Origin of the sequence: Nostoc sp. FACHB-190 (assembly GCF_014696905.1) — a bacterium.
Taxonomy (GTDB): Bacteria; Cyanobacteriota; Cyanobacteriia; order Cyanobacteriales; family Nostocaceae; genus Nostoc_B.
This window is the reverse complement of the sequence record NZ_JACJQW010000010.1, coordinates 115343-173013: the sequence shown is the minus strand read 5'-3', so window position 1 is coordinate 173013 and position 57671 is coordinate 115343. Positions and strand designations below refer to the sequence as shown.

General features: G+C 38.8%; 39 protein-coding genes (2 of these 39 running past the window's edge). 35 read left to right on the top strand and 4 right to left on the bottom strand.

The features are described 5' to 3' along the window. From H6G28_RS14095 to H6G28_RS14075, 5 genes are all read left to right on the top strand, one after another. On the top strand, positions 1-1154 hold the 3' end of the coding sequence (locus H6G28_RS14095) for a M16 family metallopeptidase (RefSeq protein ID WP_190671486.1). 1714 nt of this gene lie to the left of the window's left edge; 1154 of the gene's 2868 nt are visible here — the last part of the coding sequence; its start codon lies off the left edge, out of view; the stop codon is at positions 1152-1154. Between the two features lie 141 nt (positions 1155-1295). Continuing rightward, positions 1296-1787, top strand: a complete 492-nt coding sequence (locus H6G28_RS14090; RefSeq protein ID WP_190593964.1) for a plastocyanin/azurin family copper-binding protein — start codon at positions 1296-1298, stop codon at positions 1785-1787. A gap of 313 nt (positions 1788-2100) precedes the next feature. Beyond that, positions 2101-2928 carry a type I methionyl aminopeptidase gene (map, locus tag H6G28_RS14085; protein ID WP_190593962.1) on the top strand — a complete coding sequence of 276 codons (828 nt, stop codon included), beginning with the start codon at positions 2101-2103 and terminating at the stop codon, positions 2926-2928. 211 nt (positions 2929-3139) lie between these two features. Next, positions 3140-4087, top strand: coding sequence for a UV DNA damage repair endonuclease UvsE (gene uvsE / locus H6G28_RS14080; RefSeq protein ID WP_190671483.1), 948 nt, complete (start codon positions 3140-3142; stop codon positions 4085-4087). A 58-nt stretch (positions 4088-4145) separates the two neighbouring features. Then, positions 4146-5744: an Hsp70 family protein gene (locus H6G28_RS14075; protein WP_190671482.1), complete on the top strand. Its 1599-nt coding sequence runs from the start codon at positions 4146-4148 to the stop codon at positions 5742-5744. A 343-nt stretch (positions 5745-6087) separates the two neighbouring features. Here the strand turns inward: H6G28_RS14075 and H6G28_RS14070 are convergent, their stop codons facing one another. The 4 genes from H6G28_RS14070 to H6G28_RS14055 form a co-directional block, all read right to left on the bottom strand. Beyond that, positions 6088-8610 (bottom strand): CHAT domain-containing protein, encoded by a 2523-nt coding sequence (locus tag H6G28_RS14070; RefSeq protein ID WP_190671480.1) that lies wholly within the window; start codon positions 8608-8610, stop codon positions 6088-6090. Beyond that, on the bottom strand, positions 8591-11122 hold the full coding sequence (locus H6G28_RS14065; RefSeq protein ID WP_190671478.1) for a two-partner secretion domain-containing protein: 2532 nt from the start codon (positions 11120-11122) through the stop codon (positions 8591-8593). The genes H6G28_RS14070 and H6G28_RS14065 overlap by 20 nt, the downstream gene beginning before the upstream one ends. A 66-nt stretch (positions 11123-11188) precedes the next feature. Continuing rightward, positions 11189-14257: a two-partner secretion domain-containing protein gene (locus H6G28_RS14060; RefSeq protein ID WP_242054578.1), complete on the bottom strand. Its 3069-nt coding sequence runs from the start codon at positions 14255-14257 to the stop codon at positions 11189-11191. A 269-nt stretch (positions 14258-14526) separates the two neighbouring features. Then, positions 14527-15390: a helix-turn-helix domain-containing protein gene (locus tag H6G28_RS14055; RefSeq protein ID WP_190593114.1), complete on the bottom strand. Its 864-nt coding sequence runs from the start codon at positions 15388-15390 to the stop codon at positions 14527-14529. A gap of 715 nt (positions 15391-16105) precedes the next feature. Between H6G28_RS14055 and H6G28_RS14050 the strand changes: the two genes are divergently transcribed. The 30 genes from H6G28_RS14050 to H6G28_RS13905 form a co-directional block, all read left to right on the top strand. Then, positions 16106-17779 carry a helix-turn-helix domain-containing protein gene (locus tag H6G28_RS14050; protein ID WP_190593115.1) on the top strand — a complete coding sequence of 558 codons (1674 nt, stop codon included), beginning with the start codon at positions 16106-16108 and terminating at the stop codon, positions 17777-17779. 45 nt (positions 17780-17824) lie between these two features. Then, positions 17825-20029, top strand: coding sequence for a CHASE2 domain-containing protein (locus tag H6G28_RS14045; RefSeq protein ID WP_190671474.1), 2205 nt, complete (start codon positions 17825-17827; stop codon positions 20027-20029). 32 nt (positions 20030-20061) lie between these two features. After that, on the top strand, positions 20062-20874 hold the full coding sequence (locus H6G28_RS14040; protein WP_242054577.1) for a DUF928 domain-containing protein: 813 nt from the start codon (positions 20062-20064) through the stop codon (positions 20872-20874). 709 nt (positions 20875-21583) lie between these two features. Then, positions 21584-23029: a HAMP domain-containing protein gene (locus H6G28_RS14035; protein ID WP_242054576.1), complete on the top strand. Its 1446-nt coding sequence runs from the start codon at positions 21584-21586 to the stop codon at positions 23027-23029. A 65-nt stretch (positions 23030-23094) separates the two neighbouring features. Further along, positions 23095-25698 (top strand): amino acid permease, encoded by a 2604-nt coding sequence (locus H6G28_RS14030; RefSeq protein WP_190671473.1) that lies wholly within the window; start codon positions 23095-23097, stop codon positions 25696-25698. 68 nt (positions 25699-25766) lie between these two features. Continuing rightward, positions 25767-26549: a MinD/ParA family ATP-binding protein gene (locus tag H6G28_RS14025; protein ID WP_190593118.1), complete on the top strand. Its 783-nt coding sequence runs from the start codon at positions 25767-25769 to the stop codon at positions 26547-26549. A gap of 6 nt (positions 26550-26555) precedes the next feature. Beyond that, positions 26556-27707: a DUF7005 family protein gene (locus H6G28_RS14020; protein ID WP_190671471.1), complete on the top strand. Its 1152-nt coding sequence runs from the start codon at positions 26556-26558 to the stop codon at positions 27705-27707. A gap of 46 nt (positions 27708-27753) precedes the next feature. Next, positions 27754-28848 (top strand): cyclic nucleotide-binding domain-containing protein, encoded by a 1095-nt coding sequence (locus H6G28_RS14015; protein WP_190671469.1) that lies wholly within the window; start codon positions 27754-27756, stop codon positions 28846-28848. 369 nt (positions 28849-29217) lie between these two features. Continuing rightward, positions 29218-29523, top strand: a complete 306-nt coding sequence (locus H6G28_RS14010) for a Nif11-like leader peptide family natural product precursor (protein WP_190593121.1) — start codon at positions 29218-29220, stop codon at positions 29521-29523. A gap of 119 nt (positions 29524-29642) precedes the next feature. Beyond that, a complete protein-coding gene (locus tag H6G28_RS14005) occupies positions 29643-29936 on the top strand; it encodes a Nif11-like leader peptide family natural product precursor (RefSeq protein WP_190671468.1) in 294 nt (97 codons plus the stop codon). A gap of 105 nt (positions 29937-30041) precedes the next feature. After that, positions 30042-31331 carry a nif11-class peptide radical SAM maturase 3 gene (locus H6G28_RS14000; protein WP_190671465.1) on the top strand — a complete coding sequence of 430 codons (1290 nt, stop codon included), beginning with the start codon at positions 30042-30044 and terminating at the stop codon, positions 31329-31331. After that, entirely contained in the window at positions 31328-31510 is a 183-nt protein-coding gene (locus tag H6G28_RS13995) for a hypothetical protein (protein ID WP_190671464.1), read from the top strand. The genes H6G28_RS14000 and H6G28_RS13995 overlap by 4 nt, the downstream gene beginning before the upstream one ends. 345 nt (positions 31511-31855) lie before the next feature. Further along, positions 31856-33304: an NHLP bacteriocin system secretion protein gene (locus H6G28_RS13990; RefSeq protein ID WP_190671462.1), complete on the top strand. Its 1449-nt coding sequence runs from the start codon at positions 31856-31858 to the stop codon at positions 33302-33304. Continuing rightward, the gene (locus H6G28_RS13985; RefSeq protein WP_190671460.1) at positions 33291-35687 is read left to right on the top strand and encodes an NHLP family bacteriocin export ABC transporter peptidase/permease/ATPase subunit; all 2397 of its coding nucleotides are present in this window, start codon (positions 33291-33293) and stop codon (positions 35685-35687) included. Before H6G28_RS13990 ends, H6G28_RS13985 begins: the two co-directional genes overlap by 14 nt. Positions 35688-35689: 2 nt before the next feature. After that, positions 35690-38599 (top strand): NHLP bacteriocin export ABC transporter permease/ATPase subunit, encoded by a 2910-nt coding sequence (locus H6G28_RS13980; protein ID WP_190671458.1) that lies wholly within the window; start codon positions 35690-35692, stop codon positions 38597-38599. A 76-nt stretch (positions 38600-38675) separates the two neighbouring features. After that, on the top strand, positions 38676-40151 hold the full coding sequence (locus tag H6G28_RS13975) for an MBL fold metallo-hydrolase (RefSeq protein ID WP_190593127.1): 1476 nt from the start codon (positions 38676-38678) through the stop codon (positions 40149-40151). Positions 40152-40217: 66 nt separating this feature from the next. Further along, positions 40218-41693, top strand: a complete 1476-nt coding sequence (locus H6G28_RS13970) for an MBL fold metallo-hydrolase (protein ID WP_190593128.1) — start codon at positions 40218-40220, stop codon at positions 41691-41693. A 104-nt stretch (positions 41694-41797) separates the two neighbouring features. Further along, positions 41798-43348, top strand: coding sequence for a tetratricopeptide repeat protein (locus H6G28_RS37650; protein ID WP_190593129.1), 1551 nt, complete (start codon positions 41798-41800; stop codon positions 43346-43348). 75 nt (positions 43349-43423) lie between these two features. Continuing rightward, a complete protein-coding gene (locus H6G28_RS13960) occupies positions 43424-44530 on the top strand; it encodes a hypothetical protein (protein WP_190593130.1) in 1107 nt (368 codons plus the stop codon). Positions 44531-45107: 577 nt separating this feature from the next. Continuing rightward, positions 45108-45410 (top strand): NHLP leader peptide family RiPP precursor, encoded by a 303-nt coding sequence (locus H6G28_RS13955; protein WP_190593131.1) that lies wholly within the window; start codon positions 45108-45110, stop codon positions 45408-45410. Between the two features lie 348 nt (positions 45411-45758). Further along, positions 45759-47219 carry a radical SAM family RiPP maturation amino acid epimerase gene (locus H6G28_RS13950; RefSeq protein ID WP_190593132.1) on the top strand — a complete coding sequence of 487 codons (1461 nt, stop codon included), beginning with the start codon at positions 45759-45761 and terminating at the stop codon, positions 47217-47219. A gap of 71 nt (positions 47220-47290) precedes the next feature. After that, positions 47291-48739 (top strand): radical SAM family RiPP maturation amino acid epimerase, encoded by a 1449-nt coding sequence (locus H6G28_RS13945; protein WP_242049252.1) that lies wholly within the window; start codon positions 47291-47293, stop codon positions 48737-48739. A gap of 160 nt (positions 48740-48899) precedes the next feature. Beyond that, positions 48900-52898 (top strand): Pls/PosA family non-ribosomal peptide synthetase, encoded by a 3999-nt coding sequence (locus H6G28_RS13940; RefSeq protein WP_190671456.1) that lies wholly within the window; start codon positions 48900-48902, stop codon positions 52896-52898. Positions 52899-53633: 735 nt separating this feature from the next. Further along, positions 53634-54305 (top strand): hypothetical protein, encoded by a 672-nt coding sequence (locus tag H6G28_RS13935; RefSeq protein ID WP_190671454.1) that lies wholly within the window; start codon positions 53634-53636, stop codon positions 54303-54305. Between the two features lie 53 nt (positions 54306-54358). Next, a complete protein-coding gene (locus H6G28_RS13930) occupies positions 54359-55372 on the top strand; it encodes an aldo/keto reductase (protein WP_190593135.1) in 1014 nt (337 codons plus the stop codon). A 227-nt stretch (positions 55373-55599) separates the two neighbouring features. Continuing rightward, positions 55600-56031: an NHLP leader peptide family RiPP precursor gene (locus H6G28_RS13925; protein WP_190593136.1), complete on the top strand. Its 432-nt coding sequence runs from the start codon at positions 55600-55602 to the stop codon at positions 56029-56031. A gap of 69 nt (positions 56032-56100) precedes the next feature. Beyond that, positions 56101-56508 carry an NHLP leader peptide family RiPP precursor gene (locus H6G28_RS13920; protein WP_190593137.1) on the top strand — a complete coding sequence of 136 codons (408 nt, stop codon included), beginning with the start codon at positions 56101-56103 and terminating at the stop codon, positions 56506-56508. A 172-nt stretch (positions 56509-56680) separates the two neighbouring features. Next, positions 56681-57058 carry an NHLP leader peptide family RiPP precursor gene (locus tag H6G28_RS13915; protein ID WP_190593138.1) on the top strand — a complete coding sequence of 126 codons (378 nt, stop codon included), beginning with the start codon at positions 56681-56683 and terminating at the stop codon, positions 57056-57058. A 92-nt stretch (positions 57059-57150) separates the two neighbouring features. Beyond that, positions 57151-57513 (top strand): NHLP leader peptide family RiPP precursor, encoded by a 363-nt coding sequence (locus H6G28_RS13910; protein ID WP_190593139.1) that lies wholly within the window; start codon positions 57151-57153, stop codon positions 57511-57513. Between the two features lie 107 nt (positions 57514-57620). Then, positions 57621-57671, top strand: partial view of an NHLP leader peptide family RiPP precursor gene (locus H6G28_RS13905; protein WP_190593140.1) — the 5' portion only. 267 nt of this gene lie beyond the right edge of the window; 51 of the gene's 318 nt are visible here — the first part of the coding sequence; its start codon is at positions 57621-57623; its stop codon lies beyond the right edge, outside the window.

Genomic DNA, 57671 nt, shown 5'->3' with positions numbered 1-57671 from the left:
TTGATGCAGAACATCAAGCAGGATTAGCATCTTTGGTGGCTGATAACTTAATGAGTGGGACAAAAAGCAAAAATGCTTTAAATCTGGCGAAGGCTTTAGAAGAAAGAGGCGCATCGTTGGATTTTACTGCTTATCGTGAAGGTGTGCGAATTGAAGGCGATGGTTTAGCAGTAGACTTACCAATTCTGATTGAGACTTTAGGAGATGCGGTGAAAAACAGTACATTTCCGAAAAAAGAATTGGAATTAAATCGCCAGCAAGCTTTAACTGACTTGAAACAAGAATTGGATGATCCAGCAGAAGTCGCAAAAAGAATTTTTGTCCAATCTCTTTATCCGAAACAACATCCTTTACATAGTTTTCCCACAGAAAAGAGTCTGAAACAAATTAAGCGTGAGGATGTAATTGCGTTTAAAGCTAAATATTATCGTCCAGATACAACGGTGCTGGTAATAGTAGGAGATTTTGAACCAACTCAAGTGCGATCGCTCATCGAAAAATCATTAGGCGATTGGCAAGTGAGTGGTCAACCACCAACAATCCAATATCCAAATGTAAAATTACCAGATAATCTCTTACGTGTAAACCCGGTGATGGCAGGGAAAGCGCAAGCTATTACTTTTATGGGTAACACAGGTATTAACCGCCAAGACCCACGCTATTACCCAGCTTTAGTCTTAAATCAAATTTTGGGAGGCGATACATTATCTAGTTATTTAGGTGCAGAAGTACGCGATCGCCAAGGTTTGACTTATGGTATATATAGTTACTTGCAAGCGCAAAAAAATGCTGGGACATTTTGGATAGAAATGCAAACTAGTCCTGAAGATAGTCACAAAGCGATCGCGAGTACCCGCAAACTTTTACAAGCAATTCATCAGCAAGGTGTCACAGCCAATGATGTAGAAACAGCTAAAAACACCTTAATTAGTAACTACAAAATTTCCCTCGCTGACCCTGAAGAATTAGCACATACAATGCTGATGAATCAGGTGTATGGAATGGACATCACAGAAATAAATTCCTTCGCTGATAAAATCAAACAAGTTTCTCTTGCTCAAGTCAATCAAGCTGCTCGTGAGTTACTCCACCCAGATAAAATTGTAGTGGTGACCGCAGGCCCGGCTGTAATTGCAGATAAAAATCATGAATGATTTGAGAGGCTAGTACAACAAGGCAAAAGTAAAAAGGCAAAAGTAAAAAGAAAGAATATTCATACCAAAAGCCCAACCTGTACTAGGGTGTAGAGGCTAGATGAGAGTAATTGATAATTTTATACAGGGGTCAAAAAACTAATGAAAAAATTTTTAGTAACAACAATCAGACTTCAGAGTTTATACTTCATACTTCAATTCTATTTGTTACTTAGCCTGAGTTTTGTTAATTTTACGCCATCAGCTATTGCAGCAAATCTTCCTAGTGATTTGCTCAAGCAACCAGCTACAGAAATTACAGTTAGCTTGGGTAATGCGGCTAATGAACTCAAATTTGAACCCAATCATTTCGAGTTTATTGCAGGTAAACGCTATCTACTGCAACTCAAAAATCCCAGCCAATTAAAGCATTATTTCACTGCTAAAGATTTTGCTGATGGTATTTGGACGCAAAAAGTAGAAGCGGGAAAAGTAGAAATTAAAGGGGCTATTCACGAACTAGAACTAAAACCTAGTGCTGAGGCTGAATGGGTTTTTGTCCCTTTAAAAAGCGGCAAATATAACTTACGCTGTACTATCCCAGGACACACAGAAGCGGGAATGACTGGAGAAATCATCATCAGTAATTCATAATTACTAGTACTTACGCAAAAACACTCTCGAATCCTCTTAACTTCGTGTCCTTTGCGCCCTTTGCGGTTCGTTTTTTCATGATTCTGCGTAAGTCCTGATTACTTTTGGCAAATTAGTTGTTTTGTCTTAAAATTTATCCGCGTTTATCTGCGGTTAATGATTTTTCTGGCTACCTCTAATCCCCCAAGCACAGACACTAACAAACTTTCAAACCTATTACCTGCTATAACTTAAATATAGATATAGTTTCTCAATTATTCTATAAAAAGCACGGAATCCGTAGCGACAAAGCATCAGCAATTATTATCAGCACATGAACATATTTAGCAACTTGCTTTCTCAACCAGTTAAAGTCACACCGTCACCAAAACAGCGTCGGGGAATTGAAATCAAATCGCCGCGTGAAGTGGAAATTATGCGGCAATCTGCGAAAATTGTCGCAACGGTGTTGAAAGAAATTTCTGAATTGGTCAAACCAGGAATGACAACAGCCGACTTGGATGCTTACGCGGAAAAACGCATCCGGGAAATGGACGCAACACCGAGTTTCAAAGGATACCACGGTTTTAAAGGCTCTATTTGTGCCAGTATCAACAATGAAGTAGTACATGGTATTCCTAGTCCTAAAAAAGTTATTCGTACTGGGGATGTATTAAAAGTAGATACGGGTGCTTATTACCAAGGTTTTCACGGCGATTCTTGCATTACAATTGCTGTGGAGGAAGTCACTCCAGAAGCCGCTAGACTGATTCGTGTAGCTGAGGAAGCTTTATACAAAGGTATAGAACAAGTGAAAGCAGGTGCATATCTGCTTGACTTAGCTGGAGCTATAGAAGACCATGTAAAAGCCAATGGTTACAGTGTGGTAGAAGAATTCACTGGACATGGTGTTGGTCGGAATTTGCACGAAGAACCATCAGTATTTAACTTCCGCACCAGAGAAATGCCAAATGTAAAATTGCGTGCGGGAATGACTTTGGCAATTGAACCAATTTTAAATGCAGGTTCTAAACATACACGCACATTAGCTGACCGTTGGACTGCGGTAACGGTAGATAATTCTCTATCGGCACAGTTTGAGCATACGGTGTTGGTGACGGAAACTGGTTATGAAATTTTGACCGATCGCACTAAAGTATAGCAGGTGATAGGTAAGCCGTTTATATTGCCTGATATTCTGATTTTCGTGGCGATCGCAATTCATCCCAACAACACAGTTGATAAGTTAACGTTGGGATGAATTTTTGCTTTTGAAGTTAGTTCAATATCTGGAAAATTCATCCTAGAGAGACTGAACACAGAGACCAGAAATGAGTTCAATCAAGAAGTAGGTAAGACTAGCATTGGCGAACATGACCACCATTGAATTTCAAAATCTAGCGAATCAACAGCGATCGCCTCAAACTATTCTGCCAAACTTAGGCTTAGTTTGTATTACAATTTCTCAAAAAGTCCGCTTTAAAACAATCACACGCACACGCTATTTAAAACTATCCCTAAAAGAACGAGAAAGTATCTTGCGAGAGCTTTATCAACATAACTTACAGCGATTGCATGATGCTTTGACTTTTTGTGAACAGAATGAAATTCGCCTTTATCGTATGACTTCTAATTTATTTCCGATGAATGATTTAGAAGACAAAATTGGCGAAAATCTCTTAGAAGAAATGGCTGATGAGTTGGGCAAAATTGGTCAACGTGCAGTCGCCCTTGGTATCAGAATGGTATTACATCCTGATCAATTTGTGGTGCTGAGTTCCGATTCACCAGAAATTATACAAACCAGTATTAATATCTTAGCCAGACACGCGCGGGACTTAGATTTACTGGGTTTACCTCGTTCGCCTTGGTCGTTGATGAACATTCATGGCGGTAAATCGCAACGCGCCGAAAAGTTGATACAAGTGATTTCAGAATTACCAGAAGCGATTAAAAGTCGCTTAACTTTAGAAAACGACGAATACGCCTATAGTGCCAGTGAAATTTTAGCAGTGTGCCAAGCCGCGAAAATTCCCTTGGTGTTTGACGCGCATCACCATATTTGCCACGAAAATTTAGACAGCTACAATGAGCCGAGTGTGGCTACTATGCTTGAGGCGGCTAGGGAAACTTGGACAAATCCAGATTGGCAATTAGTTCATATTTCCAACGGTGAAACAGCCTTTAAGGATAGAAAACACAGTGATTTTATTCATGCTATGCCTGATATTTATTATCAAGTACCGTGGATAGAAGTGGAAGCCAAACGCAAAGAAGAAGCGATCGCCCATTTGCGTAGTTGGTGGCTTGTGGGACAATAATATTTTTGTTGAGAAAATTTTGCCCTACCTTGCCTTGGCATGGAATAATTAAGAGACTATGGCGATCGCAATCGATTTTGGTACTAACAACACAGTCATTGCCCGTTGGAATCCCGTCACCCAACAGGCGGAGACTTTGAGTTTACCTGGTTTATCAATTCAACAAAGTCTCAATCCTCCACTCATTCCCAGCTTGGTATATGTGGAAGACGCAGCCCAGAGTAAAGTTTTAGTAGGGCAGCAAGTACGCGATCGCGGTTTGGATCTCAAAGGCGAATCTCGATTTTTCCGTAGTTTTAAGCGCGGTATCGGCGCAGAAATTCAAGGCTTTTTACCGGAATTAGACGGACAAGCAGTCACCTTTGAGCAAGTTGGACAATGGTTTCTCAATCAAGTAATTGAAAAACTAGCACCCTTAGAAGGTGGCTTAGACTCTCTGATATTAACCGTCCCCGTCGATAGTTTTGAAGCCTACCGCCACTGGTTAGGTCAAGTTTGTCAAAGCCTCCCAGTCGAACAGGTGCGGATGTTGGATGAACCCACAGCCGCCGCCTTGGGTTATGGTTTGGCTGATCAAGAAAATCTTTTGGTGATTGACTTTGGTGGCGGTACTTTAGATTTATCTTTAGTTAAGTTAGATAAAGGCGCACAAGGTAATACTAAACCCATCGGATTTTTGCTGAAGTGGGGGAACAAATCGTTAGCAGAAGATTCCAAGCAAAAAGTCAAAATGGCGCGTGTGTTGGCAAAAGCTGGACAAAATTTAGGTGGAACAGATATTGATAATTGGTTAGTTGATTACTTTGCCAAAACTCAAGATTTGGCGGTGAGTCCATTAACAACGAGATTAGCCGAAAAAGTCAAGATTCAGCTATCAACTCAAAACCAAGCTAGTGAAGTTTATTTTGATGATGAAACATTTGAAAGTTACGAATTAAATTTAGACAGGGATAATTTAGATAATATCCTCAAAGAACAGGGATTTTTTGAGCGACTAGATGAGTCAATGACAAATCTGTTGCAACAAGCACGCCGCCAGGGAATTGAACTTGCAGATATTAATGCTGTGTTGTTAGTTGGGGGAACAGTGCAACTACCAGCAGTGCAGACATGGGTAAAACAGTATTTTGCGCCAGAAAAAATTCGCTGTGAACGTCCGTTTGAAGCGATCGCCCAAGGTGCATTACAGTTATCTCAAGGCGTGGAAATCAAAGACTTTCTCTACCACAGTTACGGGATTCGTTATTGGGATCGACGTAACCAACGCCACAGTTGGCATCCGATTATTAAATCAGGGCAAGCTTACCCGATGAATCAAGCTGTAGAGTTATTTTTAGGCGCATCTGTGGAGAATCAACCCAGCATTGAGTTAATTATTGGGGAATTAGGCGCAGACACAGGCAACACCGAAGTTTATTTTGATGGCGATCGCTTAATTACCCGCCGTCTCGATAGCGGTGAAACCACCGTCAAACCGTTGAATGATAGCGCAGGCGCAAGAACCATTGCTCAACTCACACCGCCAGGGTATCCGGGGAGCGATCGAGTAAAAATCCTCTTTCAAGTTGATGAACAACGGTTTTTACGCATCACCGTTGAGGATTTGTTGACGAATGACACCTTGTTAGAAAATGAGCTTGTGGCAAAGTTGAGTTAAAGTAATAAGGCATTGTTTGTTCTACCGCATAAAGATTTTATAGTGCAATACGGTTCAGTTAAGAAAATAAATTAACTGCTACACATAAAACAGAACTATTTTTTGGAGGGGGTTTGGGGGACGCAACCGTCTCCCAATCGGGGGTTTGGGGGAGAATCCCCCAAGTCTTGGTTCTTCTGAAATCGATAAGCTGACAACGTTAACTGAACCGTATTGTTTTATAGTGAATTTGAGGGTAAACATTGACCTATTCCTTTCTCTATCAATTGAGCTTACACCCCATACCCTTTCACCCATACACCCAATCTCCACAGACAATCTGTGTACGTAAATCCTGTTGATATTAAAGCCAATTGCCTACTAAGACAAAACCTGACCAAAAATAAGGACGATTCTCTTTTTTTAATAAAGCTAATTGAGCCTGCTGGAGTGCTTTAGCTCTGCTTGTTCCTTTCTTTAATTCTTGATAAAAATAATTCATGATTTCACTAGTAGAAAAATCATCGATTGACCATAGACTTGCTAAAGTGCTTTCTGCTCCTATTTTAACGGTGATTCCAGCTAATCCTAACGTTGCTTGGCGATCGCCTGTAGCAGTTTCGCAGGAGCTTAAAACTAGCAACTCAATAGAATTAGAGCCATTGAAACTACTTGGTTGCAGTAGGTCAACTAAATCTTCTATCTTGAGTAGTTTATCCCAAGTGAGAATAAAGGTTTGATCAGGGTTAGAACTAAATTGACTGTGGGTGGCTAGATGAACTACAGAAAAATCTGATGATCGCAGTTTGTTTTCTATGTTGATTCTCGTAAACTTATTATTGAGAAGACTTTCACTTTGGGGTATTTTTGTCTGGATATTCTCTAATTCTTTCTTAACATTAGTTAGAGGAGAAAATTCTTGACCTGCAATAGAGCGTTTTTCGCTAACTCCTGCTGCTAAGACTTTCATTGACGAATTGCGTAGAGGTTTAGCCTCAAAAAGTTGTAGAGTAGGTGCTATGGCGATCGCATACTTTTCGATTAGATATTTTTGTTGTTCTTTATCATATAAAACTGACATAGGAATACTACGCAGATTACCATCTAAGACAAAGACCAAAGTTTCTATGCTGTTAGATTTTAAATCGGCTTCTAGAGGACGAATTAACCAATCATAAACTTGTTGAGATAAAATTTTTACTTGAAACGCTTTAGTTACATTAGGCAAATATTTTTGTAAATTATTGAGAGTTGTTTCTACATTTTCCTTGGATATGGAAGTTGCATAATATCGCAGTTCTTGTTGTTGGGGAAATTTTAAAATAATCGCTAATTTATTTTCTAGAATAATAGGATAAATAACGGCTGCTTTGGTATCGCTTTTTTCGATAATTTGATCAATTTCAATTCGAGGTTTTAAACAAGGCTCTTGCAAAAAGTTTTCTATTTCGGCTAACTGTAATGACTCTATTGTATTTCGGGCTTGCTTGAGATTATTATTTGCGTTTAACTCAGAAGCCTCTTGATTTAATAAGAGTAAATTAACCAGTTGACGATACACTGGCTCAACTTTTTCCCGAAAAGAAAACTGTAACTGAGAGTTGATAGCAGCCAGATCAAGCCGCAGAGATTTTAATGTCTCAATAGCTGCATTATAAGCAGCGATCGCCTCTTGAATATTCCCCTGCTCTCTGAGAATATATCCGAGTTGCCATTGCCACTGATAGGACATATCATTAGCCGAAATTGTTTGCGCTTGTATAAGTGCTTTTTGCGTCAGGGCTAAAGCTTCTGAGTATTGCTGGTTCTGTTCATAAAGCCAAGCCAGATAGCCAATAGCATAAGATTCAGCACGCTGATTACCCAGGCTTTTTGCTTGTCGCCAAGCTATGATCAACTGTTGAGCAATATCTTTCACATCAACAGTTTTGATAGGGGAGAATTGATTAAAACAAATTAAACTTTGAGCAAAATTAATGTGGTTAAAAACTGTAGCTTGCTCAATAGGTAATTCCTCTAGCTGTGACTCAATTTGTGGAACTAAATTTTGTGCTATTGTTAGCTGATTAATTTTTAGCAGCAGACTCAGATAATTGAGTTGTGCTTGCGTCCAAATTTGGCTAGATATGGATTTAGCTGCGGCTTTTTGATATAGCGAATTAGCTTGCTGATAAAATAAAATTTCAGCCTCATCCTTAGCTTGCTCTTCACAACTTAAAGGACTAGAGTTTTGTTGATTAATTCTGCCTCTTTGAATTTGTGTTCTTTCTCCTAAAGTTCGTTGAGCATTGCCTAAACTCAACAAGGCTGAACTTTCTAACGTTGGTGATGATAAATTTTGAGCAACTTGTAAACTGATGTTTAATACTTTGATTGACAAATCTGGGCGATTGAGTTTTTGCAACACATCGCCTAAACTCTTCAAACCATTGGCTGTACTCAGAGAATTTTTTCTCGATGCAAGGGTTGACAACCATGAATTGCTTTGTGAACTGTTACGCTCTTGGGCTAATTTCCGGCAATCAGGCTGGTTAATGTCAAAAGCTTGTAATATTTGATTGCAGGCTTTGAGATCCATCCCGTTAGCTTGCAGAGCTTCGGCAACATTAATTAAATTTCGCAGTTTACCTTCTTCATTACCTGCTTTTTGGTAAATATGAGCCGCCTGCTGCCAAACGTTTGCTGCTGCGTCAAATTGTCCAGCTTCGTAAAGGACTTTTCCTTCAAATTCTAATTTTTCCGCGTTGATTGCAGGTGTTGTTGCAATTGCCAGATCAGATAATAGACCTGAAACATTGATAAATAAAATTATCCCTAACAAAAAAAAGATAACTATTTTTAGTCGCTGGGAAAATCTGTAGCGCCAATTAGTTTTTCTCAGAACCATAGCATTTATTAGCAATATGCGGCTTGGGGATAAAGTTCAACGTCACTTGTCCTTGGTGATCAAAAGTCCAACTATTGGCTTCAAAAATGGGAGTAATATTTAAGTGTTTGTTTGGTGTGGTAGTGGTGAGAGTATTTTCAGAAACAGCGATCGCAGGAACACGTAAAGCATGATTAGGTTGTGGTGGTATACCTCCTCGTCCTGTAATGATAAATTGGCTTTGGGATTGCCTACTAGCCACGGTTGATGCTGCACACCCTTGAGTAATCAGCCTGCTAACATCGACCACATTTGTGGGTAAAGCCGCTAACTCATTGCTGATATCTGCATTTGGAGTATTAATAATAATTTCACCGTTGAGTAGGGGGTTTTGTTGGGAAAAGGCAGTGATATCGCTGCGCTTAGTTAATGTTTCACTTGTTTCGATGCCAAAAATTCCCTGTGCATTAATCCGAATCAAGCCACCTTTACCTGAAAAAGCATTGGCAGTAATATCGCTATTTTCATCGGGAACAGCGACTAAAAATTTGGTGTTAATGTCAATATTGCCGCCATTACCGCCTGTTTCTTGCAGTCCGGCGGTGGTGGAAATGCTGCTATTGTCTCTGAGCAGCAGTAAATCTCCTATCTGCAATTGAATATTACCACCTTCGCTGCTGAATGTATCAGCCAATAACCGCGATCGCCCTTGCAGAGTCAGATAATTAGTTGTAATTTTTAAATCCCCTACATTCGCCTGTCCATTTTTTCTCGGAGCAGTATTAGCAACAGACACACTAGCACCATTAGTTAATGTTATCTGATGAGTATTAATTACAATTGAGCCAGAATTACCTGTGGCAATTGGTGGCAGTCCTAAAATAGCTTGTAGAAAATCAGGCGGAGTCACAATATCAGAGCTAATTCGACTATTGAGAAATGTTGTACCGACAGGACTAAAATCGAAAGTACTGGAATTAATAATTTCAACAGATTCTTTGGCATTAATTGTGATGTCACCTGCATTACCGCTAGAATATCCACTAGAGAGAATTGCACCGCCGTTTTTGAGTTGAAGGATAGGGGTATTAACAAGAATTTGTCCTCCGTTACCTTCTCCAAAAGAGTTGGAAACAATTGCACTATTAGAAATTGCCGCATTAGAATTACCCTGAATATTAATTAATTTATTGGCATTGATAATCAGATGACTGGCATTTCCTTTACCTAATGTGGAATTTGTAATCTGTGCGCCATCTCGAATTTCTAAAATATTAGTTGATACTGTCAATTTTCCTGATGAGCCAGTGTTAAAGGTTGCCGTTGTAATTGCACTCAAATCAGTAGCATCAACAGCAGAACTGCCCCTCATACCAATAAAATCATTAGCTTGAATATTAATATCCCCACTGTCTGCTGCACTAAAGGTTTGGGCAACAATCGTACCTCCATCATGTAGTAACAAACGAGGTACAGAAATGTTAATATTCCCTCCTCTGCCATTACCTAATGATTGAGTAGCAATCCGACTGGAAACTGCTGGATTTGTACCACTGATCACTAATGACTGAGTTCCAATGACTTGTATATCCCCACTGATTTGTTCACCCAGGGATTGTCCCACAATCATTGAGCCATCTTGTAAAGTGATGTTTCTACCCCTTAACTGAACTGTACCTGACTTCATTCCACTAACATCTACTAGTGCCGCAGATTGCAGGTGAATATTTCCAAATTGGGTATTAGGTGTTGTATTAACGGTTGAGAATTTATTCCCTTGTCCCAGAATCCATTCACCATTACTCAAAGCTGTTAAATCAATTTGACCAGAGTCAGCAATGAGTAAACCGCCATCAAGGCTGATGTTTCCTGCTACTAAAGCTAAAGTCCGACCAGGAGCAACTTGTAAACCTGTATGTTTCGCTGCTCGTCTATTGAGTAAAGATAAACCAACTCTGGTGATATTGTGACCCGAACCTTGCACTTGAATCGCACCTGAATTAGCTCCAATTTGTAGTCCAATTGGTATACTAACTGTTAGCAGAGGCTCGGTAGGTTCTTTGGTACTAAATTGCGAACCATCGGCGAATTTTATACTCGATGCTGTCGAAGCGATAAAGGAACCATTAATATTAATCTGTGCATTACCTCCGAAAATAATGCCACTAGGATTTATTAAGAATAAATTGACGGGATTTTGGTGATTGATGCTCTGAATCAAGCCATCGATATGAGAAATACTACCGCCAGTCACACGACTGAAAATTGTTGATATATTGGGTGTATTTCCTAAATCAAAGGTAGCAGATCCACCTGTAGGAATGGAAAACTGACTAAAACTGTGGAATAAATTGTTATTTACCACAGTGCCGTTTTCAATGATGAAATTTTGAGCATTGGCAGAATTGACAGTTGTATTGAGTGTACCATCAGAAACAACCTGTGCTTTAACGCAGCTAGACCAGAAAAGCATTGTTTCTAAGATCAGCAGCAAACCATTTACTGAACCTAAAAAAACCAAGGTTGATTTCATTACTCAATCGCCATATTTTTTAATAAAGATGATTAATAAAATTAGAAATAAAGCTGGCTGCATCTTCTAGGAATTATTTTGACATTTACCACCATTTATTCTCCAAGTAGAAGTGTGAGCAGTGGGACTGAAACTCAACGTCACTTGTCCTTGGTGATCAAAAGTCCAACTATTGGCTTCAAAAATGGGAGTAATATTTAAGTGTTTGTTTGGTGTGTTAGTGGTGAGAGTATTTTCAGAAACAGCGATCGCGGGAACACGTAAAGCATGATTAGGTTGTGGTGGTATACCTCCTCGTCCTGTAATGATAAATTGGCTTGGGGATTGACTGTTAGCCACGGTTGATGCTGCACACCCTTGAGCAATCAGCCTGCTAACATCGACCACATTTGTGGGTAAAGCCGCTAACTCATTGCTGATATCTGCATTTGGAGTATTAATAATAATTTCACCGTTGAGTAGGGGGTTTTGTTGGGAAAAGGCAGTGATATCGCTGCGCTTAGTTAGGGTTTCACTTGTTTCGATGCCAAAAATTCCCTGTGCATTAATCCGAATCAAGCCACCTTTACCTGAAAAAGCATTGGCGGTAATATCGCTATTTTCATTGGGAACAGCGACTAAAAATTTGGTGTTAATGTCAATATTGCCGCCATTACCGCCTGTTTCTTGCAGTCCGGCGGTGGTGGAAATGCTGCTATTGTCTCTGAGCAGCAGTAAGTCTCCTATCTGCAATTGAATATTACCACCTTCGCTGCTGAATGTATCTGCCAATAACCGCGATCGCCCTTGCAGAGTCAGAGAGTTAGTTTTGATGCTCAAATCACCTGCATCACTTTGGCTTCGGCTATTCACAGAAATTTCGGCATCATTACTCAAATTGACAACCTCAGATGTCTCTATTTGAATATTTCCACCTTTTCCTTGCCCTAATGTACTCGCACTCAGGTTAGCTCCCTGGTTTAAATTTAGTGAATGTGCTTTTAGATCAATATTGCCACCATCTCCAATTGCTGTGTTTTCTGCTTTAGAGGTGATTTCACTAGAAAAGCCATTTGTGCCTTTACCATCAAGGTTAACGGCATCTTTCACATCTATAACAATGTTTCCGGCATTCCCCTTTCCAAAAGTATTGGTACTCAAAAAACTACCATTGAATAGATTCAGGGAGCCTGCTTTGATTTTAATATCTCCACCATCTCCAATCGCTGTCTCTTGTACTTGAGTAATAATTGTAGTATTAATAATACCGTTTCGGCTTTCACCATCCAGGTTAACAGCACCTTTCACATCTATAAAAATGCTACCAGCATTCCCATTTCCAAAGGCAACATTACTTAAAGCAGTTCCTTGGGAGAGAGTTAGGGAATCTGCTGTGATCTTAATATCTCCACCATCTCCAATTGCCGACCATCCTACCTGAGAGCCAATTACGCTAGGATCGCCATTGGTGCTTTCACCATCAAGTTTAACACTACCTTTCACATCGATAGTAATGCTACCACCATTTCCCACTCCAAAGGTACTATTACTAAACAAAGTGCCATTTAAGAGAGTTAGGGAGTCTGCTGTAATCTTAATATCCCCACCATTGCCAATTGCTGTTTCTTCTGCGTTACTAACAATTGCACTAGGAATACCATCATTGCTTTCACCATCTAGGTTAACAGCACCTTTCACATCGATGGTAATGCTACCACCATTCCCCATTCCAAAGGTGCTATTACTCACAAAAGCGCCATTTGAAAGATTTAGGGAGTCTGCTGTGATCTCAATATTGCCACCGTTGCCAATTGCCGAGCTAACTACTTGAGATATAATTTTACTAGCAGTACCATTTGTAGTTTCACCATCCAGGTTAACAGCACCTCTGACATCTATAGTAATTCTGCCAGCATTCCCCTTACCGAAGGTACTACTAGTCAACAAACCACCACCCGTCAGATTGAGTGAGTCTGCTGTGATCTGAATATCGCCACTATTTCCAATTGCTGACTCTCTTACTTGAGATACAATTCTACTGGGATCGCCATTTTTGTCTTCACCATCGAGGGTAACAGCACCTTTGACATCTATAAAAATGCCGCCAGAACTTCCTTCTCCAAAGGTAGAGGTAATTAAATCACTGCCATTAGTTAAATTGACTGAATCTGCCTGAATATTAATATTGCCACTATTCCCTGTCGCATTCACACCGACTTGGTTGATTATACGACTAGATTGACTCAACGATATGGCTTGTGTGGCGTTTAAAGTAATATCTCCTGCTCTTATTACTGGTGTTCCTAAATTTGTGGTCATACCTGCATTCAGAGAACTGCCTTCACTTATATCAATATTTCTACCACTCAGAGCGATCGCACCACCACCATCACCTGCTACATTCACAATAGCCCCATTCCTCAGTGAGATATCACCCCGTACCAGTTCTTGTGGCAATGTCAAAGCCAGATTTTTACCATCAATACTTAACCCGACTTCCCCAACACTGGCTACACTAGCTAACTCCACCCGTCCACCCAAGGCATTTAATCGCCCTGTATTCAGCACATTTCCCCCCACTAACAGCAAGCTATTTCCATCAGCTACTCTCAACCCCAATACAGGATTATTTACTTGATTCACTCCTGCTGCTGCTATTGAACTATTTTCGATTGATGCTGCATGAATTTGATTAAAAAATAAGGCTGATGGTTTCACTGTCAACAGTGGGACTGGTTGTGGTGATGACGCACTGAAAAATCCTTGTTCGCCAAATTTAATACTATTAGCTGATGTGGCAACAAATGAACCACTAATATCTAAACTTGCACCTCTGCCAAAGATAATGCCATTGGGATTGAGCAAAAATAGGTTGGCATTGCCTAGTACTCCCAACTTGCCCAATATTTCCGAACGACTACTCCCTGTTACTCTCGCAAAAATGTTTTCGATTCCCGTAGGATTTGCAAAATACACAGTTCTTGCTTCCCCCACGTTAAATTCTCGGAAACTGTGAAACAGGTTCATCCCTCGCACACTTCCACCCGTGATTCCTTCTTGTGCAACTCCGTTGAAGTTGTTGATGATTTGGGATTTTTCTGTTCCCAAGGTATCATCTGGCACAATCTGACTCTGGGCTAGAGTACGTTCTGCCATAAAAATGATTATCATTTCAATGATAGACAGACAGATCATTAATGGGAGTTTTTTCTGGCAATGCCAACCACTATGAGTCATGCTAAAAGCTAAAACTTGATGAAAGTTGAGCAATTCAAAAACTTTATTTTGTTGTGATTGTATGATGGTTAAAAAAACCTTCAGGTTAAATTTAGGTAAATAAAGCCCAGAAATCTTGGAAAATCAGGTGTTGATGAATAAAAGTCTTTAAAAAGATAATACCTTTTGCTCGCACTCAAATCATCTGCCTAATTCAGCAACATTGAAGATGTACCATTGCAGATAAACTGAGATTTCCTCCAAGCTTGGGGCGTAGTCTTATGATTCTGGCGAAACTGTCGGAAGAAATGTCCTTCATGTTGATAACCTACAGCTTCAGCAATCTGACTTACCGACAAATCACTTTCTTTAAGCAGATTACGTGCTGCTAACATCCTGCGCTCAACAATCCAATGATTAACTGTTTTTCCTGTGTGACGACGTACCAAGTTAGTTAAGTAAGCCGGACAGTAACCCACTGCTGTGGCTACATCACACAAGCTAATCGGTTGATGATAATTCCCCTCAATAAAGTTAAATACTTGATTTAATAGCGTATTGCCAGGAAATTTTAATGAGGGATATTTTGGTTTGTCCTCCTGGCTAGAGATATTTTGGAATACTTGAGGTTGTGACGTTCCTGAAGCAACTGTTTGTGACTTAATGTGACATATCAATAGATAACTATATTTTTTGCCCTCCGATTCTATGGCAGTAACAGTGATTTCTAATGACAGGTTATAACCGTCTTTTCTTTGGTATTGAGTATTAAAAGATGTATGATGCTGCTGTTTATCAGTTTTACAAAAATTCGCCCAAACATTAAGTAAAAAATCTAGGTTCAGGTCTTGTATACCCATAGATACCAACTGTTCACGGGAACTACCGACTAAATGACAAACAGCTTGATTAACGTATAAAACTTTGGCGTTGGGTTTTGCAATTGGCTCTATCCAGAAAATTGGCTCTGGTACACGCTCCATCAAAAACTGAGTAAAGCGTAGTTCTTCTTGTTGTAATTTTAGTCTTAATGGAGGATTACTGGACTCAGCCATGCAAATGGTAGCAACCATATTTCAACCTCATTGAAACTATATAGACTGATCGAAAATAGAGAAACACTCACTAAAAACAGACGTTGAGTATTGATGGTGAAAATTTAGACTTGTAATGTCACCTTGTCAGGTAGTGTATTGAAGTTATGCTGGTTTACTTTAATTGCACATTAATATTCGCAAGGGGGCGGCGTGTAGGGGGCGGAAGAGAGAGTTTACAGCTTCGATCGACAAATGAAATTGTGCAATTTATGGGCGTAACAGCTTATGATCAATATTATACGTAAGTAGTCGTAGTTTAAGTCATTAACTTTATTTTTTATTAACTAAGTTAACCAACATGTTAATAATCCAAGATTAAGCCTAGTTTATCACTTGATAAAACTTTACAAAAGTTTATATGATCATCTCTTCCGTCTTTACGTATAATCCTATACAAAGTAAAAATAACCGCAAAAATTATACTTTATTTATATGAGCTTTTATCTAAAAATAAGGATTTCAGCTTTTTACTGAGATAATTAAATTACATAAATTGTTATTGTTGCAAGATGTGAGTAATCTAGAAATTGTATGACATGATCTAGGTTGATAGCGATCAATTCCACCTTAATTGTGGGTGATTTGCTTAGATGTTAGGATTGTAATAGAAGTAAAATCTCTGGCTTATTGAACAAAGTTAATATCAAAGTTAATCTGTAAATCTTGTATTTGCTTATATTCTTAAGTCTCAATGAATGTGGAAGAAGTCATAAAAACCATAGATCACATCCTTTTGACTAATACAGGTCAACACCTAAAAGATGTGGAATCTGTAATCCTCAGAGGAGCTTGGCAAGCTAAAACCTATGAACAGATTGCAGACACTTGCGATTACAGTTTGGGTTACATCAAACAAGTGGCAGCTCCTAAGCTGTGGAAATTATTATCAGAAGTTTTGGGAGAGGACATAAGTAAAACTAATTTCCGATTTATACTGGAACGCCTGTGGGAAGAGCTATTAGAAAGTATTCGATATTCGTCTGCATCGAGTATTAATCAGACAGCATTCAGAGAATCTTTGAGTGAAACGCCCGTAAAAAACTCGGAAAATTGGGGTGAAATACCGGAAATCGGCGTTTTCTATGGACGCACTCAAGAGCTTGCCACCTTAAAAGAGTGGTTAGTCAATCAACATTGTCGGCTAGTAGCAGTTGTGGGTATGGGGGGAGTTGGCAAGACAACATTAGCCGCAAAATGTGTTCAACAAATACAAACAGAATTTGATTTGATTATTTGGCGAGATTTACGCCAAGATCCATTACTGAGCCAATTGCTGACGGAAATCAGCCGACTTATAGAATCACAGCAGAGTTATCTAATTGCACAAGATATTGATGCTCAAATTACCGAATTTATTAATTTTCTCCGTCAATATCGTTGTCTTGTCATTTTAGATGCAACCACCAATCTTCAGCAAAGTAGTCATACAGCTGGACATTATCGAGAAGGTTTTGAAATTTACGGTAAATTCTTAAAAAGATTAGGGCAAGAGTATCATCGTAGTTCTGTGATGTGGATAGGGCGGGAGAAACCCAAAGAAATTGCCTTGATGGCAGGAGAAAATTGTCCGGTGCGTTCCTTATCTCTACAAGGTTTAGACTCATCAGCCAAGGAAATCTTTCAAAAGAAAAAGTTATTAGATCCAGATACTTGGGATGACTTGATTCAGCTTTATAGAGGTAATCCTTTAGCTTTGAAAATTGTTGCTAATACTATTCAAGAATTGTTTGGGGGTAAAGTTTCTGCCTTTTTGAAACAAGAGACAATAGTTTTTGGTGAACTGAACGATATTTTAGACGAGCAGTTTGAGTACCTATCAGATTTAGAGCAGGAAATCCTCTACTGGTTAGCAATTGAGTGTCAACCAATTTCTCTATCGCAATTACGTGGAGATATTGTAGCCCCCGTAACCCAAGCAGAATTAATGGAAGCGATAGAATCACTTTTGCGGCGATCGCTGATTGAAAGAAATGTGGTGGAAGAAGATGTTCTGTTTTCACTCCAGCAACCTGTAGTCTCTCAATATGTGATTAATCAAATTTGTGAGCGTGTTTGTCAAGAGATTCGGGAATTTAGCAGACACCAAAAAATTGAAACAATAGAGGTTTTGCGAATCCTATCTTTAGTGCAGCAGAAACAAAAAGATGCAGTTATTCAAGAAATGCAAGTCCGCTTAGTTCTAAAACCCATTAAAAACCAACTATATAAAATATTCAAAGATGAAAGTTTAATTGAATCATACCTCACCAAAATTCTCTCCCTTTTGCAAGGAAAAACTCCCTTGTTTGTGGGCTATGCCAAAAGTAATGTTAATAATCTGCTTTTAGAACTCAAATCTGATTTGAGTAACATCAGTTATCGATAATAATGTTCCCTGTTAATACTCACACTAAATATAAAATGTTGAAATATGAGCTACTGTATCAATCCCTGGTGTCTTAATCGGGAAAATCCTGACGATCAAGAATTTTGCCAGAGTTGTGGCTCTACCTTAGTTATCAACGAGCGTTATCGGGTGATTAAGCCATTACGAGAATTAAATCAAAACCACCATACAGAAATATTTGAAATAGATAATTTAGGTAAAACTAAAGTTCTCAAAGTTTTAACTAGCAATCGGCGACGATTAATTGAAATGTTTGAGCAAGAGGCTAGTATTCTCAGACATTTGAGGCATTTAAGCGTACCTCAAATTGATACTTGTTTTTGTTTTTCTCCTAAAGATAGACATGAACAATTGTATTGCTTAGTCATGGAGAAAATACCAGGCGATAATCTAGCCCATTGGATAGATAAAAATGGTATATTATCTGAAGAATTAGCCATTGATTGGTTGATGCAACTAACTAAATTATTAGTGGAACTGCATCAAGAAAAAGTTTTACACCGAGATATTAAGCCATCAAATATAATGATTCGTCCTGATGGTAAATTGCTGTTCATTGACTTTGGGGCAGCCAGACAAGTGACCATGACTTATGCAGAAAAGCTGGATGGCGGTGATATCACTAGAGTCTATTCCTTGGGATACACAGCACCAGAGCAAATTCAAGGTCAAGCTAGTTATCAATCAGATTATTTTGCTCTAGGACGGACTTTTGTTAATTTATTAACAGGCATACACCCTAACGATTTGCCAAAGGAACCGCACACAAACCGGATAATTTGGCGAGAGCAAGCACCCCAGATTTCTTCAGGTTTAGCTAATTTCATTGATAACCTGATGATTCCTGCACCCGATGAGCGTCTTCTCAACCCGCAGTTGGTCTTAGAACAAATCCACAGTAACCAAAGCCAAGAACTGCAAATTAGTGAATTAAGTGCAGGCAAAAAAAATCTCTCCTTGTCCGGTGGTAAAATTTTAGCGGTTAATAATTTAACTAATATTTGGCACAATCTGTGTAAAGTGATGGCGGTAAGTGTAGCGATCGCCTGTTGCGTCATAGGAGTAAGATATTTTGGTATCCTCCAACCCTGGGAATTACACAGTTTCGATCGCCTGATGGCAATACGCCCCATCGAAAAGCCAGATCCGCGCCTACTGCTTGTGACTATTGATGAAGCAGATATTCAATATCAAAACAGTCTAGGAATGCAGATTCGATGGTCTTTATCTGATCAAGCACTGCTGCAACTGATCGAAAAATTAGAGCCATATCAACCCAGAACCATCGGCTTAGATATTTATCGTGATTTCCCCGTCAGTTCTGACTATCCCCAATTAGCAAATTATCTCCGCACAGATGCACGCTTTTTTGCTCCTTGCAAAGTAGCAGCACCCAAAGATGATGCCCCAAATGCTGTTCCACCACCACCAGAAGTCCCTGAATCCCGTTTAGGTTTTAGTGATTTTGTGGCCGATAATGACGAAGTAGCTCGCCGCCATCTGTTATATTTAACACCTCCAGCTAATTCTGCTTGCACCGCACAATACGCCTTTAGCTTACAAACAGCACTGCACTATCTAGCTAATCAAGGAATTAATACCAATGTAACTAGTGATGGACAACTACAGATAGGCCAAGTAGTTTTCCCACAATTAAAAAGCCACAGTAGTGGTTATCAAAATATTGATGCCTCTGGTTATCAGATCCTACTTAATTATCGTTCTTTGCGTTCTCCTCAAGATATTGCCCAGCAATTATCTCTGAGAGACATTCTGGAAAATCGTGTTACCCCAGAATTAATTAATGCGCTTAAAAATCGTGTCGTGCTTATAGGTGTAACTGCCCCTAGTACAGTTGATCAGTGGAAAACTCCTTACAGTGCTACAGCCATTCGTTCTCAGAAAAATATACCAGGAATATTCATTCAGGCTCAAGCGATCGCCCAGATTTTCAGTGCTGTTTTAGACAATAGACCCTTAATCTGGTGGTGGCCTACTTGGCTAGAAGCATTATGGATGATCGGCTGGTCATTCTTAGCCGGGATACTAGCTTTGTGTATTCGTCGCCCTTTATACTTAGGAGTAACAATAGCGATCGCACTTTTGTTACTTTTTAGTATTTGCTACCTCACATTTATCAATGCTGGATGGATACCAATCATTCCACCCGCACTTTTAATAATTACTGTCCCAGCAATAGTTGTTTGGTTGAATTCCACACATCGCTAATACTTATTTAATAAAAATTTTGAGTTGAGATTATGGCTTTAACAAAATTGCCTCTACCATTGCTCAGTTTGAGATACTTGCTTGTTTTCGGTATGGCTTGTATGGTATCCCCCTTACCTCTACAAGCCTCCATGACGAAATTACACACACTATATGCCAGTAATCAGGAAAATCTATCCACACCCCCAAAGTTACCAGATAATGGTGCGCCCGTCGGTCGTCGTCGTGGCGGAACTAGTCGCAATGACTGTCCAGCACTCAATATTCCCCTGACTGCTCTTGTTCCTGGCCAAGAAACATTAGATAATTTTCAAGGCTCTACATCTTTTTTAGCTGCTACTATTTCTGAGTATCCTACCTTTTGGGTATATATTCCTGAATTACCTAGTAATATTCGCAATGGAGAATTTATCTTACAGAATGAAATTGGAGAAGATATTTATCGAAAATCTTTAAAACTTCCTTCAGTATCAGGAGTTATCAGCATTAATCTGCCACCTGAAACCCAATATTCTCTAAAATTAGGGCAGAAGTATCACTGGTATTTTAAAATTTATTGTGGACAGGAAGATGTAGCAGATAAATATTTTTACGTTGATGCCTGGATAGAAAGAATAGCTCTCACTAAAGAGCTTGACATCAAGTTCAAAAATATCAAATCTCACAAATATTTCACCTATTTAGAGAAAAAAATCTGGTACGATGCCATCACAGATTTAGGAAAAACACTCCAGACTAATTCCCAAGATCATGCTCTAAAAGCTGATTGGGTAGAAATTTTAAAATCAATAGACTTACCAGATATTGCTCAAGCACAGGTTTTATCCACTGAAGCACAAAAGTGAAAAGCAGGTAAGTAGAGAAGAATTACCCTTGTCTTCACTGTATTTCCCTGGCTCAGGAGAGTTTGCATAAATCTTTTTTTGCCTCACGCATTCGCCGCCAGACGTTCCCGCAGGGTAGACGCAAAGAAAGACGCTAGTACAACAAGGCAAAAGAAAGAATAGTTATCCTACAAGCATTTTAGCAATTCCTGATGGTATGTTTATTTCCGCCGTGCGGGACTATAATCATTACTTTTGCAAGAGGTCTATTGCTCAAAAATGTTTAAGTTCTATGAGAAACAACAAAAATGTGAGTCTTAGAGAAAAATTTGATATTGAGATAAATATCGGCATATTTTATGCTAAAAAATAGCTCACTCAATATTCTTTAGTAAAGATGCAATACCCGCAAATATTCATCAAAAATTACTTATTATAGGACTCATATTTGATTTCTAAAAAAAACAGTACACCCAGATCAATCTTCTTTCCTACTCCTATTCCCTACTCCCTATTCCCTGCCTATCGCGCTTGCGCTTTGCGAACGCGCACCACACAACTAGATTCAGGAATCAAACCGTATTCCTCTAGTAGGATTTAATTCGTAGTCAGGACTTGAGTATTTGCTTACTTAAAAACTGAAGTTTTGACGATAAACCTTTAAGAGTATCAAAAATCCTGAAGCTTCATTAGTAGATGATTATTTGACAAAGTTTACTATATCTCTCCAATGAAAGTAATTCATCGGTTGTTTTACATACCTGGCTGGACAATCGCTACTAAAATTTCTGTGGCTTTAATATCCGCAGTTTTTATCCCAATGACCTTCACAGCATATTACAATCTACGAGAGAGCTTAGAGCGTGTAGAAACTGCTGAATATCGTAAGTTGGAGCTATTAGCTAATAATACTGCCAGTCGCCTCGATCAAATGCTCATTGATATTCAACGTCTGGTAATTCAAGTAAGTGGCGACCTCGATGTCGTGGATTTTTTATCTGCTGACACCCTTGAAAAGCGAAAAAAATTTGGCATCAGATTGCAAAAAACTCTCAGAAATATTCATCATGCTAATCCAGATTTTGATGCTGCATATATTATAGATCGTCAAGGTTTATGTATTGCTGCTACAGATTCTACATTCATCGGTCAAAACTATGCCTTTCGGCAATACTATAAGTCTGCTATCCAGGGAAAAACCTATATATCTAGTATCCTAATAGGAAAAACAACTAGAAGACCAGGCTTATATTTTTCTGCTCCTGTCAAATCAGAAAAGGGCAAGATTTTAGGAGTTGTGGTACTCAAAGTTAAAGGAGAAGGTATTTGGACAATAGTTAATTCCTTAAAGCCAGCAAATCAGAGCTATGCTTTCCTCATAGATAAGGAAGGTATGATCATTTCCCATCCAGATAAATCCATTTTATATAATACTATTTTTCCTATCTCGCCTGATAAATCTAAACAATTATTATCTAATCTGGGAAATATTTTTCCTTCGATAAATAGCCTGAATATTCCCGAACTAAAAGCTATAGTCAGAGCTAAAGATGCGGGTCATACTAGTTATTACTCCCCAATTGAAAATCAACAAATGATTGTTGGCTTTGCTCCTATGAAAATAGAGCCGTGGGTATTAGGCATAAGTCAATCTAGACAGCAGTTTGAAGCTCCTTTATATCGTCTCATAATATTTAATATTAGTAGTGTATTCATTGTGGGCGGAATTACCACAATTGTAGCTTTGTGGTTAAGTTCTCGAATTTCTCGCCCAATTCGTGGACTGACAGCAGCAGCACAAGCACTAGAAAAAGAAACCTTTAATCAGGAAGCACATAATATTTTAGTGCAAGCTGCTCATAGCCACGATGATATCGGTCAATTGGTGCGTGTCTATATGAATATGGCTGAAACTGTTAGGACGCGCAATCAGAATTTGAAAATGCAGGTAAAAGAACTAAGAATAGAAATTGACGAAACTAAAAGAACTAGATATGTGGAGGAAATCACTGGTAATGAACATTTTGAAAATATCCAGAAAAAAATTGCCAAGATTAAACAAGGCACATTAGTGGCTAGTGAAACTGAGATTGGTTACTACGATCGCCTGCATAATCAGGTGCAATCTCTCAAGCAGCGAACAGTTGTAAACATAACTCAAAAACTGCCTAATTAACAGAGAAACTTCTATTTTGCTCAATCAAATAAAAAATCTCAGATATTTACCAGGGGGTGATAGATATGACATTTGATTTTGATGATGAACTGATATCTCGTGAAGAGGTATTAGCGGGTTTACCTGCTAGACGAGCCAACACAATTTTATTTTTAATTGAGAGCCGAACAGCCCAAATTGCCGCGCGATCGCGTGTAGAATTTTCCTTAGCACCCCAATCTGCCCATGAACGCGATTTAGCCTTTCTAGAAGCATTTGCTTTAGGTAATGCACCACCAATCCGCCCCACTATTCAGCAACTAGAACGCTACGCCAGTGAATGGGCTTCTTTAGTTCCAGCAAATCCCCGACTCAAAGCAGCGATCGCCCAAGCCTTGGGACAGAAGTATAATTTTACCTATCAAGCCATACCCCAGATTCGCACCGTCTTAGGTCTTGATGAAAAAGCCGTACAAACAGCCTATTCTCGACTGTATAGAACATCACTATTCAACATCTTTGCATCCCACACCACATTTATCGAAGAATTGCGCTGGATGTTGAAAGATGTCTCACAAAAAATTGAATCTGTACCACCTTTCTGGCTGGCCTTTTTACTCACCATCTCCTTGGGTTTACCCCAAGCCTTTTTAGCCTTACCCATCGCTGTAGTTGATATTGGGCCATTACCGACCGTGGCCTTTTTGTTAATTATCGGTGCAATTAACGTTGTTACAATGGCTTGTATGGCTGAAGCCTTCGGTCGTAGCAGTGATTTTCGTTATGGTCATCCCTTCATCAAACAACTAGTAGCCAATTATTTAGGCGCAGCAGGTTCATTTATACTTTCCTTTGCTGTTGGGATTCGGGTATTTTTCATCGCCTTGGCTTGTTACATTGGCTTGTCAACAACCATGGCCAATCTGACTCAAATCCCTCCAGAAATTTGGGCTGTATTACTATTTGTGGCGGGTTCATATTTGCTAACTCGTCAATCCTTAAATTTCACAGTCTCTCTGTTGGTATTTCTGGCAGCGATTAATATTGGGTTACTTTTGATACTGTCACTGTTGACATTGCGTCACATCAATTTAGACAACCTGCTATATGTCAACTTGCCTTTTTTGAATAATCAACCTTTCCAACCCTGGATTTTACAAAGAATTTTTGGTGTGGGTTTGATGTTGTATTTTGGTCATGTCTATGTGGGAGAATGTGCCAAAGTTGTCCTACCGCGTGATCCTAGTGCCTCATCGTTAATTTGGGGTAGTGTATGGGGAACGGCATTTCTAACTGTAATTTTTTGCCTTTGGGTGCTGGTTGTCAATGGCGCGATCGCACCAGAATTGTTAGCCCAACAGTCAGGAACGGCTCTAGAAGCCCTAGCTATTCAAGTCGGCTCCATTGTTCCTATCTTGGGAGCAATTTTAGTGACCTTGTTGTTGGGAATGGCTTGGCTACGTAGTTCCAGCCTTTTAGTTAACCTAGCCAAAGAATGGATACCTACTCCATCTCTTCCCATCTTGATGTTACCCCGCCAAGGAGGAATGTTAAAATTCCATCCACCTAGTAATTCTACGGATGTTTATTGTATAGGTATTACCTATTTGGGAATTGTAGACAATCAACCCAAGTTTCAAATAGATATCCAGTTACAAGGCCACATCTATCATGTAGAAATTGCAGTCAATGAGCATTGGGACATCAAAGAGTTATTTACTCAATATCCAGACCTCAACCAGTCAAATATTCGCCTGATGTTTGATATCCAATCAGCTAACCATGATCGTGTATATCTGCAAATTACTTCGCCAATGCTCCTCAACTACGAAGCTAGTTTGGATGTGAAACACAACCTCACAACAGCTATAGCCAGAAAACCAAAAACTCACTTTTGGTTACACCTCCTCAACCAGCGTCGTTTGTTATTATCCATCAGTCCATTAATTTTAGTTTTTGTCTTGACTGAGTGGCTATTTCTCGCTGGTACGCAATCTTTCACAAACATACTCGCTTTTGCTGGCGTACTGGGTAACTCTCTTGTTGGTGGAATTTTCCCGATTTTGTTGTTGATTTCTAGTAGAAAAAAAGGAGAACTGATACCTGCTGTAGTCTTTAAGATTCTCAATCATCCCCTATTCAATGTGGGCATATATAGCATTTTTCTGGGTATTTTGTTGATTCACAGCTTATTCATCTGGCAACATCCCCTGGCACGAATCAGCGCATTCAGCATTGCTTTATTATCACTGGGTGCAACGATTGTGATGCAACTGTATGGTGCTTTTGCTTCCCGCGTAGTTGTAGAACTGCGACAGGAACAGCAACCACAAGGAAATTCAGTCTTTACGATTACGGCTGGTGGTAAGCCAAAAATAGCAGACGTACTTTTAGGATATGCAGAGGGTGAAGTACACCAACAAGCCACCAAAATCGATATTCCCTCACTCTCATCTTTACGCTACGCCATCTTTTGCTTTTCCACCAAGGGAGAAAAAGAAATGAAAGTCTGGACAGATGGAAATAACGATGAACATAAATCTCAGCACTTGCCTAAATTTGTAGAAGTCGAGAGTGGTAACAAAAAAATGCAGTTTGACTGGAAATTATCTAATGGCAAAGTCTTGCTACCGCTAATTAGCGATCAATGCTGGTTGAAATTTACATTCCCAGAGCGATCGCCATCTTAACAAACGATACAACTCATATTTTAATTTCATTCCCTGTTCCCTTCCCAAACAAACAAAAAAGGTAAATTATGTCCAAGATTATATCAATTCATTCCTTCCGTGGCGGTACAGGCAAATCAAATACTATTGCTAATATCGCCGCTACTATGGCCATCCAGGGAAAACGGGTAGCAATCATCGATACAGATATCCAATCTCCTGGAGTTCACATCATATTCGGACTCAACGAACACAAAATTGAATATTCTCTCAATGACTATTTATGGGGACGCTGTGAGATGAAAGATGCTGCCTATGATGTGACTCATACCCTCATCAATAGACAACAATCTTCCAATCAAATCAAGGGTAATTTATACTTAGTTCCTTCTAGTATTAAAGCTGGTGAAATTTCCCGGATTATCCGTGAAGGATATGATGTAGTGAGGCTCAATGATGGCTTTCAAGAACTTATCGTCAGTCTCAATTTAGACTATCTTTTTATTGATACCCATCCCGGATTGAACGAAGAAACCTTAATTTCTATCGGCATTTCTCATGTATTGATCGTTGTCCTGCGTCCAGATCAACAAGATTTTCAAGGTACTGCTGTCACAGTAGATGTAGCTCGTAAGTTGCGCGTCCCCAAAATGTTACTTGTGATTAATAAAGCATTATCAAGTTTGAATTTCCCAGACTTACAGCAACAAGTAGAGAGCATCTATAATGTTTCCGTAGCTGGGATTTTACCTCTTTCTGAAGATATGGCGGAATTAGGGAGTAAAGATATTTTCACTGTGCAGTATCCTGAGCATCCTATTAGTCAAACTGTGCAGAAAATTGCTGCCCAAATTGCTGATGTTGCGGCTTAATTAAATATGAATAACCAAACGCAATTTCGTGCCGATGTACTGGCGGCCTATGGTGCTAGTAGCTCAGAAATAGATGAGTTACTAGCATACAACCATAATGTATTTTGTCAAACTAAATTAAAGCATCCTCTTACATTTCCTTTACCATCTGAAGCTCATATCAATACTTGGGAAGAATACGCAACAGCAGCCAAAACTCTCGGCGCATTTGCAGTTCTCCAGCAACGATTAGTGCAGTTACAATTCCCCATTCTTGAAGGTATCAGCACAACTCCAGCATATAGAGATGCCACCCGTAAAGGTACATTTGTCGATAATCTTGCAGAGGCGACTGGTTTAGTGTTGACTCAACCAGAAAAACTGCGCTTAGAAATATATCCTAGTTTGGCTGGGAAAATTCCTGTTTTACTACCGGGAAATCGGGAGGATTTTGTTACTTTAGTCCAAGCTTTAACACAGCGTAATGAACCCACAGAAATTCCTGCATCAATGGGAGCTTGTATTGTCGGTGGGTTTAACAATTGGGATAGGATTCACCGCTATCGCCAAAAATGGGAACAGCAAAATCCTCATCAATGCTCAAAACATGATTGGACATTAGAGTTTCAACGCCTAATTCCCCAAAAAGAACTGTATCAAGATAGATTCATTATTTTGAGTAACAGTCCTTACAGCAACATTACAGCCCAAGAAATCGGTGCAGAGGAAACTACTTGGCAAAATATATCTCTAAAAATTCGCTTGGAACACGAATGTACTCATTATTTAACAAATCGTTTATTTAAATCCATGCGAAACAATGCCTTTGATGAACTAATTGCTGATTATAGAGGTATTGTAGCTGCCATAGGATATTATCGAGCCGACTGGTTTTTACATTTTATGGGCTTAGAATCATTTCCTGAATATCGAGAAGGAGGTAGACTGCAAAACTATCGAGGACAACCGCCTCTTTCTGATGGTGCTTTCAAAGTTCTCCAGTCATTGTTGCAAGCAGCAGCCTTTAATTTACAGCGTTTTGATGCAGAATATATCAATGATTTAGAAACGCCTGAATGTCAAATACAACTGTTATGTTCATTATTTTGTTTGACTTTAGAAGAGTTAGCTGATCCAGGATTTAATTCATTCATTAAACAACTGTTACAAAAAGTCTAGTTTTTAAAATTGCCGATTGTTTTTTTCACAAGAGGATAATTGAATTATGACAGAAGTTTTACTAAAAGAGTTGAGCAATAGTGATATTAATTGGATAGTTGCCAATAGCGATCGCCAGGAATTATTACCTGGTAGTTTATTAACTTCACAGGGAAAGACTGTTGATTCTTTGTATATCTTATTAGATGGTACATTGACAGTTAACGTTACGCAATCTGAGAATAATCCTTTGCATCGAGCTTTTGCGGCTATTGATAGTGATATCAACTCAGATTGGGAAATTTTTAGAGTATCTAGGGGTGAAGTAGTCGGGGAAGTTCCCTTTGTAAGCCAAAGTTCTAACATCACTACAATTAAGGCTCTAGAAAAATCATTAGTGATGTCAATTCCTCAAGAAAAATTAGCCGCAAAATTACAGCAAGATGCTAGTTTTGCGGCTCGCTTTTATCGAGCGATCGCTATTATGTATGCAGACAGACTGCAAAAACTAATCACTCAACTTGGTAGACGCAAATTAACACAAGCCAAGTCTTTAAAAGACGTACTATTTGTTTTAGCTGAATTACACGATAGTGACATTGATTGGTTAATGGCTTGTGGTATCACCCAAAAAGTTGCAGCAGGTCAAACACTCATTTATGAAAATAGTCCTGTCGATGCGCTATATATTATTTTGAGGGGAAAAATGTCTATGTCTGTCTCGGAAGATGATCGCAATCCTTTATTGCGTGCTTTTTCTGCGATTGAAGGTAAAGAACTCATTGGGCGAGAGATAGCCAAATTATCCAAAGGGGAAATATTAGGAGAAACACCGTTTATTGATGGTCGCCTCCCTTGGGCGACAGTGAAAGTAATTGAAGATTCTCTAATTTTGGCAATCCCCAAACAGCAATTAGCAGTAAAATTACAACAAGATATAGGATTTTCATCTCGTTTTTACCGCGTCATTTCTATTTTATCAGCCAACAGATTACAGGAAATTTTGAGTAGAATCGGCTACGGCAGGAGAGTTTATAGCGCAGGTCTTCCACTCAGCAATAATGTTGAATATGAGGATGAAATCAATATTAGCATCTTAGATAAAATGGCTATAGCCAGTAAAAGATTTGATTGGATGATTTCGCGTATGAGCATAGCTTAAATATCTACTGCTACTTGGCTTTTAGTCGTTGTAGCTACTAGGCTATTAGTATTCATTTAATCCCAGGTGAATTTAATCAATACATAATAATTTTGCTAGGGTTTAAACAATTATAAATCCTAGCATAGTCTATTTATATCTGTATATTCTTAAATCTTATCACCTCATATTTTCGCTTCCAATAAATTAAAAAAATGAAATCACATACAAATAAAATATAAAAATAAGCTAGTGAGAAATAACAATTACATATTGTTTTACGTCTTTATTAGCATTTAAATAATTACATAAGCCAGCAATAAATATTGTCATAAACAAATTTATTGTTAGCATCGAAAACCTCTAACACAAGTCTAGAAGGAGATAATTATGTCTATTCAAGATGCTCAAGCTTTTTACTCAAGAATGAAAACAGATGATGCTTTTCTTGATCAAGTAGAAAATGCAGCTAGTCCTGAAAACCGCCTGGAAATTATTCAGTCTGCTGGTTATGATTTTAGTGCAGAAGAATTTAACACAGTCTTAGCTCAAAATGCTCAACCAGAAGCTGGTGAATTGAGTGAAGCAGAACTGTTACAAGTTAGTGGCGGAATTCGTTTTGCAAGTCCAGGTCTTGTTCGCCCTCTTTATGGCGTTGGTATACCACCCAGAAATTATTGGAGACCACGTAAATAACCAGTAGGGTGTGTTACGGCTGTGTAAAGATTCAAGCTTGTGAGCAAAGATATCTAGGCGTAACGCACCAATATCATGGCATTAGAAGACCTCTCAAACGATTCCATAAGGAGATAATTATGTCTATTGAAAACGCGCAAGCTTTTTACTCAAGAATGAAAACAGATGATGCTTTTCTTGAACAAGTAGAGAATGCAGCTAGTCCTGAAGAGCGTTATGAAATTATTCTAGCTGCTGGTTATGATTTTAGTGCAGAAGAATTTAATACAGTCTTAGCTCAAAATTCTCGAACAGAAGATATTGAATTGAATGAAGAAGAGCTATTACAAGTTAGTGGTGGACGTAGTAATAGCCTTGTCCTTCATTACGGTGCTAGTTTACCACCCAAAAAATTTTGGAGATCTCGTAAATAGATTTAAATGTGAAATTAGTGGGACTTAAATAAAAAGTAAATGTTTAAGTCCTGCTAGGAAATAGGCTGGAAAATCCTAATTTTGCATTGATATTTCAGGAGAACAATGCCAGATTTACACGAAGAATATGAAGAATATCGGCGTATTACTTACGCTGTATGGGAAATTACTCTTAAATGTAATCTTGCTTGTAGTCATTGTGGTTCAAGAGCAGGAGAAGAGCGCGTAAAAGAACTTTCAACAGCAGAAGCTCTGGACTTGGTGCGACAATTAGCAGAAGTAGGAATCAAAGAGGTGACGCTGATTGGCGGAGAAGCCTTTATGCGTGCTGATTGGTTGGAAATTGCCGCCGCTATTAACCAAGCTGGTATGCTCTGCACTATGACTACTGGGGGCTATGGTATTTCCCGTGAGATGGTCAAAAAAATGAAAGCGGCGGATATTGCTTTTGTTTCCGTCTCTACCGATGGTTTACAAGCCACCCATGACCGTCTGCGTGGTCGCCAAGGCTCTTGGGAGTCAGGCGCACGCACAATGGGTTTTTTAAAAGAAGAGGGTATTCCCTTTGGTTGTAACACCCAAATTAACCGCCTTTCTGCCCCAGAATTTCCACTGATTTATGAGCATATCCGGGATTTAGGGGCGATATCTTGGCAAATTCAGTTGACTGTACCGATGGGTAATGCGGCAGACAACGCAGAGATATTACTGCAACCTTATGAGTTGTTAGCACTTTATCCGATGTTGGCTAGGGTTGCTCAACGCGCCCGTCGTGAAGGTAAAGTCCAACTAGCAACGGGAAATAACATTGGTTATTATGGCCCTTATGAACGGCTTCTGCGTGCTGACTTTGACGAAGATCCATCATATTCATTTTGGCAAGGTTGTAGTGCTGGGTTAAATTCCATTGGGTTAGAAGCTGACGGGGCAATCAAAGGCTGTCCCTCATTACCCACAGCAGCTTATACTGGTGGGAATATCCGCGATCGCTCCCTCAAAGAAATCATTGCCACATCAGAACAGTTACGCTTTAATCTAGGCGCAGACACTCCCCAAGGTACAGCTCATCTGTGGGGTTTCTGCAAAAGTTGTCAGTATGCAGAACTCTGTCGGGGTGGCTGTAATTGGACAGCACACGTTTTCTTCGATAAACGCGGTAATAATCCTTACTGTCACCATCGCGCCTTGGAAATGGCCAAGCGTGGGCTACGGGAAAGATTTTATTTAAAAGTCAAAGCCGCAGGAATACCCTTTGATAACGGTGAATTTGCTTTGATTGAAGAGCCTCTAGATGCACCTTGGCCAGAGAATGATCCTCTACATTTTACCCCTGAGTCGATTCAGTGGTCAGATAGTTGGCAAGTACACCCACAGCGTTTTGCTTCATTCAGATGAATACTACAGAATCAAATCCAGTTAACTTATTAACTCCCATAGTTTCACCAACAGAAACCCTAGTAGAGTCTCCCTTGCTACCTCGCTCTGCTTGGCAAAATCCCGAAGTATTAGCAAGATTATTACTGAAAACTAAAAAAATGTTAGATATTGCTGAATTCAGTAGCTTATTTGATTGAACGACTCAAAAAAAGTCATTGCAATATGGGTAACTGAGTTTTTTCTGTTACCCATTTGTTGTGCGGTATTGCATAAATGCGGGATGATTTGTATCACGCAGAGGCGCAGAGACGCAGAGAGGATAAAGAGTTTGAAGTTTCAGCACATCAAATTTCATTTTCTGATTCAGTAACATCTGTTTTCCTAAGACTTCACAAAAATGGCTAGTTCTATCTAAATATTGTGCATTTGCTCAGGCAAGACTTTTTTATATTCTTGGGTCTATACCAACTAAATTCTGTCTTTTCATTAAAAAAATACATCATAATTTTTAGTTCCAAATCTCTCGATTAACAAAAATACAAATGTTAGAGCAGAAGCGTCGCATATTTCGCCAAGAATCTGTAGAGCGTCTATCTTCTCCTGAAAGATTAGACCAACTCATGCAAGTAGTCAGTCCTAAAAGTTGGCTACCTCTGATAGCTTTAAGCTCTTTGGTGGGAGTAGCTATTGTTTGGAGTATTTATGGACGTATTCCGATCACAATTGAAGGGCGAGGAGTATTAATTTATCCGCGTAAAGTAGTACCTCTACAATCGAAAAATTCAGGACAATTAACAAATGTCAACTTCAAAGTTGGTGACTCGATTAAAAAAGGACAGGTATTAGCAATAATTGATCAATCTGATCTACGTCAGCAACTCGAACAACAAAAAGCTAAACTAGCACAACTAGAATCACAAGACCAAGCAGCTAACTCCATATTTAAACAACGTTTAGCACAGGACGCACAGTCAATTCAACAACAACGTCAGTATCTTCAACAACGCATTCAGGAACTTCAAACCCTTACACCTATTCTCAAAACTAGAGATAATACCTCTCTTGAACAACAGCGCAAAAGTTTAAAACAAAACCTCCAACGCTTCCAAGCCTTGAGTCCAGTTTTCCGGCGCAGAATGGAAATCCGCCAAAAGTTATTTCAACAAGAAGGGGTATTTTCAGCCGATGAAGCTTTGCAAGCAGAACAGGAATATCTAGAGAATTTGCAAAATATTTCTGACATCGAAACCCAATTAAAAGCACTTGATGTCACAGAAACTCAAAAACAAAAAGAATATGGTGAAAATATATCAACTATTTCCGATTTACAAGCCCAATTAAAGAAACTAGATAGTGAACAAGCTTCTCAAGCGCAACAAGACCTAGAAAATACTAATAATCGCAAAAAAGAAATTCAAGAAGTTAAACGAGAGATAGCTAAACTGCAACTACAAGTAGGTGATAATAGCAAAATTATTAGCCAATATAACGGTCGAGTTTTAGAAACTACAGTGGCGCAGGGACAAGTAATTAATGCTGGTACTCGTTTAGCAAATATAGAAGTAGAAAATCCTGATAGTAAGTTAGTAAGTTTAGCTTATTTTTCAGTGGCAGAGGGCAAGAAAATTCAATCAGGAATGCCAATTCAAATCACTCCTGAAACGGTGAAGCGAGAAAGATTTGGCGGTATTGTCGGGAAGGTGATTAATATTTCCAATTTCCCCACTACCAAAGAAGCGGCAATTAATGAAATAGGTAATTCCGAAGTTGTTGAAGGTTTAGTATCACAAAAAAACGAAGGATTCATCCAAGTATTTTCTGAGATACAAAATGATGCTCAAACCTTCAGTGGTTACAAATGGTCTTCATCTAAAGGGCCACAGATGAAGATTTCTTCTGGAACTACTACTATTGTGCGGGTTCAGGTCGAAGAACGCGCTCCCATTACGTTTGTATTACCTATTTTGAGGTCGTTCAGTGGCATCTACTAACCCAACTATAGGTCTACCTACGAATTTTTGGCGGTATCTACAAAAACTACTGCCTCAAAGAAGCAAGCGGGTAAAAACACCAACTCTTTTGCAAATGGAAGCAGTTGAATGTGGTGCTGCGGCTTTAGGAATTATCTTAGGTTACTTTGGTCGGATTGTGCCGTTGCCAGAATTGCGGCGAGAGTGTGGTGTTTCCCGCGATGGTAGTAAAGCATCGAATGTGTTGAAAGCTGCTAGAAATTATGGTCTAGAGGCTAAGGGGTTAAGAAAGGAACTAGATAAACTCCCAGACTTAAATCCCCCTTATATTATCTTTTGGGACTTTAACCACTTTTTGGTAGTAGAAGGATTTCGCAACCAGAGAGTGTATCTGAATGACCCCGCTACAGGCCCCCGTAGTGTATCTTTGCAAGAATTTGACGAAGGTTATACGGGTGTAGTCTTGGTGATGGAACCAGGAAGTGAGTTCCAAAAGGGTGGACGTAAACCTAGTATGATTGGGTCTTTGTGGGAGAGGCTACAGAGTTCAACTAGTGCCTTACTTTACTGCTTAATGGCAGGATTTTTCTTAACTTTAGTGGGGATGGCTGTACCCGTATTTAGCCAAATATTTGTCGATGAAATTCTTGTAGAACAAAGATTAGATTGGCTTAATACCTTGCTTTTGGGAATGGCTGTGGCTGCTGTTTTGCAAGGCTTTCTCACATTACTGCGCCTGCAATATTTACGCCGTTTAAAAATTAAATTGTCCGTGGGAATGTCTAGCCGGTTTCTCTGGCATTTGTTACGCCTACCAGTAGGGTTTTATGCCCAACGTTTTGCCGGAGAAATTACCAGTCGGATGAGTCTCAATGACCAAGTGGCTAATGTGCTTTCGGGACAGTTGACCACCACAATTATTGATGCTGTGATGGTGGTTTTCTATGCCTTGATTATGTTGCAATATGATTGGCTATTAACTTTGATTGTCATCAGTTTAGCGATCGCCAACATTTTCACTCTGCGCTTAGTCTCTCGTCAACGGGTAGACCTCAATCAAAAATTAATGCTAGATTTTGGCAAGGCTGAAGGGGTTTCAATTGCGGCTCTCCAAGGCATCGAAACCCTGAAAGCATCAGGCTTAGAATCTGATTTCTTTTCTCGCTGGTCAGGCTATTACACCAAGGCCATCAATAGCCAACAACAAATGGATGTCACCAACCAATTATTTTCCATTCTACCTACGCTTTTAGAGGCTATTTCTAGCTTGTTATTGTTAGTAATTGGTGGTTTGCGAGTCATGGATGGACATCTCAGTATTGGGATGCTGGTAGCTTTTCAAGGCTTAGTAGGGAGTTTTCAAGCACCAGTCGCCAGTCTATTGAATTTTGGCAGTACCTTACAAGAATTAGAAGGTAATTTGGTTCGCTTAGATGATGTTTTAGATAACCCGACTGATAAAGCGATCGCCCAAAGAAACTTAGCTCATGAAGAAGCAGGGGAGCAGGGAGCAAGGGAGCAAGGGAGCTTTCACCCACAAAGGGTGTTACCAAAGTGGAACTTACTTAGGTTTCTCTCTTTATTTCCCCCAGCCCCCAGCCCCCAGCCCCCAGCCTCTTCTCAAGTTATCGAACCATCATCTTATTTTTCAGCCTTGCCCACATTGCAAGGATATGTAGAATTACGTAACCTCACCTTTGGCTATAGTCGCCTAGAACCGCCTTTAATCGAAAATTTTAATCTTTCTCTCAAACCAGGACAAAGAGTGGCTTTAGTCGGTGGCAGTGGTTCTGGTAAGTCTACCATTGCCAAACTCGTCAGTGGACTTTACCAACCTTGGGCGGGAGAAATTCTGTTTGACGAACAATTAACAGAAGAAATTCCCCACCAATTATTAACTAATTCTGTGGCAATGGTAGAACAGGATATTTTGTTATTTGGTGGCACAGTTAGGGATAATTTAACGCTTTGGGATAATACTATATCCGATAAAAACTTAAAACGAGCTTGTCAAGATGCTGCCATTGATGATGTGATTTTGGCTCTCAATGGTGGATATGATGCCGAACTGATGGAAGGTGCGGCGAATTTAAGCGGTGGTCAACGCCAACGCCTAGAAATTGCCCGTGCTTTGGTGAATAATCCCTCAATCCTGATTATGGATGAAGCCACCAGTGCCTTAGATGCAGAGACAGAACGGATTATTGACGAAAATCTGCGGCGACGGGGATGCACCTGCATTATTGTGGCACACCGATTAAGTACGATTCGAGACTGCGATGAAATCATCGTCCTAGAACGAGGCAAGGTAGTGCAACGAGGTACTCATCAGCAATTGTGGCAGACCGAAGGTGTGTACTCACGGTTAATCCGCACAGAAGGGGAAGCCTTGGAGGAGGAATAAAGATGCAGCAAAAAAGATTTCATCAATGTGCCGTACATGGTCAAACCTATATATTGCAAGGTAATGAACCCATACTATTAGATGATCCTGCTAGAGTTTGGGTAATTCAATCTGGCTCTATGGCCTTATTTGCGATCGCACTTCAAGATGGTGTCATAGCAGGAACTCGCCGTTATTTATTTAGTCTCTCTCAGGGACAAGCCTTATTCGGTACTAAAGCCATGAACGGTCAACAGCAAATTTTAGCTGTGCCGATTGGAGAGGTAGAATTACTGCAACTACATCCAGAATGTTTTCCCGAATTAGTTGCTTATGCTGATAGTAGAGCATTTGACTGGGTAGAATCTTGGCTTTGGGAACTTAGTAGCGTGTTATCTGGGGTAACTCTCCCAGTCATTGAGGTGATATCTCAAGGAGAAATGCGGTTTTCTCTGTTGGATGGTCAAACTTTCCAAGGGGAAGTCGGAAATATCTGTTGGGTAAAGATTCAGCAAGGGACTATTCGCTTATTAGGTTTGTCAGAATTAATGCTGACACCTGCAATGGGTTATTTTCCCCTGACTGACAAAATGTGGTTAGAAGCCGTGGAGGAAGTTCAACTCACCACGCTGAAAACCCGTGAATTTTTGAATGCTGACCAACTCTTAGCTGCTTTGTCGGCAATGCACATTCAATTACTGCAATGTGTAGAGTTTTTCGACCGACAAGAAGCAGAAGCAGAAATGATGCGATTGCGCGATCGCCAGCGTCTAAATCGTCAAGTAACTTCTCAAGCATTAGGAGAGTTAGCATCAACTATCAATCCTCAAGATGGCGACTTTTTCTTGGAAGGTACACCCTTGTTAGTGGCGGCTGGGGCTGTTGGGAAAGCGATCGGAGTAAAAATTTCGCCTCCCGCCCGTTCCGAGAATCTCAAACGAGTCAAAGAACCTTTAGAAGCTATTGTCCGCGCTTCTCGGATTCGGATGCGCCGAGTTTTATTAAGAGACAACTGGTGGGAAAAGGACTGTGGGGCGTTAGTCGCCTATACAGAGGTAGATAATCGCCCGGTAGCTTTATTACCAGTTTCTACTACTAGCTATGAATTATTTGATCCCGTTAACCATACCCGTACCAAGGTAGATGAACCTATAGCGATGACACTTGCGCCTGTCGCCTATATGTTTTATCGTTCCTTTCCTGATCAGGTACTCAACACCTACAATGTGATTTTGTTTGCCCTGAAAGGACGGAAACTCGATGTTTTCCTGACTGTACTCACAGGGGTGGCTGTGACGCTGTTAGGGATGCTCACACCCCAAGCCACTGCTATTATTATGGATAATGCCATTCCCGATAGCGATCGCGGTTTGTTACTCCAAGTCGGAATGGGGCTACTGGTTGCAACATTAGGCACAGTCTTATTTCAAATAACTCAGAATTTTGCACTTTTACGCATTGAAACCACCGCCGCCACCGCTACAGAGGTGGCTGTATGGGATCGACTGATGAACTTACCAGTATCTTTTTTCCGCAAATATACAACAGGGGATCTACATTCAAGAGCCTCATCTGTTGGTGAAATCAGTCGTCAACTCAGTGCTAATACAATTATCAAACTAATTACCAGTTTCTTTGCATTATTTTATTTAGGGCAATTATTTAACTATAACTTTCAGTTAGCCTTACTTGCGGTTGCGGTTGCCGTCATTACCAGCGCAGTCACCATCCTTTCTGGTATCCTCCTCGTTGGTAAAGTGCATCCTTTACTAGAATTACAGGGCAATATTTTTGGACAAACAGTACAAATCATTAATGGCATTTCTAAACTACATATTGCAGGAGCCGAAGAACGCGCCTTTGCTTCTTGGAGTAAACACTACACTCGTCAACTCAAGCTAACTCTCAGTACACAACAGTTAGAAGATGCTGTAGTTCTTTTTAATACAGTCATGCCCATATTTACATCTGGAGTCCTGTTTTGGTTAACCATCAACCAATTTAAAACGGCGCAGACTTCCGGCACTATGGCTATTACCATAGGCACTTTCTTAGCCTTCAACACGGCTTTTGATCAATTTGTGAACGGTACTACCAATCTCAGTAATGTAGTCACTGAAATTGTCCAAATTACTCCCCATTGGCAACGTACTCAACCCATTTTGCAAGCTGTCCCCGAAGTAGATTTAAGCAAAGCTGACCCAGGAAAATTAGTAGGCAAAATTGTTGTAGACCATGTAATGTTTCGTTATCGTCCAGATGGGCCATTAATCTTAGATGATGTAAGTATCTCTGCACAATCAGGAGAATTTATTGCCCTCGTTGGAGGTTCTGGAAGTGGTAAATCAACAATCTTCCGATTATTGCTTGGGTTTGAAACTCCAGAAAGTGGAGGTATTTACTACGATGGACAAGACTTATCTGGCTTGGATGTCGAAGCAGTCCGCCGACAATTAGGTGTTGTCTTACAAAACGGCCGTTTGAATGCAGGATCTATTTTTGAAAATATCGCCGGTGGTGCAAATATCACCTTTGATGAAGCTTGGGAAGCTGCGAAGATGTCTGGCTTCGCTGACGATGTAGCCGCTATGCCAATGGAAATGCACACCGTAGTAAGTGAAGGCGGTGGTAATCTTTCTGGAGGACAACGCCAACGCTTACTCATAGCCCGCGCTTTAGTATTAAAACCTCGCATTCTGCTATTTGATGAAGCCACTAGCGCACTCGATAACCGAACCCAAGCAATTGTGAGTGAAAGCTTAGACAAAATGCAGGTGACGAGAATAGTTATTGCTCACCGACTCAGCACAATTCGCAATGCTCATCGCATCTATGTACTCCAAGCAGGACGAATTGTACAGCAAGGCAGTTTTCAGGAACTCGCTTCAATTGAAGGACTATTTGCTCAATTAATGGCTCGCCAAATGGCTTAGTAATAAGCTAATTCACTGACAGATACAAGTTTTGCTCAAAAACACAATTAATAAATAATAAACATAGAGGTGCAAAATGAAAATTCAAATGATTGGTCATGCTTCCATATTTGTAGAAACACAAGATTGCAAAGTAATGATGGACCCAGTGCTTTGGGATAAATTTTGTGAAGTGACAACAAGTATATGCCCTGAGCGAGAAGTTATTTACGACCAAATTCCTGAGTATGATGTACTAGTAATTTCCCATAGACATTTAGATCACTTTGATATTCGTTCTCTTGCTTATCTGCCTAAAAATATTGATGTTTTTATTCCCAAAGATAAGTTAGTAGAAAATTGTCTGCGTCAATTAGGATATTCTCACATCTATACTTTAAGTGACTTTAGTGAAGTCAAGATTGGTTCTACTAACCTCCTAGCTACACGTTCAGAAAATCGCGTACCTGAATATGGGATATTATTTGCCGACCCATCGGGAGTTTTTTGGAATCAAGTAGACTCATTAGTAAATGCAAATACAATTAATTTTGTCAAATCTCAATACCCAACAATAGACTTTTTGTTGGCAAGCTGGCAACCAATGTTAGAAACTGAGTATCAATATAATCAAAGCTTTTCATTCCCATTTTCTGGTTATAGTAATACTCTCCAATTGATGGGCTTGACTCAACCAAGAGCTATTTCTCCTGGTGCGAATGGCTTCAAGTTTATAGATGGTTCAGCTTGGTTAAATAAAGTTGTCTTCCCAGTCACTCAAGAGCAATTTTGTCAAGACATAAAAAAAGTTTGCCCAGCAACAGAAAATATCTTTGCTCTTCAGCCAGGAGATATTTGTGAAATTGAAAATGGCACATCTACCTATCTACCTGCTCAATCACAATTTGTCAAAACAGTTAAAGATGATAGAGATATTTTATCTTTTTCGCCTGTGACAGTAAATGGCGAAATGATTGACAGTAACCCAAACAACTATGATATTCATGAAATGAAAAAAATAATTGAAGAAGAGGTTTGTGTTAACTTACCTAAGTTCTTCATGGAACATAAACAAGATTTATTTGCCCAATATTTCCATTGGGAAGTCAGATACCAACTAGAAGTAATATTTCCAGATGGTTCTCAAACATGGTATTTTGACTTTACGGAAGATCCTATTCAGTGCAGAACAGGATCTAGTGCTTTAGCTAACGTGTTTAATTTCATCACAGCCTCCAGCTTATATGCAGTTTTAAAATCTTATAAAACCTGGGATTATCCTGCTGCTAGCGGATATTTACGTGCATTTGAAAAAATATATATAGCCAGCACTCACGGTGCTATACGTCCCGATATTAAATCACTGAATATTTCTCCTTTAGCTTTAAAGTTTCCTTATGAGGAAGTTTTCAAAAAAGTGTTGGATAAAGAAGTGGAAAAATGGTCAAAACAATCTCAACACAATCAAGTTATTGGAGAAAATCAATCAAAAATCATGAAACTAGGTAATTCTTTTATTAGAATGTATCCAAAAAATATCAATAACCAACAATTGATAACAACTAGTGTGTAGATAGCATCTTGAAATATTTTTAAGCTAAGTCATAGCTTGTAATGACCATAAACATAGAGGTGCAAAATGAAAATTCAAATGATTGGTCATGCTTCCATATTTGTAGAAACACAAGATTGCAAAGTAATGATGGACCCAGTGCTTTGGGATAAATTTTGTGAAGTGACAACAAGTATATGCCCTGAGCGAGAAGTTATTTACGACCAAATTCCTGAGTATGATGTACTAGTAATTTCCCATAGACATTTAGATCACTTTGATATTCGTTCTCTTGCTTATCTGCCTAAAAATGTTGATGTTTTTATTCCCAAAGATCAGTTAATAGAAAATTGTCTGCGTCAATTAGGATATTCCCACATCTATACTTTAAGTGACTTTAGTGAAGTCAAGATTGGTTCTACTACGCTCCTGGCTACCCGTTCAGAAAATCGCGTACCTGAATATGGGATGGTATTTGCTGACCCATCGGGAGTTTTCTGGAATCAAGTAGACTCATTAGTAAATGCAAATACAATTAATTTTGTCAAATCTCAATACCCAACAATAGACTTTTTGTTGGCATGCTGGCAACCAATGTTAGAAACTGAGTATCAATATAATCAAAGCTGTGCATTCCCATTTTCTGGTTATAGCTATATTCTGCAATTGATGGGCTTGACTCAACCAAGAGCTATTTCTCCTGGTGCGAATGGCTTCAAGTTTATAGATGGTTCAGCTTGGTTAAATAAAGTTGTCTTCCCAGTTACTCAAGAGCAGTTTTGTCAAGACATCAAAAAAGTTTGCCCAGCAACAGAAAATATTTTTGCTCTTCAGCCAGGAGATATTTGTGAAATTGAAAATGGCACATCTACCTATCTACCTGCTCAATCGCAATTTGTCAAAACAGTTAAAGATGATAGAAATATTTTATCTTTCTCGCCTGTGACAGTAAATGGCGAAATGATTGACAGTAACCCAAATAACTATGATATTCATGAAGTGAAAAGGACAATCGAAGAAGAGGTTTGTGTTAACTTACCTAAGTTCATCATGGAACATAAACAAGATTTATTTGCCCAATATTTCCATTGGGAAGTCAGATACCAACTAGAAGTAATATTTCCAGATGGTTCTCAAACATGGTATTTTGACTTTACGGAAGATCCTATTCAGTGCCGAACAGGATCTAGTCCTTTAGCTAACGTGTTTAATGTCATCACCGCTTCCAGCTTATATGCATTGTTAAAATCTGATAAAACCTGGGATTATCCTGGTATTGGCGGATATGTACGTGCATTTGAAAAAATATATATAGCCAGCACTCACGGTGCTATACGTCCCGATATTAAATCACTGAATATTTCTCCTTTAGCTTTAAAGTTTCCTTATGAGGAAGTTTTCAAAAAAGTGTTGAATAAAGAAGTGGAAAAATGGTCGAAACAATCTCAACCCAATCAATTTATTGGGGAAAATCAATCAAAAATCATGAAACTAGGTAATTCTTTTATTAGAATGTATCCAAAAAATATCAATAACCAACAATTGATAACAACTAGTGTGTAGATAGCATCTTGAAATCTTTATAAGTTAAGTCATAGCTGATAATTTTCATTAATCTTGGCATAAATTAGCTAAATAAAACATAAACAAAGCCTTTATTGCTGGCTGTGGCTGGTTTTTCAGATTTTGAAGCTAACTCTAAAAATGCGATTTTAATGCTATACCCTCATCTAAAACCAAAGGAAGAAATATTTATGAATACAATCAAAAACAGTGTCAAGAGCATCATCACAGAAGAACACTCTTCTCAACTTCATGTTTGGCATCAATTAGGCTGGAAAAATGTTACTCTAATTTATTTAGATGAACATCTAGATTTTCAATATATTAGTGAAAATCATATAACAGCATTGAAAAAATGCCAAACTTCAGCAGAATTAGCTCAACTAGAAAGACCTAGTCATATATTTCCTGATGATAAATATAGTTATGGTATCGAAAATTTCCTTTTTGCGGCTCATCGCTTGGGAATAATTGAAAATCTCATTTGGGTAACTCTAACTCCCAAAAATAAACTACCAAATTCTATAAAATATATGCGTAAATTACGGGGGTTTTTACAACAGCATAATGCATTTACTGTTAACGATATAACAAATATTACCATTACAGAAGATATAGCTACGGCGACAGTATTTGGATTAAAAATAACGGTATGTGGTTATGAAGATTTAAAGAAATTAAACCTTCCCGAAAACACTTTTATTGATATTGATATTGACTACTTTATTGGCTTGCCTGAGCAATATCCTTTGGTAGATCCAGAAAATGTTTTTGCCTGTTTAAAATCTTTACCTATTAATTATGATACTGTCACTTTGACTCGTTCTGTGAGTAGTGGTTATATGCCACTACGTTACTATTTTTTGGCTGATTATTTAGCAGCTCTTTGGCAAAATGACCTGCGTGAAATAGAACACTATCGCCGTTTATATGCTCTTGATCTACAAGCACGAAATAACAACATAGAAGCCGCTAAAGCAGGCTGTCTTGAAGAAATACAAATCATGCCAAATTGTGCCGCTACTTATTACTTATTAAGCCTTTGTGAAACTGAGCCTCAAAAGTCTGTTAATTACGAACTAATCGCAGGAAAACTTTGCCCTAGCTATTGCCCTAGTGTACTACATTCAGCTAATGCAATTCTAAGCCGTGACTTAGAATATGATAAAAATACACTAAGCTTTTTAGAAAATAAATTAATGCTAGCTGAAATAGACATTGAAGAAAAAATATTAAGTCACTATACTCTAGGAATTTTATATAGTCTAAAGTCTGAAAAAGAAGAGAGTCTTAAACATTATAGATATTGCCAAGAAATCAAACCAGGCAATTATCCTGATTTAAGTTTGAATATAGGTTGTATCTTTATGAAAAATAAGGATTACACGAAAGCAATTAGCTTTTTTGAGCAGGCTTTGGCTGATGAATCGAGCAAGGCTGAAGCACATAAAATGCTTGGGAAAATTTATCTAGAGCAGGGTCAGTATCAGATAGCGGAAGAAAATTTGATATTAGCTGGAGAAATTGTACCTACTGATGAACTAGCAATGAAACTATTAGCTAAATTATACAAAGAAATAGGAGATGAAACAAGCTACAACCATCAAATAAGCAAATATTATCACATGAAATTTTTGTCTCAAAAATTTACATAATTATTAATAATAGCCGCTATTGTCTTAAATCAACATAGCCTTGACAAATTGTCTTAATTATCAATCAAAATTACCATGAATAGCTGTACATTAGAAAATTATCTTCAGGTTGTTGTACCCCACCTTTCACCTAAGTTAGTTTCTCCCGAAGCTTTATCTCATATTCAAGCAATAACAAGGATTTTTCCACTTTCATCCGAGGGGTTATTTGAGTGCCGTCTAGGTGCGAATAACTCCAGGGTAGATTTCTCAGTCCTTGCTACAAATTTAGGTTCAAGTCATCAGAGCTTTGAAAAACTAGATTTTCTAGTGAACTTACCAGAAGTATTTTCTTCAAATCCTATCTGGAGACGTATTCAAAATTTTTGTTCTGCCTGTTGTGGAACAAACTCCCTACTATCTAACAATATAGACAATATTTGGCTGGAATTTGATCTTGATAAAGATCCCCAAAATTTACCAATTCCTAGCTTGTTTTTAGGATTCAAAGAACTAAATTCAGAAAAATATAGTATCCAGATATCTCAAAGTGCTAATGAGCAACTACAAACTGTGAAAACGGCCTTGCACATATTATTTGATGATCATGTTTCACCAATAATTGAAAATAATCTAGGTATTTGTGTAAATTCCTTACCACAAGGCTCTCAAATACTTTATGTAGGAGTTATGTTTTCTCGCCATTTAGATGCTGTTAGAGTCAATATTAGTGGGATTTCTCCTGAATATCTTGAAGATTACCTTGCTCAAATTGGTTGGAAATATTCAATTGAACCTCTCAAAGAAATAATTCAGTCACTAACTCAAATTGTAGATACAATAATCCTCAATATCGATATAGGAACTAGTATTTTTCCGCAGCTAGGTTTAGAGTGCCTATTAAATAATAAAAGTACAAGATGTGAACCAAAATGGCAATTACTTTTAAATTGTTTAGTAGAACATGAATTATGTACCCCAGAAAAATATGATGCTGTTCTCAATTGGTCTGGATATTGTCACGCACAGAATTATCCAGAGTTATGGCCTGATAATTTGATTAAAGTATCTCAATTTCTTGGTTCAAGATGGCATAGCATTTATTTTAGAAATTTAAATCATATAAAGATAAATTATCATCCAGACGGATACTTAGAAGCTAAAGGGTATTTAGCATTTGGTCGCAGTCTTGTCTGTAAATAACACATTCATTAAATTTAATTACTACAAATTTAACTGTTAAAAGTGAAAATTTAAATCCCTGTAGTTTAAGTAACACACCAATTAGCGAGGACTTAAACTACACTATACGCCATCAGAAATGATGATTAATTAGAATTACCTCAAATCATCATACCTAATTACTATAAGAAATTAGGTATTTTTTATTTTTATAAATCAAAACTTTATCTACAAAATGTGTATTCAGATCAAATGATTGTGCATTATTCCCATTAGGAAATTACTATATTATTTAATTATCAACTTAGACCAAATAAAAAATTCATCAACAAGAATGTGTCAAATTAGTTATTGCTAAGGGATGAGCGATTAACAGCATAATCAAATAAACTTGCTAGCATAAACCTAAGCAAAAACTAGATAAATAAGCATTGTTAATAGTTGATGAGTTAAGTTTATGTGATTTAAGTCGATACTCACCCCATATATCTGACGATTCTTAAGGATGATCTATAAATTACCAAGGATTGGCAGAACCTATGGGAGTAAATCATACATACACTTTTTGTAAATTTAACCTCAATTCAGGAGTAATTTCATGTCAGGACAAGAATTTTCACGTCATGAGTTTAACGCACAAATCGCTGCAAAAACTTGGCAGGATGCTGCATTTAGACAAGAGTTATTATCTAATCCCAAAGCAGCTATAGCCAAAGAATTGGGAACAACTATGCCTGATAATTTGCAGATTCATGTGTTTGAAGAAGATAATAACAACATCTATCTAGTGATTCCACCAGTACCAGGTGTGGAAGAAGAACTAAGCGATGAGGCATTAGAGCAAGTTGCTGGTGGCTATGTAGCAACTAGAAAGAGAGGCAGGGTCTTTATCATAGGTTAATTTTGTTGATAGCAGCAAAATAAAAGCTGACGAATAAGTGAGAATAATAGAGATTCTCACGATAAATTTCAACATCATTAACACATCTTTTGAATTGAGTCAGCATTAATTGCAAACTCGATATTAGGAGAATGTAAACATCAGACTATAGTGGAGTTTACATTCTCCTCTACCTATACTGAATTACGAATTCATCTCTAGCTTTCAAAGTATCAGAAAATTTTAAGAACATAAGGAAACTAAAGCGTTAAAAATCTTTCTGAGAAAAAGATTTAGTCATTCATCACATTTAATTTGATTGTTATTAATTATAAAATTTTGTAATAGTTAATATAATTCCCAATGTTTATGTCAACTCAAGAACTAAATCATCAAATGAAAGCAGAATTTATTTTTCCACCTTTTGATATTACAGAATACGATATAGATCACCATGCAGATTTCACCACAATCGATCAAAAATTACTAGCTAAATTTAGTCAAATCAAGCGGTTTAAAGAACGTTGGGAAGTAGACGTAGAGTTTCGTCAACAAGTTTTTACAGATCCTCATAGTGCCTTTGTGCGCCACGGTTTGAAATTACATCCTGAAGATGTCAGACCAATATGGGATGAAGATTGCAATAGCAAGTGGGAACAAGGACTATTAGAGTTTCCACTCTTGAAATTGAGTAATGAGTTCTTTGAAAGGTTGGACTATTTACAAAATATCCACTTAAAGACTGCTCCCAGTAATATCTATATTCGACAATGGCGAGAAAGGCAAATTGTACGTACTGCTAGTCAGTTTCAACCATTGGTTAACCAAATTGTTATTCATGCTCCAGTTTCTTTTGAACTTTGCAAGGGTTGTTCAGTAGGATGCCGATTCTGTGCTGTATCAGCACCCCCTCTCACTGAGATATTCTTATACACTCCTGAAAATTCCAAATTGTGGCGTGAAGTATTAGAAGTGATGACAGGTTTTTTAGGAACTTCTGCGGGTGCTGGCTTTTGCTATTGGGCGACTGATCCCCTAGATAACCCAGACTATGAAAAATTTTGTCTTGATTTTCATGCGATTACGGGATTTTTCCCCCGGACTACAACTAGTCAACCGTTAAAGTATCCAGACCGTCTACGCTCGATTTTAAGATACTCAAGAGAGAAAAACGGTGTATGCAATCGTTTCTCAATTCTGTCTTTGAAGATGTTGGACAGAGTTTATCAAGAGTTTAGCGATGAAGATCTGTTGAATGTGCAAATGAATTTTCTGAATGAAGAGGCAGAAGATTCTGTTAAAGCTCATGCAGGGAGACAACGAGAAATAAACCTCCAAAAAAGTCAAGGAGATGAAGAACCTCATGCACAAGGAACAATTGCTTGTGTATCAGGATTTTTATTTAACATGGTGGAGCGTAGTGTCAAGCTGATTAGCCCTTGTAATGCCAATGAACGATGGCCATTAGGTTATATAGTCTATGATCAAGGAACTTTCGTAGATGCTGATGACCTCAAGAGTTTGATTGAGCGAATGATTCGGGATAATATGCCGCAGACAGTGAGACTAGGCGATGTGTTACGCTTTCGTCCTGATCTGAAGTATGAAGCTCTTGTTGATGGCTTTCAACTTTCTACCCATGTTAAAACCTTCAAGTTCCGTCATGATTCTTTGTGGAAAGAGTTAGGGGTTTTAATCCATCAAGGTAATCACACAACCGCAGAGATTACCCAATTTTTTACGAATAAAGGTGTGTTAGCGACACAAACATCTTACTATCTCAATCTTTTATTTGAGCGTGGGGTTTTAGACTCTGAGCCTCAAATTTAGAGGGTTTTTGAAACCTTTGAAAATCTCAAAAGCTACAGTCTACACTAAGCCTGATGATATATTTACCAATTATGATGCACACTGAAGAGTTACGACAAGAAATAATTGCACGTTCTTTTAACATTAAAGAATTTTGTTTAGATTACCACGATAGTTTTCAAACTATCGATCAGGTTGATCCGCAACTCCTAAGTAAATTTAGTCAAGTTAAGCGGTTTCAAGAACATTGGGAAGCAGATAGTAAATTTCGGGAACAAGTCGTTGAAGATCCTTACAGTGCATTTTTGCGCTATGGGTTGAAACTAAATCCTGAAGATGTCAGACCTAAATGGGATAAAAACTGTAAAAATATATCAGATTTTCCACTGCTAACACTAAGTCAGGCATTTTTTGATCGCTTAGATAAAGTAACAGATATCGATTCTGATGTTAGTCACTTAAATATTCGTGCATGGCGGGAAAGACAAATTGCACGTACCGCCAGCCAATTTAACTTAGCTGTTCACAAAGTAATTCAACACATCCCAGTTTGTTTTGAATTGAGCAAGGGTTGTTCTGTGGGATGTCGATTCTGTGCTGTATCTGCACTGAAATTTAGCGATATTTTCTTATATACTCCCGAAAATGCTCAATTATGGCGCGGCGTGCTAGAAGTCATCACAGACTTTTTAGGTTCTGCGGCTGGGAAAGGTTTTTGCTATTGGGCTACTGATCCTCTAGATAACCCAGATTATGAAAAGTTTTGCCATGATTTTCACGCCATTACTGGTTCTCTCCCCCAGATGACGACTGCTCAACCTCTGAAAAATGTTGAGCAAACACGGGCAATTTTAAAACTCTCAAAAGAGAAAAATGGTATCTGCAATCGCTTTTCAATTCTGTCTTTGAAGATGTTAGACAGAGTTTATCAAGAGTTTAGCGATGAAGAACTGTTGAATGTGCAGATGAATTTTCTCAATGAAGAGGCAGAAAATGCTGTTAAAGCTCATGCAGGGAGACAGCGACAAGCAAACCTGCAAAAAGGTCAAGGAGATGAAGAGGCTCACAGACAAGGAACAATTGCTTGTGTGTCAGGATTTTTATTTAATATGGTGGAGCGCAGTGTTAAGCTGATTAGCCCTTGTAATGCTGATGAACGCTGGCCATTGGGTTATATGGTTTATGATCAAGGCACTTTTGTAGATGCTGATGACCTGAAGATTTTGATTGAAAGGATGATTCAGGATCATATGCCGCGAATCCTCAGACCTAGCGACTTGATCCGCTTCCGGCGTGATCTGAATTATCAAACTCTGGTGGATGGTTTTCAACTCTCAACTCGCATTAAAACTTTTAAATTTCACCATGATGTGTTATGGCAGGAGTTAGGTGCTTTAATTCACCACGGTCAGTATACAACCGCAGAGATTACAGAGTTGTTAACTCTTAAAGGAGTGACATCAGCAAGAATATCTTGTTATCTGAATGTTTTGTTTGAGCGCGGAGTGTTAGATTCTGAGCCTCAACCGCAAGAGGGATAAAGTAAGAAACAAATATTTTTGCGCTAATACAAGTTTCTAGACTCGCCATTGCAGGGGATTTCTCCTGCAATTTTAGTGAGTAAACCTCAATTAATAGGATAGCGATCGCCCACTTTCTTAAACTACTCACTAGCTATGATGATCATTGGAAAGATTTGGCATGGAAACTAGATATCATCAGTCAAATAGACCAAATAATTACAAAATTGTCAACTCTCTAAATACTCAGTTTGACAATTTTAGTCACACAGAAACACCACAACGTCTGCATTACTTTTTTGAAAATCGGTGTGATGTTAGTCCTGATGCTGTGGCTTTGATATGTGATACTGAGTTGCTCACTTATGGAGAACTTGATGTACGAGCAAATCAGTTAGCCCATTACTTAGTCAATCAAGGTATCAATCAAGGGGACAGAATTGGTATTCTGCTGGAACGCTCAATTAATACCTATGTGACGTTGCTGGCTATACTCAAGAGTGGTGCGGCTTTCATCCCTCTAGATGCCTCCTTTCCCCAAGATCGAATTACCTTTATTGCAGAAAACGCATCTCTGAATTTACTGATTAGTACCACAAAATTCAGTGAACTAACTGCTGGGGTTGGCTGTCAAGTTTTGATGTTGGATGCTGTAGCTGAAGATATTGCCAAACAGCCAAAAACGCGGATTTTGTTGTCAGATGCACAAGACGAACTCTGTTACATTATCTATACTTCCGGCTCGACTGGCAGACCTAAAGGTGTAGCTGTCAATCACTCTAATATATGCAGCTTTATCTCTATTTGTACACCAATCTATGGCGTAAAGAGTTGCGATCGCGTTTATCAAGGGATCATCATCGCCTTTGATTTCTCTATTGAGGAAATTTGGCCTACCTTCGCTGTGGGAGCTACCTTGATTGTCGGCCCTACCGATCATCGCAAAATCGGCTCAGACTTAGCTGATTTCTTGATTGAACAGCAGGTAACAATGCTCTACTGTGTTCCTACACTCTTAGCAGCAGTAGATAAAGATGTCCCCTCCATCCATACTTTAATAGTCGGCGGTGAAGCCTGTCCCCAGGACTTAGTGAAGCGTTGGAGTATTGGGGGACGGCGGATGCTGAATACTTATGGGCCGACCGAAACAACAGTTACAGCTTTGTGGACGGAATTAGTCCCAGACAAACCAGTCACTATCGGTAAACCCCTACCATACTACAGTGTTTATATCCTCGATGAGCATCTACAAGAAGTTCCACCAGGTGAGATTGGAGAAATCTGCATTGGGGGAATTGGTGTCACCCAAGGTTATGTAAATCTTCCCGAAAAAACTGCCGCTAAGTTCATCCCCAACCCCTTTACTGTAAGTGAGAAAGAAGAAAAACTATATCGTAGTGGTGATTTAGGTCGGTTTACCCCAGATGGTGAAATAGAATATTTAGGGCGCATTGACCATCAAGTTAAAATTCGGGGTTATCGTATTGAACTGACAGAAATTGAAGCAGTTTTACTAGAAGATCAGGAAGTAGAGAATGCTATTGTCTCCCTGGTATCTATTAATGATACAAACAAAGAATTAGTTGCTTATATCACGCTACATATTCCTGTCACTGATTCTCAAGCTCTCAAACATCGCCTGTATAACTCACTGAGTAGTCGTCTGCCTAACTACATGGTGCCAGCATTCATCGAAATCTTGGATGCAATTCCCACACTACCCAATGGTAAAGCCGACCGTTCACAGCTACCAAATCCCACGACTAAGAGAGTCCGCAAAAACTCTGGTTTATATGTGCCACCAGCTACAGAGATTGAACAAGAACTAGCTAATGCTTGGGGCAATATTTTCGGAAATGACAATATCTCTGTTGAAGAAGACTTCTTTGCGGATTTAGGTGGTCATTCTCTTTTTGCGGCGCGTATCATCTCTAACTTGAGACAGCAACCAACATTACAGCATCTTTCCATTGCTGATTTATATTCCCACACAACTATCCGATCGCTTGCCAATCACATCGAAAGTATCCAAAAACAACAAAGAGAACTTGCTCCGTCAAATCCGCGTACAGTTAGACATCATAGCAACTTGCGAGTCTGGTTGAGTGGAAGCCTACAAATAGTTATGCTCTATGTCCTCTTTATCGTTTTCGGAATGCCATTCATCTTACTGTTAGAGGACTTTCATGAATGGTCATCACCACTGGTAGTTTTTGCGGAAATCAGCATATTTTCTATGATGTGGTTTGTGATTAGTCTCACACTCCCCATCATCGCTAAATGGTTGCTCATTGGTAAGTTTCGTCCAGGCCGCTATCCCTTGTGGGGTTGGTATTATTGCCGTTGGTGGTTAGTGAGAAAAACTATAGATATTGCCCCACTTGATTATCTAGCTGGTTCGCCTCTCCTGCCCTTATATATGCGGTTATTGGGTGGAAAGATTGGTGAAGGCTGTCATATCGGCACGAAAGATTTACATCTGCCTGATTTAATCACAATTGAAGACGGGGCGAGCATTGGCTATGGTGTTCAGGTACAGCCTTTTATAGTGGAAGATGGATGGTTATATCAAGCACCCATCAAGATTGAGGCTAATAGCTTTATTGGGACTAATTCAGTAGTCATGCTTGGTAGTCATGTAGGTCGGGGAGTGCAGTTAGATGAACAGTCTTTAGTAGCACAAGACCAAGTGATTCCAGATTATCAGGTTTGGGCTGGGTCGCCCTCGCAGCCAATTACCGATGCTGATCCGATTTTGAAGGAAATGAACTACCGCAAAACCCCCTCGGTGCAATTGTCGCCAAGACTTTGGATGGGTTTTGTTGCTGGATTTATCTTGCTTGATGCTCTACCCTTCATTATTTTCACTCCAGGGTTAATTTTTGAGTACGCGGTATCCCAAAGACAACTGCTCAAAGGTCTTTTATACACACCCATTGCCGGTTTATTGTATGGACTGACAACCTGTGCTGTAGTCGCCTTTGGTAAGTGGTTAGTAATGCCCAATACTCGTCCTGGGATTTTTCCAGAAAATTCTGGTTTTGGTTTGCGTAAGTGGCTGGCTGACAAATTTATGTTTACGAGTTTGTCACTAACTAACACCCTCTACGCCACCCTTTATACTATGCCTTGGCTGCGTCTGTTGGGGGCGAAAGTCGGGCCGAGATCAGAAGTTTCGACTGTATCGCAGATTGATCCTGACTTGCTGAGATTGGGTAGTGAAAGTTTTGTGGCTGACTTTGCTACGATTGGTGCGGCTAAATATTACAATGGCTTCTTTGCCTTGGGAGCTACTGAAATTGGTAGTCGTTCCTTTGTGGGTAACGCTGCTTTAGTCCCTAGCAGCACATATCTTGGGGATCATAGCTTAATTGGGGTGTTGTCTGTACCTCCTAATCAACCAGTATCTTCTGGTTCATCATGGCTTGGTTCACCAGCAATTTTCCTTCCACGTCGTCAGCAAGATGAGTGTTTTGATGAAAGAGTGACTTTCCGTCCACCTCTAAAACTGGTTTTTGGTCGTCTTGCTATTGAGTTTGTGCGGATTGTTTTACCACTAACCCTTATATATGTGCTGTTCATTGAGAATCTTGTCGGGTTAGCTTGGTTGACATCAAAAGTATCAACACCAATGCTGATAGTTTTGTCACCAGGACTATTTATAGCCTCTTCGTTTTTGGTAACTCTTTTCGTGGCGATATTGAAATGGATAGTAGTTGGACGCTATCGACCGCGTGTAGAGCCTTTGTGGTCTATCTTTGTGCGTCGTACAGAGTTTATTACTGGCTTATATGAAACTGTCGCTGTACCATTTTTACTCAGATGGTTTACTGGGACACCATTGTTAGCACCGCTTTTAGGTTTATTTGGGGCAAAGATAGGTCGCCGAGTTTACATGGAGACTACGTATTTAACCGAGTTTGATTTAGTGCGGGTTGCTGATGATGCTGCGATCGCTAATTTGGTATCTCTGCAAACTCATTTGTTTGAAGACCGCGTGATGAAAATGTCCAAATTAAGAATCGGTCGTGGTTGTAGTGTTGGGCCTCGTTCTGTAGTTCTATATGACTCGGAAATGGAAGCTGGAGCAAAATTAGATGCTTTATCTCTAGTGATGAAAGGTGAAATGCTACCATTTCAAAGCCATTGGCAAGGTATTCCATCTCGCGCAGTTAACTAAGGCTGACTCACTTTTATAAATGAAGTAGAGACGTTGCGTGCAACGTCTCTACTTTTCTGTGGGGTGTGTGACACTGCAAAATTATTTGAACTTATACCAATTTAATGTGAAGTTGCACATATTTCGATCCCCCTAAATCCACGCCACTTGCTACAACGGAGGGAACCTCCGCAACGCAGTGGCTCCCCTTAAAAAGGGGGACTTTGATATATGTTTTTCCGGTTCCCTCCTTTTGAAGGGGATGCTCAAGGGGATCTGATTCTATGCAGCTTCATAAAAAATTGGTATTAGTCATGAAACTTATAGCGTCACACACCAAGCATTGTGATATTTGCATAATTCCTAATTTTTATCAATTTTATCAATGAATCTCTGGCTAAAAATGTTGTAGTTAATCCTCAAAATAGTGCATTTAGTTGTTCTTTATTAAAGAGTATTATGCAGTAGTAGATTAAACCCAGAAATCGATAACCCAATTTTGGTAATGGATGAAAATTGCTTTTCCATTACCAATAATTTCTTAAATTAATCACCATCTCATTTTATCCCTCCTCTCTAAAAAAGTTCTGTCAAATTTACAATAATTGACAGGATTTTTCTTAGTTAATTAGTGAGGTAAACGCTACTTTTGATGATTAAAGATTTTTCTTGTCTGGTTATTATTTATCCAGATTAGAGAACCATAGTTTAATTCACTGGATGGCTTGAAAAATTTTACATGAGTGATTCACTAGAATGACATTATTTGAAATGCTGATACCCCGCTTATTTTATGGTTTAGCCAGTTTTTCTGTATTTGCAATTTTTGAAATTCCTGCAATAGTAGTGGCATCAGAAAATAATGTTAATTACAATCAACCAGAACTTTTGCAAACAGAGATTACACAGCAGGATCTCAAAAACATTGACGAGTTAGTTAGTATCGCTGAACGTAATTCTCCTGACATCCTAGAAGCCAAAGCTGCTAGGGGTTTAAGTCCCTTTAATGATGTGATGAGTGTTAGTTTCTCCGGCACAACATACGGATCATTTAACAATTATGAAGAGTTTTACATTGGTGTTACAGTTAACCCTATTAGGCTCTTAACTGCTACTCAACAATCATCTGTTCTGAAAGCTCGGTTGCTAGAAGAAAAACGCCAAAAAAGAGTGGCTATAGTACAGTATTACGTTGAATACTTGCAAGCACGTCAAGCCGCGAAAATTGCTACCTACCAAATGCAAAAGTTTGCTGATAGTTCACGGGTTGCAAGTGTTAATATCCAAACTCAACTTGGTAATGCAGATTATGTGGCTGCTGTCACAGAAATGTTGAATACAAATACAAGGGAAAGAATTGCTTTAGAGCAATTGGCCGCCAGTGTGGGATTATCGCCACAAGAAGCAAATAGCATTATTAGTAAATAGCAAATTATCAATATATTTTTATTAAAGTTTTCTATCACTCAAAAATAAAATTTATGGAACAACTAATTTCTGTCGTTGAATCTAATCATAATTTTTTAAATCAAAACAATTCTCATGAACAAAAATTTCCCTTACCTTTTTACCGTCCACTAGGGCGTACTGATTTAACAGTGAGTTGCTTGGGTATAGGTGGCGGAGGGGGTATTTCTAGTGAAGATACACTCTATGCTTTTGAGCGAGGAATTAACTACTTTTTCTATTCTAGTGATTTGCATCATTTTATTTATCAAAATATGGCGGATGGATTGCGTCAACTGTGTGGGCGCGGTTCATCAGTGCGGGAAAAAGTGGTGTTAGCGACTGTTACTTATATTAAAAGTCCCGAATCTTTAGTGGGTGTTTTATACGATCAGTTTGAAGAATTAGGGATTGATTATATTGATGTGTTGTTTTGGGGTTGGGTTGGCGATCGCGATGGTGAAGCCATTCGAGATTGCTTTGAACATTCTCCTTATTTGCGGGGGCCAAATACAGGATATCAACAGTTTGTCGAAGAAGCTTTTGGTGTATCTGAACGGCTGAAGAAAATGGGTGCGGTGCGTTATGTCGGTGCGTCTTTTCATAATCTTGATCATGCTCAAGCTTGGTTAAATCATCCTTTTTTAGATGTGGTCATGGTGAGACATAATCCTGCTCATCGCACAGCACAGAAAAAAATATTTGCTAATTTAGATTCACAAGATTTACAACGTTCAGGAATTGTGACGTTTAAATCTATGGGTGAACATATAATACCACCGCCAAGCTTACCTGAGTGGTGTTGGTGGCCTAATATACCAGATTTTTACCGTTATTCCTTATCACAAAATTGTGTAGATGTTGCCTTAATGGGGGTGACAAATAGACAAGAAATTGATGAAGCGATCGCCGCAGTAGAAAAAGGTAGACTATCTCCAGCAGAGATTGAGCAGATTAATCTCTTTGGTGATATGGTGCGTTACGGATTAGATTTTAATCAAATACATCCATTTCAAAAGGTTAAACTCCTGCGACAACCTCAAACTTAGTCAATTAAATAAATTAGAAAAACATCCTAGATTTAATTAATAAATCTAGGATGTTTTTATTTAAATATTATTTGTTGAATAGGGCTAAATATTAAGTAGTGAATAATAAAAATCCGTGATTAACAACTTGATTTAATCAACCTATTATAAAAGTAATCAGACACAACAACAACTCCACTGTTGAGTTAGGTTGACTGAGGTAAAAACAATTCAACATAGAATCAATTATGACTACCAACTCTGAAGAATTTAACCCAACCACATTGGAAGATCGCATTATTGCTAAAGCAATGGAAGACTCTGCTTACAAGCAACGTTTGTTAAGTGATGCTAAAGCAGTAGTAGAAGAAGAATTGGGTGAGAAATTAGGTGACGATGTCACAATTCAAGTATTGCAACAAAGTGCTAATCATCTTTATCTAGTGCTACCAATAGATATTGATCAACTAGTTCGTGAAGGCATCATTAGCCAAGAAGAATTAGAAGCAGTAGCAGGTGGTGGTGTTGTCAGCCGATTGAGCGCGAAAATTAGTATTCACCCAGGAAATGTGAATGGACAGACACGAAATTTTAAAAATATTGAAGCCTCTTTAAAGAGTGCTGTGGCTGCCCTAACTCTTGGTGTTTTAAGCCAAAGACACACCACAAGACCTAAATAAGTGCAAGCAAGAAAATAGTAATTTTCAAGATTGAATATTTCCCACAAGCAAATTCACTAAACTGCAACCATGACTATAAACTCTGAAGAATTCACCCCAAGCACCTTAGAAGAGCGTATTATTGCTAAAGCAATAGAAGACCCTGCTTACAAGCAACGTTTGTTAAATGATGCTAAAGCAGTAGTAGAAGAAGAATTGGGTGAGAAATTAAGTGACGATGTCACAATTCAAGTATTGCAACAAAGTGCTAATCATCTTTATCTAGTGCTACCAACAGATTTGGATCAACTAGTCCGCGAAGGCATCATTACCCAAGAAGAATTAGAAGCAGTAGCCGGCGGCTTACGCATAAGAATTACTAAACCTGGAAACGTAAAAAGTAAGTCAGAGCTTTTACAAAGTGTCTCAGGTATTAGTGCGACAATCTCATCTGTAATTGGTTCAATTTACTATAACGTCAAGTCTCGCAAAGGTTAAGATAACCTTTTTCATCGAAATCATTCAAATGCCTAAGAATGGAGTACATAGCTAGGTATTCAAAGCTATCACACTGGTTTAAATACTCTATGAAACTATGTACTCCACTTCATTGAGACTTGGTATAAGTTAGAACAATTCATCAAACTGTTCTCTAAATTCATCATCCATCATGACTACAAATTCTGAAGGATTGAGTCCTGAAAGTTTGCAAGAACTTATCATTGCAAAAGCAATAGAAGATCCCGCCTATAAACAACGCTTATTAAGTGATGCTAGAGCGGTTTTAGCAGAAGAATTAGGTGCTGACTTACCAGAAAATTTATCAGTTGAGGTTTTACAACAGAGTCCCAAACAACTCTATTTAGTATTACCAATTGATATTGATGAACTGGTGCGTGATGGAATTATTTCTCAGCCAGAACTAGAGGCTGTTGCAGGGGCATCAATATCCTTTGTATCAAAATTGATTGCCAGCACAGCTGCTCAAGTTTCTGTTTTTGCAGGTATAGAACATACCCTGAAAAAGTGGCAACAAAGACGAAAGTAAATATCATTCCTGAATTACAAGTTGCTATTTATAACTTGTAAAAGAATGATAACAAAAACAATTAAACTTCAATCAATACTGGAGAATTAACCATGTCTATCAATTCTGAAACCATCAACGCTTTAGAAATTCAAGAACGTATCATTGCTAAGGCAATGGAAGACTCTGCTTATAAACAACGTTTGTTGAACAACCCTAAAGCAGTATTGCAAGAAGAATTAGGTGAACAATTACCTGCAAATTTGACAATTGAAGTTCTACAACAAACTCCAAAAGAACTTTATTTAGTATTGCCAGTCGATATCGATCAATTTGTTGATGATGAGGCAATTGCTGAGGAAGAGTTGGAGGCTGTAGCAGGAGGATTTATCTTCACAGCCGTTGTAGCTGCAAGTCCTTATGCTGTTAAGCAATCTCCAAAAGTTTCCAGAGCAATAAGTAAAATTTTTAAATAAAAGTTTCCTTAACAGGATTAAGGCAACAAAGGAATGTCTATGATGGGGAATTGAAACCCCCATCAAGACTTACCGCCTGTAGCCGAGTAACTATTGGAGGGTAAATCATGAGTAGCAATCATCAAGAATTTGACGTAGAAGAATTTAAGAATAGCTTA

What these genes read in the sequence shown, in the direction of transcription:
- H6G28_RS14090 (WP_190593964.1), top strand. Translation starts at nt 1,296, where the DNA reads ATGAAAAAATTTTTAGTAACAACAATCAGACTTCAGAGTTTATACTTC.
- map (WP_190593962.1), top strand. Translation starts at nt 2,101, where the DNA reads ATGAACATATTTAGCAACTTGCTTTCTCAACCAGTTAAAGTCACACCG.
- uvsE (WP_190671483.1), top strand. Translation starts at nt 3,140, where the DNA reads ATGACCACCATTGAATTTCAAAATCTAGCGAATCAACAGCGATCGCCT.
- H6G28_RS14075 (WP_190671482.1), top strand. Translation starts at nt 4,146, where the DNA reads ATGGCGATCGCAATCGATTTTGGTACTAACAACACAGTCATTGCCCGT.
- H6G28_RS14070 (WP_190671480.1), bottom strand. Translation starts at nt 8,610, where the DNA reads ATGGTTCTGAGAAAAACTAATTGGCGCTACAGATTTTCCCAGCGACTA.
- H6G28_RS14065 (WP_190671478.1), bottom strand. Translation starts at nt 11,122, where the DNA reads ATGAAATCAACCTTGGTTTTTTTAGGTTCAGTAAATGGTTTGCTGCTG.
- H6G28_RS14060 (WP_242054578.1), bottom strand. Translation starts at nt 14,257, where the DNA reads ATGGCAGAACGTACTCTAGCCCAGAGTCAGATTGTGCCAGATGATACC.
- H6G28_RS14055 (WP_190593114.1), bottom strand. Translation starts at nt 15,390, where the DNA reads ATGGTTGCTACCATTTGCATGGCTGAGTCCAGTAATCCTCCATTAAGA.
- H6G28_RS14050 (WP_190593115.1), top strand. Translation starts at nt 16,106, where the DNA reads ATGAATGTGGAAGAAGTCATAAAAACCATAGATCACATCCTTTTGACT.
- H6G28_RS14045 (WP_190671474.1), top strand. Translation starts at nt 17,825, where the DNA reads ATGAGCTACTGTATCAATCCCTGGTGTCTTAATCGGGAAAATCCTGAC.
- H6G28_RS14040 (WP_242054577.1), top strand. Translation starts at nt 20,062, where the DNA reads ATGGCTTTAACAAAATTGCCTCTACCATTGCTCAGTTTGAGATACTTG.
- H6G28_RS14035 (WP_242054576.1), top strand. Translation starts at nt 21,584, where the DNA reads ATGAAAGTAATTCATCGGTTGTTTTACATACCTGGCTGGACAATCGCT.
- H6G28_RS14030 (WP_190671473.1), top strand. Translation starts at nt 23,095, where the DNA reads ATGACATTTGATTTTGATGATGAACTGATATCTCGTGAAGAGGTATTA.
- H6G28_RS14025 (WP_190593118.1), top strand. Translation starts at nt 25,767, where the DNA reads ATGTCCAAGATTATATCAATTCATTCCTTCCGTGGCGGTACAGGCAAA.
- H6G28_RS14020 (WP_190671471.1), top strand. Translation starts at nt 26,556, where the DNA reads ATGAATAACCAAACGCAATTTCGTGCCGATGTACTGGCGGCCTATGGT.
- H6G28_RS14015 (WP_190671469.1), top strand. Translation starts at nt 27,754, where the DNA reads ATGACAGAAGTTTTACTAAAAGAGTTGAGCAATAGTGATATTAATTGG.
- H6G28_RS14010 (WP_190593121.1), top strand. Translation starts at nt 29,218, where the DNA reads ATGTCTATTCAAGATGCTCAAGCTTTTTACTCAAGAATGAAAACAGAT.
- H6G28_RS14005 (WP_190671468.1), top strand. Translation starts at nt 29,643, where the DNA reads ATGTCTATTGAAAACGCGCAAGCTTTTTACTCAAGAATGAAAACAGAT.
- H6G28_RS14000 (WP_190671465.1), top strand. Translation starts at nt 30,042, where the DNA reads ATGCCAGATTTACACGAAGAATATGAAGAATATCGGCGTATTACTTAC.
- H6G28_RS13995 (WP_190671464.1), top strand. Translation starts at nt 31,328, where the DNA reads ATGAATACTACAGAATCAAATCCAGTTAACTTATTAACTCCCATAGTT.
- H6G28_RS13990 (WP_190671462.1), top strand. Translation starts at nt 31,856, where the DNA reads ATGTTAGAGCAGAAGCGTCGCATATTTCGCCAAGAATCTGTAGAGCGT.
- H6G28_RS13980 (WP_190671458.1), top strand. Translation starts at nt 35,690, where the DNA reads ATGCAGCAAAAAAGATTTCATCAATGTGCCGTACATGGTCAAACCTAT.
- H6G28_RS13975 (WP_190593127.1), top strand. Translation starts at nt 38,676, where the DNA reads ATGAAAATTCAAATGATTGGTCATGCTTCCATATTTGTAGAAACACAA.
- H6G28_RS13970 (WP_190593128.1), top strand. Translation starts at nt 40,218, where the DNA reads ATGAAAATTCAAATGATTGGTCATGCTTCCATATTTGTAGAAACACAA.
- H6G28_RS13960 (WP_190593130.1), top strand. Translation starts at nt 43,424, where the DNA reads ATGAATAGCTGTACATTAGAAAATTATCTTCAGGTTGTTGTACCCCAC.
- H6G28_RS13955 (WP_190593131.1), top strand. Translation starts at nt 45,108, where the DNA reads ATGTCAGGACAAGAATTTTCACGTCATGAGTTTAACGCACAAATCGCT.
- H6G28_RS13950 (WP_190593132.1), top strand. Translation starts at nt 45,759, where the DNA reads ATGTCAACTCAAGAACTAAATCATCAAATGAAAGCAGAATTTATTTTT.
- H6G28_RS13945 (WP_242049252.1), top strand. Translation starts at nt 47,291, where the DNA reads ATGATGCACACTGAAGAGTTACGACAAGAAATAATTGCACGTTCTTTT.
- H6G28_RS13940 (WP_190671456.1), top strand. Translation starts at nt 48,900, where the DNA reads ATGGAAACTAGATATCATCAGTCAAATAGACCAAATAATTACAAAATT.
- H6G28_RS13935 (WP_190671454.1), top strand. Translation starts at nt 53,634, where the DNA reads ATGACATTATTTGAAATGCTGATACCCCGCTTATTTTATGGTTTAGCC.
- H6G28_RS13930 (WP_190593135.1), top strand. Translation starts at nt 54,359, where the DNA reads ATGGAACAACTAATTTCTGTCGTTGAATCTAATCATAATTTTTTAAAT.
- H6G28_RS13925 (WP_190593136.1), top strand. Translation starts at nt 55,600, where the DNA reads ATGACTACCAACTCTGAAGAATTTAACCCAACCACATTGGAAGATCGC.
- H6G28_RS13920 (WP_190593137.1), top strand. Translation starts at nt 56,101, where the DNA reads ATGACTATAAACTCTGAAGAATTCACCCCAAGCACCTTAGAAGAGCGT.
- H6G28_RS13915 (WP_190593138.1), top strand. Translation starts at nt 56,681, where the DNA reads ATGACTACAAATTCTGAAGGATTGAGTCCTGAAAGTTTGCAAGAACTT.
- H6G28_RS13910 (WP_190593139.1), top strand. Translation starts at nt 57,151, where the DNA reads ATGTCTATCAATTCTGAAACCATCAACGCTTTAGAAATTCAAGAACGT.